Annotated in this window: 59 protein-coding genes, 1 tRNA gene and 1 pseudogene (1 of these 61 running past the window's edge); 27 read left to right on the top strand and 34 right to left on the bottom strand. The window is 65.4% G+C overall.

What is annotated here, in order from left to right; genetic code table 11:
- Window positions 1-80 carry the 3' portion of a chaperonin GroEL gene (gene groL, locus QN350_RS05765; protein WP_134450050.1) on the top strand. It extends 1,540 nt beyond the left edge of the window, so 80 of the gene's 1,620 nt are visible here — the last part of the coding sequence; the start codon falls outside the window, past its left edge; its stop codon occupies window positions 78-80.
- Between the two features lie 96 nt (window positions 81-176).
- Here groL and QN350_RS05760 read toward each other — a convergent pair whose 3' ends face one another.
- From QN350_RS05760 to QN350_RS05750, 3 genes are all read right to left on the bottom strand, one after another.
- Window positions 177-467 carry a WXG100 family type VII secretion target gene (locus QN350_RS05760; protein WP_134450051.1) on the bottom strand — a complete coding sequence of 97 codons (291 nt, stop codon included), beginning with the start codon at window positions 465-467 and terminating at the stop codon, window positions 177-179.
- A gap of 139 nt (window positions 468-606) precedes the next feature.
- A complete protein-coding gene (locus QN350_RS05755) occupies window positions 607-2,340 on the bottom strand; it encodes a HAMP domain-containing sensor histidine kinase (RefSeq protein WP_322137901.1) in 1,734 nt (577 codons plus the stop codon).
- Window positions 2,341-2,371: 31 nt separating this feature from the next.
- Window positions 2,372-3,064: a response regulator transcription factor gene (locus QN350_RS05750; protein ID WP_134450053.1), complete on the bottom strand. Its 693-nt coding sequence runs from the start codon at window positions 3,062-3,064 to the stop codon at window positions 2,372-2,374.
- A gap of 141 nt (window positions 3,065-3,205) precedes the next feature.
- On the opposite strand from QN350_RS05750, the gene QN350_RS05745 reads away from it, so the two are divergent.
- From QN350_RS05745 to QN350_RS05735, 3 genes are read left to right on the top strand one after another with little or no spacing between them, the layout of a single operon-like run.
- Window positions 3,206-4,501 (top strand): NAD(P)/FAD-dependent oxidoreductase, encoded by a 1,296-nt coding sequence (locus tag QN350_RS05745; RefSeq protein ID WP_322137900.1) that lies wholly within the window; start codon window positions 3,206-3,208, stop codon window positions 4,499-4,501.
- Window positions 4,501-5,397 carry a dihydropteroate synthase gene (folP, locus tag QN350_RS05740; RefSeq protein WP_322137899.1) on the top strand — a complete coding sequence of 299 codons (897 nt, stop codon included), beginning with the start codon at window positions 4,501-4,503 and terminating at the stop codon, window positions 5,395-5,397. Before QN350_RS05745 ends, folP begins: the two co-directional genes overlap by 1 nt.
- Before the next feature lie 3 nt (window positions 5,398-5,400).
- Complete coding sequence (locus tag QN350_RS05735; protein ID WP_322137898.1) at window positions 5,401-6,117, top strand: pyrimidine reductase family protein; 717 nt, start codon at window positions 5,401-5,403, stop codon at window positions 6,115-6,117.
- 22 nt (window positions 6,118-6,139) lie between these two features.
- Here the strand turns inward: QN350_RS05735 and QN350_RS05730 are convergent, their stop codons facing one another.
- The 3 genes from QN350_RS05730 to QN350_RS05720 are packed head-to-tail and all read right to left on the bottom strand — an operon-like array spanning window position 6,140 to window position 10,037.
- Complete coding sequence (locus QN350_RS05730) at window positions 6,140-7,816, bottom strand: DNA repair helicase XPB (protein ID WP_322137897.1); 1,677 nt, start codon at window positions 7,814-7,816, stop codon at window positions 6,140-6,142.
- Between the two features lie 54 nt (window positions 7,817-7,870).
- Complete coding sequence (locus QN350_RS05725) at window positions 7,871-9,757, bottom strand: helicase-associated domain-containing protein (RefSeq protein WP_323515946.1); 1,887 nt, start codon at window positions 9,755-9,757, stop codon at window positions 7,871-7,873.
- Window positions 9,758-9,761: 4 nt separating this feature from the next.
- Window positions 9,762-10,037 (bottom strand): hypothetical protein, encoded by a 276-nt coding sequence (locus tag QN350_RS05720; protein ID WP_281535778.1) that lies wholly within the window; start codon window positions 10,035-10,037, stop codon window positions 9,762-9,764.
- A gap of 93 nt (window positions 10,038-10,130) precedes the next feature.
- Here QN350_RS05720 and QN350_RS05715 point away from each other — a divergent pair, with 93 nt between their 5' ends.
- Entirely contained in the window at window positions 10,131-10,511 is a 381-nt protein-coding gene (locus QN350_RS05715) for a cold-shock protein (protein WP_134450059.1), read from the top strand.
- Entirely contained in the window at window positions 10,504-11,142 is a 639-nt protein-coding gene (locus tag QN350_RS05710; RefSeq protein ID WP_322137895.1) for a DUF3027 domain-containing protein, read from the top strand. Before QN350_RS05715 ends, QN350_RS05710 begins: the two co-directional genes overlap by 8 nt.
- A gap of 52 nt (window positions 11,143-11,194) precedes the next feature.
- Here the strand turns inward: QN350_RS05710 and QN350_RS05705 are convergent, their stop codons facing one another.
- Both QN350_RS05705 and serC read right to left on the bottom strand, forming a co-directional pair.
- On the bottom strand, window positions 11,195-11,428 hold the full coding sequence (locus QN350_RS05705) for a DUF2530 domain-containing protein (protein ID WP_322137894.1): 234 nt from the start codon (window positions 11,426-11,428) through the stop codon (window positions 11,195-11,197).
- Between the two features lie 8 nt (window positions 11,429-11,436).
- Entirely contained in the window at window positions 11,437-12,555 is a 1,119-nt protein-coding gene (gene serC / locus QN350_RS05700) for a phosphoserine transaminase (protein ID WP_322137893.1), read from the bottom strand.
- 70 nt (window positions 12,556-12,625) lie between these two features.
- Here serC and QN350_RS05695 point away from each other — a divergent pair, with 70 nt between their 5' ends.
- The 6 genes from QN350_RS05695 to QN350_RS05670 all read left to right on the top strand — a co-directional run bounded on the left by QN350_RS05695 (window position 12,626) and on the right by QN350_RS05670 (window position 18,297).
- Entirely contained in the window at window positions 12,626-13,333 is a 708-nt protein-coding gene (locus tag QN350_RS05695; RefSeq protein WP_322137892.1) for a metal-dependent transcriptional regulator, read from the top strand.
- A 429-nt stretch (window positions 13,334-13,762) separates the two neighbouring features.
- Complete coding sequence (locus tag QN350_RS05690) at window positions 13,763-14,458, top strand: C40 family peptidase (RefSeq protein WP_323515944.1); 696 nt, start codon at window positions 13,763-13,765, stop codon at window positions 14,456-14,458.
- 392 nt (window positions 14,459-14,850) lie between these two features.
- Window positions 14,851-15,348, top strand: a complete 498-nt coding sequence (locus tag QN350_RS05685; protein WP_281535774.1) for an HNH endonuclease — start codon at window positions 14,851-14,853, stop codon at window positions 15,346-15,348.
- Between the two features lie 118 nt (window positions 15,349-15,466).
- Window positions 15,467-16,402, top strand: a complete 936-nt coding sequence (locus QN350_RS05680; protein WP_322137890.1) for a CHAP domain-containing protein — start codon at window positions 15,467-15,469, stop codon at window positions 16,400-16,402.
- A gap of 38 nt (window positions 16,403-16,440) precedes the next feature.
- A tRNA-Arg gene (locus QN350_RS05675) sits at window positions 16,441-16,512 on the top strand.
- A gap of 270 nt (window positions 16,513-16,782) precedes the next feature.
- Entirely contained in the window at window positions 16,783-18,297 is a 1,515-nt protein-coding gene (locus QN350_RS05670) for a PucR family transcriptional regulator (protein ID WP_323515942.1), read from the top strand.
- 50 nt (window positions 18,298-18,347) lie between these two features.
- Here the strand turns inward: QN350_RS05670 and QN350_RS05665 are convergent, their stop codons facing one another.
- From QN350_RS05665 to QN350_RS05640, 6 genes are all read right to left on the bottom strand, one after another.
- Window positions 18,348-19,169, bottom strand: a complete 822-nt coding sequence (locus tag QN350_RS05665; RefSeq protein ID WP_322137888.1) for a nitrilase-related carbon-nitrogen hydrolase — start codon at window positions 19,167-19,169, stop codon at window positions 18,348-18,350.
- A 125-nt stretch (window positions 19,170-19,294) separates the two neighbouring features.
- Window positions 19,295-20,779 carry a cytosine permease gene (locus QN350_RS05660; protein ID WP_322137887.1) on the bottom strand — a complete coding sequence of 495 codons (1,485 nt, stop codon included), beginning with the start codon at window positions 20,777-20,779 and terminating at the stop codon, window positions 19,295-19,297.
- Window positions 20,780-21,301: 522 nt separating this feature from the next.
- Window positions 21,302-21,700 (bottom strand): ATP-dependent DNA ligase, encoded by a 399-nt coding sequence (locus QN350_RS05655; RefSeq protein ID WP_322137886.1) that lies wholly within the window; start codon window positions 21,698-21,700, stop codon window positions 21,302-21,304.
- A gap of 402 nt (window positions 21,701-22,102) precedes the next feature.
- Window positions 22,103-22,987, bottom strand: coding sequence for a fructose bisphosphate aldolase (locus tag QN350_RS05650; RefSeq protein ID WP_281535767.1), 885 nt, complete (start codon window positions 22,985-22,987; stop codon window positions 22,103-22,105).
- 300 nt (window positions 22,988-23,287) lie between these two features.
- Window positions 23,288-25,621, bottom strand: a complete 2,334-nt coding sequence (locus QN350_RS05645; protein WP_322137885.1) for an FdhF/YdeP family oxidoreductase — start codon at window positions 25,619-25,621, stop codon at window positions 23,288-23,290.
- 85 nt (window positions 25,622-25,706) lie between these two features.
- Window positions 25,707-25,829, bottom strand: a complete 123-nt coding sequence (locus QN350_RS05640) for a hypothetical protein (RefSeq protein WP_322137884.1) — start codon at window positions 25,827-25,829, stop codon at window positions 25,707-25,709.
- A gap of 195 nt (window positions 25,830-26,024) precedes the next feature.
- Here QN350_RS05640 and QN350_RS05635 point away from each other — a divergent pair, with 195 nt between their 5' ends.
- Window positions 26,025-27,842 carry a glycoside hydrolase family 15 protein gene (locus tag QN350_RS05635; protein WP_322137883.1) on the top strand — a complete coding sequence of 606 codons (1,818 nt, stop codon included), beginning with the start codon at window positions 26,025-26,027 and terminating at the stop codon, window positions 27,840-27,842.
- A 27-nt stretch (window positions 27,843-27,869) separates the two neighbouring features.
- Here QN350_RS05635 and QN350_RS05630 read toward each other — a convergent pair whose 3' ends face one another.
- The 4 genes from QN350_RS05630 to QN350_RS05615 all read right to left on the bottom strand — a co-directional run bounded on the left by QN350_RS05630 (window position 27,870) and on the right by QN350_RS05615 (window position 31,397).
- Entirely contained in the window at window positions 27,870-28,574 is a 705-nt protein-coding gene (locus tag QN350_RS05630) for a haloacid dehalogenase type II (RefSeq protein ID WP_322137882.1), read from the bottom strand.
- Window positions 28,575-28,839: 265 nt separating this feature from the next.
- Window positions 28,840-29,547 carry an SDR family NAD(P)-dependent oxidoreductase gene (locus QN350_RS05625; protein WP_322137881.1) on the bottom strand — a complete coding sequence of 236 codons (708 nt, stop codon included), beginning with the start codon at window positions 29,545-29,547 and terminating at the stop codon, window positions 28,840-28,842.
- Between the two features lie 96 nt (window positions 29,548-29,643).
- Complete coding sequence (locus QN350_RS05620; RefSeq protein ID WP_322137880.1) at window positions 29,644-29,955, bottom strand: Dabb family protein; 312 nt, start codon at window positions 29,953-29,955, stop codon at window positions 29,644-29,646.
- Window positions 29,952-31,397 carry an amidohydrolase family protein gene (locus tag QN350_RS05615; protein ID WP_322137879.1) on the bottom strand — a complete coding sequence of 482 codons (1,446 nt, stop codon included), beginning with the start codon at window positions 31,395-31,397 and terminating at the stop codon, window positions 29,952-29,954. The genes QN350_RS05620 and QN350_RS05615 overlap by 4 nt, the downstream gene beginning before the upstream one ends.
- A 150-nt stretch (window positions 31,398-31,547) precedes the next feature.
- Between QN350_RS05615 and QN350_RS05610 the strand changes: the two genes are divergently transcribed.
- The 3 genes from QN350_RS05610 to QN350_RS05600 all read left to right on the top strand — a co-directional run bounded on the left by QN350_RS05610 (window position 31,548) and on the right by QN350_RS05600 (window position 34,021).
- Entirely contained in the window at window positions 31,548-32,576 is a 1,029-nt protein-coding gene (locus QN350_RS05610) for a 2-dehydropantoate 2-reductase (protein WP_322137878.1), read from the top strand.
- Window positions 32,577-32,664: 88 nt separating this feature from the next.
- The gene (locus QN350_RS05605) at window positions 32,665-33,672 is read left to right on the top strand and encodes a ketopantoate reductase family protein (RefSeq protein ID WP_323502575.1); all 1,008 of its coding nucleotides are present in this window, start codon (window positions 32,665-32,667) and stop codon (window positions 33,670-33,672) included.
- Between the two features lie 67 nt (window positions 33,673-33,739).
- Window positions 33,740-34,021: a hypothetical protein gene (locus tag QN350_RS05600; protein ID WP_322137876.1), complete on the top strand. Its 282-nt coding sequence runs from the start codon at window positions 33,740-33,742 to the stop codon at window positions 34,019-34,021.
- Between the two features lie 180 nt (window positions 34,022-34,201).
- On the opposite strand, the gene QN350_RS19955 is transcribed toward QN350_RS05600, so the two are convergent.
- Window positions 34,202-34,459, bottom strand: coding sequence for a three-helix bundle dimerization domain-containing protein (locus QN350_RS19955; RefSeq protein WP_369125165.1), 258 nt, complete (start codon window positions 34,457-34,459; stop codon window positions 34,202-34,204).
- On the opposite strand from QN350_RS19955, the gene QN350_RS05595 reads away from it, so the two are divergent.
- On the top strand, window positions 34,349-35,137 hold the full coding sequence (locus tag QN350_RS05595; protein ID WP_322137875.1) for a uracil-DNA glycosylase family protein: 789 nt from the start codon (window positions 34,349-34,351) through the stop codon (window positions 35,135-35,137). The genes QN350_RS19955 and QN350_RS05595 overlap by 111 nt on opposite strands.
- A gap of 52 nt (window positions 35,138-35,189) precedes the next feature.
- A complete protein-coding gene (locus QN350_RS05590; protein ID WP_322137874.1) occupies window positions 35,190-35,753 on the top strand; it encodes a GrpB family protein in 564 nt (187 codons plus the stop codon).
- A gap of 77 nt (window positions 35,754-35,830) precedes the next feature.
- On the opposite strand, the gene QN350_RS05585 is transcribed toward QN350_RS05590, so the two are convergent.
- The 9 genes from QN350_RS05585 to QN350_RS05545 all read right to left on the bottom strand — a co-directional run bounded on the left by QN350_RS05585 (window position 35,831) and on the right by QN350_RS05545 (window position 44,362).
- Window positions 35,831-36,232, bottom strand: a complete 402-nt coding sequence (locus QN350_RS05585) for a DUF6855 family protein (protein ID WP_322137873.1) — start codon at window positions 36,230-36,232, stop codon at window positions 35,831-35,833.
- Window positions 36,229-36,678, bottom strand: coding sequence for an SRPBCC domain-containing protein (locus QN350_RS05580; protein WP_322137872.1), 450 nt, complete (start codon window positions 36,676-36,678; stop codon window positions 36,229-36,231). The genes QN350_RS05585 and QN350_RS05580 overlap by 4 nt, the downstream gene beginning before the upstream one ends.
- Window positions 36,671-36,997 carry a metalloregulator ArsR/SmtB family transcription factor gene (locus QN350_RS05575; RefSeq protein ID WP_322137871.1) on the bottom strand — a complete coding sequence of 109 codons (327 nt, stop codon included), beginning with the start codon at window positions 36,995-36,997 and terminating at the stop codon, window positions 36,671-36,673. Before QN350_RS05575 ends, QN350_RS05580 begins: the two co-directional genes overlap by 8 nt.
- The gene (locus QN350_RS05570) at window positions 36,997-37,422 is read right to left on the bottom strand and encodes an SRPBCC domain-containing protein (RefSeq protein ID WP_322137870.1); all 426 of its coding nucleotides are present in this window, start codon (window positions 37,420-37,422) and stop codon (window positions 36,997-36,999) included. The genes QN350_RS05575 and QN350_RS05570 overlap by 1 nt, the downstream gene beginning before the upstream one ends.
- Before the next feature lie 136 nt (window positions 37,423-37,558).
- Window positions 37,559-38,710, bottom strand: a complete 1,152-nt coding sequence (locus tag QN350_RS05565; RefSeq protein ID WP_323515940.1) for an ROK family transcriptional regulator — start codon at window positions 38,708-38,710, stop codon at window positions 37,559-37,561.
- An 82-nt stretch (window positions 38,711-38,792) separates the two neighbouring features.
- Window positions 38,793-40,925, bottom strand: a complete 2,133-nt coding sequence (locus QN350_RS05560) for an alpha-galactosidase (RefSeq protein WP_322137868.1) — start codon at window positions 40,923-40,925, stop codon at window positions 38,793-38,795.
- A gap of 95 nt (window positions 40,926-41,020) precedes the next feature.
- Window positions 41,021-42,364, bottom strand: coding sequence for a sugar ABC transporter substrate-binding protein (locus QN350_RS05555; RefSeq protein ID WP_323502572.1), 1,344 nt, complete (start codon window positions 42,362-42,364; stop codon window positions 41,021-41,023).
- Window positions 42,365-42,471: 107 nt separating this feature from the next.
- The gene (locus QN350_RS05550) at window positions 42,472-43,416 is read right to left on the bottom strand and encodes a carbohydrate ABC transporter permease (RefSeq protein WP_322137866.1); all 945 of its coding nucleotides are present in this window, start codon (window positions 43,414-43,416) and stop codon (window positions 42,472-42,474) included.
- Window positions 43,417-43,420: 4 nt separating this feature from the next.
- Window positions 43,421-44,362 carry a sugar ABC transporter permease gene (locus tag QN350_RS05545; RefSeq protein ID WP_323515938.1) on the bottom strand — a complete coding sequence of 314 codons (942 nt, stop codon included), beginning with the start codon at window positions 44,360-44,362 and terminating at the stop codon, window positions 43,421-43,423.
- Window positions 44,363-44,569: 207 nt separating this feature from the next.
- On the opposite strand from QN350_RS05545, the gene QN350_RS05540 reads away from it, so the two are divergent.
- Window positions 44,570-45,541 carry a glycosyl hydrolase family 32 gene (locus tag QN350_RS05540; RefSeq protein WP_323502571.1) on the top strand — a complete coding sequence of 324 codons (972 nt, stop codon included), beginning with the start codon at window positions 44,570-44,572 and terminating at the stop codon, window positions 45,539-45,541.
- A 1-nt stretch (window position 45,542) separates the two neighbouring features.
- Window positions 45,543-47,114: a glycoside hydrolase family 31 protein gene (locus tag QN350_RS05535; RefSeq protein ID WP_322137863.1), complete on the top strand. Its 1,572-nt coding sequence runs from the start codon at window positions 45,543-45,545 to the stop codon at window positions 47,112-47,114.
- Window positions 47,115-47,192: 78 nt separating this feature from the next.
- On the opposite strand, the gene QN350_RS05530 is transcribed toward QN350_RS05535, so the two are convergent.
- From QN350_RS05530 to QN350_RS05520, 3 genes are all read right to left on the bottom strand, one after another.
- On the bottom strand, window positions 47,193-47,594 hold the full coding sequence (locus QN350_RS05530) for a cupin domain-containing protein (protein ID WP_322137862.1): 402 nt from the start codon (window positions 47,592-47,594) through the stop codon (window positions 47,193-47,195).
- 8 nt (window positions 47,595-47,602) lie between these two features.
- Window positions 47,603-47,935 (bottom strand): carboxymuconolactone decarboxylase family protein, encoded by a 333-nt coding sequence (locus tag QN350_RS05525; protein WP_322137861.1) that lies wholly within the window; start codon window positions 47,933-47,935, stop codon window positions 47,603-47,605.
- A gap of 135 nt (window positions 47,936-48,070) precedes the next feature.
- Window positions 48,071-49,270: an MFS transporter gene (locus QN350_RS05520; protein ID WP_322137860.1), complete on the bottom strand. Its 1,200-nt coding sequence runs from the start codon at window positions 49,268-49,270 to the stop codon at window positions 48,071-48,073.
- A gap of 123 nt (window positions 49,271-49,393) precedes the next feature.
- Between QN350_RS05520 and QN350_RS05515 the strand changes: the two genes are divergently transcribed.
- The 3 genes from QN350_RS05515 (at window position 49,394) to QN350_RS05505 (ending at window position 51,613) form a co-directional block, all read left to right on the top strand.
- Complete coding sequence (locus QN350_RS05515; protein ID WP_322137859.1) at window positions 49,394-50,269, top strand: helix-turn-helix transcriptional regulator; 876 nt, start codon at window positions 49,394-49,396, stop codon at window positions 50,267-50,269.
- 43 nt (window positions 50,270-50,312) lie between these two features.
- A complete protein-coding gene (locus tag QN350_RS05510; RefSeq protein ID WP_322137858.1) occupies window positions 50,313-50,915 on the top strand; it encodes a heme-binding protein in 603 nt (200 codons plus the stop codon).
- A 179-nt stretch (window positions 50,916-51,094) separates the two neighbouring features.
- Window positions 51,095-51,613 (top strand): hypothetical protein, encoded by a 519-nt coding sequence (locus tag QN350_RS05505; protein WP_322137857.1) that lies wholly within the window; start codon window positions 51,095-51,097, stop codon window positions 51,611-51,613.
- An 85-nt stretch (window positions 51,614-51,698) separates the two neighbouring features.
- Here the strand turns inward: QN350_RS05505 and QN350_RS05500 are convergent, their stop codons facing one another.
- Window positions 51,699-52,631 (bottom strand): hypothetical protein, encoded by a 933-nt coding sequence (locus QN350_RS05500; RefSeq protein WP_322137856.1) that lies wholly within the window; start codon window positions 52,629-52,631, stop codon window positions 51,699-51,701.
- Between the two features lie 259 nt (window positions 52,632-52,890).
- On the opposite strand from QN350_RS05500, the gene QN350_RS05495 reads away from it, so the two are divergent.
- The gene (locus tag QN350_RS05495; protein WP_322137855.1) at window positions 52,891-53,472 is read left to right on the top strand and encodes a helix-turn-helix domain-containing protein; all 582 of its coding nucleotides are present in this window, start codon (window positions 52,891-52,893) and stop codon (window positions 53,470-53,472) included.
- Between the two features lie 23 nt (window positions 53,473-53,495).
- On the opposite strand, the gene QN350_RS05490 is transcribed toward QN350_RS05495, so the two are convergent.
- The gene (locus QN350_RS05490; RefSeq protein WP_322137854.1) at window positions 53,496-54,050 is read right to left on the bottom strand and encodes a YdeI/OmpD-associated family protein; all 555 of its coding nucleotides are present in this window, start codon (window positions 54,048-54,050) and stop codon (window positions 53,496-53,498) included.
- Between the two features lie 78 nt (window positions 54,051-54,128).
- Between QN350_RS05490 and QN350_RS05485 the strand changes: the two genes are divergently transcribed.
- The 3 genes from QN350_RS05485 to QN350_RS05475 all read left to right on the top strand — a co-directional run bounded on the left by QN350_RS05485 (window position 54,129) and on the right by QN350_RS05475 (window position 55,013).
- Window positions 54,129-54,488, top strand: coding sequence for a VOC family protein (locus tag QN350_RS05485; protein WP_322137853.1), 360 nt, complete (start codon window positions 54,129-54,131; stop codon window positions 54,486-54,488).
- The gene (locus QN350_RS05480) at window positions 54,481-54,621 is read left to right on the top strand and encodes a hypothetical protein (RefSeq protein WP_322137852.1); all 141 of its coding nucleotides are present in this window, start codon (window positions 54,481-54,483) and stop codon (window positions 54,619-54,621) included. The genes QN350_RS05485 and QN350_RS05480 overlap by 8 nt, the downstream gene beginning before the upstream one ends.
- Before the next feature lie 71 nt (window positions 54,622-54,692).
- On the top strand, window positions 54,693-55,013 hold the full coding sequence (locus QN350_RS05475; protein ID WP_322137851.1) for a nucleotide pyrophosphohydrolase: 321 nt from the start codon (window positions 54,693-54,695) through the stop codon (window positions 55,011-55,013).
- 18 nt (window positions 55,014-55,031) lie between these two features.
- Here QN350_RS05475 and QN350_RS05470 read toward each other — a convergent pair.
- Window positions 55,032-55,415: pseudogene (locus QN350_RS05470) on the bottom strand (HNH endonuclease signature motif containing protein); the annotation flags it as partial.

The following is a 55,415-nucleotide window of genomic DNA, read 5'->3' as shown; positions in this document are numbered from 1 at the left end:
CCACCGAGGCCGTTGTCGCCGACAAGCCGGAGAAGAACGCTGCTCCCGTCGGCGACCCGTCCGGCGGAATGGACTTCTAAGTCCACCCTGCTCGATAGCTAGTCCGCTTCACCGCTTCACCGCTGACAGGGCGTCTCCTCCGGGAGGCGCCCTGTTTTCGCGTCCAGCGGGCGCCGCTACCGGGCGAAGAGCCGCGCGTTGGCCTGCTCGATCTCGGCATACTGCTGACCGGCCTGGTTGAGCGCCTGGCCGAGGCTTTCCGCGCTCTGCGCAACCTGCTGCTGGGTCGCCCGCCAGTCCGTCACGGCGGCCTGGAACGCGGCGGCGGCCTGCCCGGTCCACGAACCCTCCAGCCCGGTCAGCTGGCCGAGCAGCGCGGCGACCTCCGCCTGGATCCTCCCGAGCGTCGCCCTGGCCGTCGTCGTGGTGCTGAGCACGAGTTCACTGTCTACCTGGTACCGGGGCATGCGCAGTCCTTTCGAAGGGTGAGCTGCCACCGTAAGGCGGATGCCGCGCGCGGCCGACGAGCGTGTCCCGGCTGGGGACAACGCGCCGATACCGTTGCCCGTTGAGGAGCCGCCGGGGCTACCGACCAGGGGATGCGGGCTACGGGGTCGGGGTGATCGAGAGGCGCTGCGGCGCGTTCGGGGACTCGGCGAGCGGGAACCAGACCCGGAAGGTCGCGCCGCCACCCGGGGTCTCGACGACCTGGACGGTGCCATTGTGGCTTGCGACGATCGACGCGACGATCGCCAGGCCGAGTCCACTTCCTCCGGTCTCGCGCGCGCGGGAGGTGTCGGCGCGCCAGAAGCGCTGGAAGATCTTGTCCCGGATCTGAGGCGGGATGCCCTCGCCGTGGTCGATCACGGCGACGGATGCGCGCTGGTTCCGCCGGTCGACGGCGATCTCGAGCTCGATGGGACTGTCGGCCGGGCTGAAGCGCAGGGCGTTGCCCATCAGGTTGGTGATGACCTGGCGGATCTTGTTCTCCTCGGCCATGACGATGGCGGGGAGCGTGTCGGTCGGCGCGGCGGCCGGCAGGGGCTGCGGGAGGACCGCGACGGCATCCGCTTTACGGGGGCGGCGGGTGCGCAGTCGCGCGAGCGTCGCTCCCGCGAAGGAAACGGTGGTCGGATGCGGCACGGCAACGGCCTCGACGGCCCGCTCGGGGACCGTCACGAAGGTGGAGGTCGGGACCTCGCCCGTGGAGTGCGCGAGGTCGATCGCGGGGGCCAGAGGCGCCACGGGCGCCTCGTCGGTGTCGGGAGCCTTCGCCACGACCGTGATGGTACGGCCGGGGGAGGAGGCCATCGCGTCGAGGGCGGCATCGCGGGCGAGGGGGAGCAGATCGACGGGGGTGAGGGCGAGCGGCTTCGTCTCGTCGAGACGGGCGAGTTCGAGGAGGTCCTCGACGAGACCGCCCATCCGGATCGCCTCCTTCTCGATGCGCTCCATCGCCTGGGCGACCTCTTCCGGCGTCTGCAGTGCACCCATCCGGTAGAGCTCGGCGTAGCCGCGTACGGACACGAGCGGGGTGCGGAGTTCGTGGCTCGCGTCGCCGACGAAGCGGCGCATCTGGTCGATCGTGCGGGCCCGTTCCTTGAAGAGGCGGTCGATCCGGCTGAGCATGGTGTTGAGGGAGCGGTTGAGCCGGCCGACTTCGGTGTTGGGCGTGGCACCGCCGAGCCGCTGGCTGAAGTCGCCGTCCGCTATCGCCGCGGCCGTGCGTTCCACCTCACGCAAGGGGGCGAAGGTACTCGTCACGAGCAACCGGGTGATCAGGCCGCCCAGGAGAACGACGCCCAGGCCGAAGCCGAGAAAGATCGTGAGGTAGGTGCCGACGGTGTTCTCGGCCGTCTTGAGCGAGACCGCCATGACGAGCGTGCCGTAGGTGCCGTGGACATTGGTGACGAGCGGCACCGCGACCGCGAGGAATTCGGTGTCGTGTGAGGCGTCCTGCAGGCGCATGGTCTGCCCGTTGAGTGCGTTGACCGACTGCAGGTCGAGGGGCATGGTGACCTGCGGCAGTTCGCGGGCGGGCACGTCGGTCCACGACTGGTAGCGGAGGTCGCCGTTCTCGTCGTACAGGGCGACGAAGTAGTCGGACGGCACGACGGTGCCGGTGTTCTGCCCGAGCGCATTCGCGGTGTACGCGACGGACGTCGTCTGGGCATCCGCCTGCAGTTGCGCGTCGACCTGCTGGATCACGTACTGGCGGAGCATGGCCATCGTGCCGATCCCGGAGACCAGAAGACCGAGCGTGAGCATGAGAACGGTCACGCCGGTGATCTTGGACCTGAGGGATATGCGGTTCCACCGCTCCGTAAGTGACTGATGCATCAGGCGGCCAGTCTATTTGCGCAGTCTGGGACTATGCCTTGGCAGCCTTGAGCATGTAGCCGAACCCGCGCTTGGTCTGGATCAGCGGCTCGGAGGAGTGCGCGTCGACCTTGCGGCGCAGGTACGAGATGTAGGACTCCACGATGCCGGCGTCGCCGTTGAAGTCGTATTCCCAGACGTGGTCGAGGATCTGCGCCTTCGAGAGCACCCGGTTCGGGTTGAGCATCAGGTACCGGAGCAGCTTGAACTCGGTCGGGCTGAGCTCGATGGGCTCTTCGCCGACGAGGACCTCGTGGGTGTCCTGGTCCATGGTCAGTTCGCCGGCACGGATGACGGCGTCTTCGTCGGCGTGCATCGTGCGGCGGAGGATGGCCTTGATCCTGGCCACGATCTCGTCGAGGCTGAACGGCTTGGTCACGTAGTCGTCGCCGCCGACTGTGAGGCCGGTGATCTTGTCTTCGGTGTCGTCCTTGGCGGTGAGGAACAGGATCGGCGCCGTATAGCCGGCGGAACGGAGGCGTTTGGTCACGCCGAAGCCGTTCATGTCGGGAAGCATGACGTCGAGGATGATCAGGTCGGGTTCCTCTTCGAGCACGGCGGAGATCGCCTGTGCTCCGTTGCCGACGGCCCGCACGGCGAAGCCGGCGAAGCGCAAGCTGGTGGTGAGGAGATCCCGGATGTTGGGCTCGTCGTCGACAATAAGAATGCGGGGGCCATCAGTCATTGGACCAGTATCTGCGCGTTAGCTGGGCCTTTGCTGGGAGTGGTCGGTGCGGTCTGAGCGTGGGTAGATTGTGTGTGGGGTGCGGAGCCGCCGGGGCGACTCTGACGCGGATGCCGAGACGGATTCGAACGGGAGAACACCATGAAGAGCGCAACATACGTGATCGTCGGGGCCGGCCTCGCCGGGGCTCGCGCGGCCGAGGCGCTCCGCGCCGAAGGCTTCGACGGACGAGTCGTCCTGCTCGGCGAGGAGGCCGAGTACCCGTACATCCGGCCGCCGCTGTCCAAGGATTTCCTAGCCGGGACATCCGCCCGTGACTCGATCGACGTGCACCCGACGGACTGGTACGCCGCCCAGGACATTGAGGTCGTGCGGGGTCGCGCGGTCACGGCGCTCACCCTCGACGCGCGGCAGCTGACCTTCGCCGACGGTAAGACGCTCCGCTACGACCGGCTCCTGCTCGCGACCGGCGCGACCGCCCGGCCGTTCCCCGGATCCGGGGGAGACCTGGCGGGCGTGCACCTCCTGCGCACCGTGGGAGACTCGGCCCGGCTGAAGGCCGCGCTCGCGCCAGGGGGCCGCAGGGTCGTCGTGATCGGGGCCGGCTGGATCGGCCTCGAGGTCGCGGCGGCCGCTCGCGGCTACGGCAACGACGTGACGGTGCTCGGCCAGGGCGCCGTGCCGCTGCAGCGTGCGGTCGGCGCGGAGATCGGCGCGGTCTTCGCGGCGCTCCACAGGGCCAACGGGGTCGACCTCCGGATGGAGACCGGCGTGTCCGAGATCCTCGGCACGGACGGGAAGGTCACCGGAGTCCGGCTCCATGCGGAGGCGGACGGGACCCCGGACGGGCAGGCCGGAGAGGTCGTGCCCGCGGACGTCGTCGTGGTCGGGATCGGTGCGACACCCAACACGCGGCTCGCTCTCGACGCCGGGCTCGAGGTCGCAGACGGCATCGTCGTCGACGCCGCCTTCCGTACCAACGAGCCAGGGGTCTTCGCGGTCGGTGACGTCGCAAGCGTGTTCCATCCGGTTCTCGGACACCATCTCCGGGTCGAGCACTGGGCCAACGCCGAAAACGCCGGCCGGGCCGCCGCGCTCTCCATGCTCGACCGCGCGGTGAGTTACGAGGAGATTCCCTACTTCTACACCGATCAATTCGACCTCGGAATGGAATACTCGGGGTATGGCGATTTGGCGGGAAATGCGGAGCTGGTGTTCCGCGGTGACCGGGCATCCCGCGAGTTCATCGCGTTCTGGGTCGCAGACGGTCGCGTGGTCGCGGGCATGAACGTGAATGTCTGGGAGGTCAACGGCTCCGTCCAGAACCTGATCAGGTCGCGCGTGCGTGTCGACGTGTCCGCGCTGCGGGACGAATCCCGCAGCCTCGACAGCCTCCTCGGCCCGGCGGGCGCCCAGACGCCGGGGGTCGGTTCCTGATGCCGGGGCACAACGCCGCGCTGCCCGCGCTGATCCACCCGCGCCGCGTGATCGGCGGCCGCGAATTCGATTTCGACCGCGAGGTCGCGGTCATGGCGATCATCAATCGCACTCCGGACTCGTTCTTCGACCAGGGCGCAACGTTCGCCCTGGACAAGGCCGTCGCAGCCGCGCTCCAGGCGATCGCCGATGGCGCGGACTGGGTCGACATCGGCGGGGTCAAGTTCGCGCCCGGTCCTCCGGTCCCCGTCGAACAGGAGATCGACCGTGTCGTCCCGGTCGTCCTGGCGCTGCGCGGCGCCGGCGCGGTCATTTCCGTCGATACGTTCCACCCGGCCGTTGCACGTGCGGCGATCGAGGCCGGCGCCGACGTCATCAACGACACCACCGGCATCCACGACCCGCTGATGGCGGACGTCGTCGCGGACAGCGACGCCACGCTCGTCGTGACGCACAGCCTCGCACGCCCGCGGATGCCGCACCCGGCCCCGCGGTACGGCGACGTGGTTACCGAGGTCGCCGAGTTCCTGCGGGAGCGCACCGAGCTTGCGCTGTCCCGCGGGATTCCGGCGGAGCGGATCATCATCGATCCGGGCCACGACCTCAACAAGAACACCCGGCACTCGCTTGAGCTCACCCGGCGCCTGCCCGAAATCGCCGCTCTCGGCTACCCGACCCTGGTCGCGGTCTCCAACAAGGACTTCATCGGCGAGACCCTGGGCCGAGCCCGTGACGAACGCGTCGAGGGTTCACTCGCCGCCGCCGTCTTCAGCATCATGCAGGGCGCCCGGATCGTGCGGATGCACAACGTGCGCGCCGCCGTGGACGCCGTTCGGATGACCGAGGCGATCCTGGGCTTCCGCGAACCGGCGTACGAGCGCCACAACCTGGCCTGAGCGATGACTGACTTCAGCCAGGCTGCACTCCTGGACGCCTATCGGATCGATGACAGGACCGCCCCGCGGCTGCGCGTCAACTTCATCGCGAGCCTCGACGGCGCTGCGACCCACGACGGCCTGAGCGGTGGCCTGAATAACGCTGACGACAAACTCGTCTTTGATACGCTCCGATCCCTCACAGACGTGATCCTGGTCGGGGCCGGCACGGTCCGCGCCGAGGGCTACGGCGGCATCCGCCTGAATGCCGCCGCGGAGGTCTGGCGCGTCGCGCACGGGCTGCCGCCGCAGCCGCGGATCGCGGTCGTGAGCGGGCGGCTGGACCTGGACGCCGGGCATCCGCTCTTCACCGACGCCGCGACGCGCCCGATCGTCATCACGCACGCGGGGTCATCGGCCGAGAAACGCGCCGACCTCGAGGCCGTGGCCGATGTACTCGTCTGTGGGGTGGCCGAGATCGATCTCCCGCTGGCTCTCCGCGAGCTTGCGGCGCGGGGCCTGCGGCAGGTGCTCTGCGAGGGTGGTCCGAGCCTGTTCGGGGCTCTGATCGCCGCCGATGCGGTCGACGAACTCTGCCTGAGCCTGAGCCCGGTGCTCGAGGCGGGCACTTCTGGCCGGATCGCGCACAGCGCCGCGACCGCATCGCGCGCGATGCGCCTGGGTCACGTGCTCACCGCCGGCGACATGCTCTTCCTGCGCTACACCCGCCCGGCGGTCTGACCGATTCCGTCGAACGGTTCGTTCAGCGGATGCCGGCGGCGGCCTCGCCGATGAGAGCGTCGGTGTCAAGGTTGTTCGCGTCGAGGATGGTGTAGCTGTACCCCTGCTCCGCAAGGAAGCGCTGGCGGTTCTGGGCGAAGTCCTGGTCGACGGTGTCGCGTGCGACGAGCGTGTAGAAGTTCGCGGCGAGGCCGGATTCCTTCGGGCGGAGCAGCCGGCCGAGGCGCTGCGCCTCTTCCTGGCGGGAGCCGAACGACCCGGAGACCTGGATGGCCACGGTCGCCTCCGGCAGGTCGACGGAGAAGTTCGCGACCTTGGAGACGACGAGGAGGTTCTCCTCACCGACCCGGAAGGCCTGGTAGAGCCGTTCGCGTTCGTCGACGGGAGTGGCCCCGGTGAGCTTCGGGGCATGGAGCGCCTCGGCGAGTTCATCGATCTGGTCGAGGTACTGGCCGATCACGAGGATTCGCTCGCCGGGGTGCTTGTCGACGAGGCGCTTGACCACGTCGAGCTTGGCGGGGGCGGTCGCTGCGAGGCGATACCGCTCGTCGTCCGCTGCGGCGGCATAGGTGAGCCGCTCGGACTGCGGCAGGTCGATCCGCACCTCGTAGCAGGACGCGGGGGAGATGAAGCCCTGTGCCTCGATTTCCTTCCACGGTGCGTCGAACCGCTTGGGGCCGATCAGGCTGAACACGTCGCCCTCGCGGCCGTCCTCGCGCACGAGCGTCGCGGTGAGGCCGAGCCGGCGGCGTGCCTGCAGTTCGGCCGTGAGCTTGAAGACCGGTGCGGGAAGGAGGTGCACCTCGTCGTAGATGACGAGGCCCCAGTCCATCGCGTCGAGGAGCTCGAGGTGGGCGTACTCACCCTTCCGCTTCGCGGTGAGGATCTGGTACGTCGCGATCGTGACGGGCTTGACTTCCTTGACCTGCCCCGAGTACTCGCCGATCTCGTCCTGGGTCAGCGTAGTGCGTTTGAGCAGCTCGTCGCGCCACTGCCTGGCCGAGACCGTGTTGGTGACCAGGATGAGGGTATTGGTCTTCGCGGTCGCCATTGCTCCGGCGCCCACGAGGGTCTTGCCCGCTCCGCAGGGCAGCACGACGACTCCGGAACCGCCGTCGAAGAAGCTCGCCACGGCCTTGTTCTGGTAGTCGCGCAGCGCCCAGCCGTTCTCGAGCAGCGCGATGTCATGCGGGGTGCCCGGCGTGTACCCGGCGAGGTCCTCTGCCGGCCAGCCGAGCTTGACGAGCTCCTGCTTGAGCTGGCCTCGGGCCCAGGGTTCGACGAGGAAGGAATCGGGGGTCGGGTGGCCGATCAGGAGGGGGGCGATCCGTTTGGCTCCGGAGATCTCCATCAGCACAGCCCGGTCGTTGCTCTGCAGGACGAGCTGGCCCTCGTCGTCGCGTTCGATGATCAGGCGGCCGTAGCGTCCGACGGTCTCCTCGATGTCGATCCGCACGGTCTGGGGGATCGCGAACTTGGAGTACTTCTCGAGGGTCGCGAGCATGTCCGAGGCGCCGTGTCCGGCTGCGCGGGCGTTCCAGAGGCCGAGCCGGGTGATCCGGTAGGTGTGGATGTGCTCAGGGGCCCGTTCCAGCTCGGCGAAGACGGCGAGGTCATGGCGCGCATCTTCGGCGAGGGGGTGGGCGACTTCGAGCAGAACCGTGCGGTCGCTCTGGACAATCAGTGGGCCATCAGACATAGCCGTTAATCCTACGCCCGCACGGCTGGGAGGCTCCTATCGGGCGACCCCCGCTTATGGGGCGGGAGTGATGCTGATGATGCTCGAGAGCGGCAGGGTGCGTTCGATGTCGGCCCGGCGGTCCCTCGCGCGGAACCGGCCGCCGCCGACGCTCGCCGGTTCGAGCAGGTAGTCGACGACGACCCCGCCCGGCATGGCAATGCTGACAATGACGGTCTGCTTGGACTTGATCGCCGAATCGAGCTGACGGGCGAGCCAGGCATCGGCGGCGACGTCTTCGCCGCCGTCCGCGGCGCGGAGCTTTTCGACCAGGATGAGGGCGAGGTCTGGAGCCTCCGGGGGGAGGACCCGGGCGAGCTGGTGTCTGCGGAGGTGCAGGATCTCGCCGTCGGCGCCCTCCGCCGCGACGGGGTACTTGGCGTCGTTGAGCGCCCAGAACACCACGTCGGAGGTGAACCGGCTCGTGAGGCGGTGGGCATCCGCGCGGACGAGCCCGAGCGGGCTGAGCGTCTGGTCGACGGCGAGGGTGCCGAGGAGCTCTTCATCGTCTGAACGGACGTAGCTCCGGCTGAGCGCGGTCGGTGCGGCCCCTTCGCCGACCCGGATCCGTCCGTACCGGCCGGCGGACTCCCGGATCAGGTACTCGATGGGCTGCGGGATGCCGGTGAGCGAGATCGTGCGCAGGAAGTCGACGAGCGATTCTGCGGTTTCCCCCGAGGCGAGTGCCCGGTTGACCGACGTCGCCGAGATTCGATAGCTGAGGGCGAGTTCGCGGCTCTCGACGTCGGCGAGGCCACGGAGCCGGGCGTCGATCGAGGGAGCGAGCGGGCCGGGGGAGACGATCGAGAGGTCGTTCTGCAGGTAGACCGCCCCGACCTCCGCAGGCAGGGAGGCCCCGATCGTGGCGATGGCGCCCTCGAGGTCTTCGGCGAGGACCGCGGCGCCGGCCGGGCTCGTGGTCTGGTGTGCGGTGATGCCGATCAGCTCGGCGTCGCGGGCGAACTCGGTGACGCGGGTGTCCATCCATTCGCCGCCGGCTGGGTAGAGCCAGGTCACGAAGCTGCGCAGTCCCTCGCCCCAGGAGACGCCGGGGCGGTGCGCGAGGATGCTGCGCACGTCGGCGGGCAGTGCCGCCTGCCAGGAGCCGGCCAGGGCCGCCCAGCGGTGCGCGGTGCCCTCGAGGAGCCAGGCCTCGCCCGCCTCCGTCTCGTTCCAGTACCCGGTCGAGTGCGCGATGAGCTGCGCCCTGGCCGCAGTCGCGACGTAGGTCGCGACGGCTTCGAGTTCGACGCCCATGACCGACGAGAGGCGCTTGGTGTCCGGCAGGCCGAGTCCGCCCCGGCTGAGCTCGCGCACGGGCTCGCGGGAGAGCTCGGTGACAAGCTCGGCGATCGAGGAGACCGCCGCGAACGCGCGTTCGGCAGCGAGGCGATCGGTGAAGCGGCTGTCGGTCGCGATGACCGTCGCCAGCGCGGAGGGGGCGGGTATGGACGCAAGCTCGAGAGCGGACGGCAATCCGAGGTCGGGCCAGGTCGCCAGGTGCTCGGCAACGGCCGGATAGACCCGGAGGCCGTCGTCGGAGAGGAGTGCGAGCATGAGTTCGTCGAGGACGGCCGCGCGGGCGGCGACATCCGCTCGGGTGACGGGCAGTCCGCCGAGCTCGGTGAGGCGGGAGGTGAGTGCATCGAGGCTGATGGCTCCGCTGGACGCGCCTGCGGTGTCGGTCGTTTCGTCCGGCGCCTCGGTGGCCGCGATCGCCAGCACGGCCAGGGTCGAACGGTCCAGCCTGGAGAGCGCTGCCTGGACCGCGGCCGGGTTCAGCAGGGCTTCGGCGAGGTCGAAGAAGTCACGGATTCCGTGGGCTGCGATCGCGCGGACTTCGATCGTGCGGCGCAACGCCGCGTCGTCGAGGGCACGAAGGCGTGAGGCGAGCGTCAGCACGGCGTTACTTCCCGTTCTGTCGTGCCTCGCGAGCGCGGCGGACGGTGGTCGTCACCAGGAGAACGATGATCAGGATGAATCCAATCGGCAGCCCCACGAGCGGGAGTGCGAGGATCGCGGGCCAGACACCCTGGCCGAAGCCGTTGTTGGCGCCGGCGCCGAGCCAGGTGCCGATGATGACGGTGAAGAACGCGAGAATCGACAGGCCGACGGTGGCGGCGACCATATAGGCGAGAATGCGTTCCGGCCGGCCGGCGGCATGTGGAGTTTGATTGGTCACAGTGTCAAGGATACGGGGCGGCGACGGGTGCAACCGAATAAGCTGGGTGCGGTTGGCGCGCATGTCGCGCGCCCGGAATTCAGCGAGGTCCAGATGCCCACCGGCAAGGTCAAGTTCTACGACGAGGAGAAGGGTTTTGGCTTCATCAGTTCCGATGACGGCCAGGAGGTCTTTCTCCACGCTTCTGCGCTGCCCACCGGAGTGACGGTCAAGCCAGGAACGAAGCTCGAATTCGGCATCGCCGATGGCAAGCGCGGCGCCCAGGCGCTCTCCGTGCGCATCATCGAAGCGCCGCCGAGCCTCGTCAAGCTCAGCCGCAAGCCCGCAGACGACATGGCGATCATCATCGAGGACCTCGTCAAGGTACTCGACGGCATCGGTGCAAGCCTGCGTCGCGGCCGTTACCCCGACAGCGCCCACAGCCACAAGATCGCCGCAATGCTTCGCAAGGTCGCAGAGGAACTCGATGCCTGAGCAGACCGAAGACACCACACTCGACGTCCTGACCGTCGACGCCGAGACCGTCGACGCCGGGTCCGTCGAGACCGATTCTCCGGCAGCGGATGCCGTTCCGACCGACGAGACACTCGTCGCGGCCGTCGAGGTGGCCAGGGCTGCTCTGCTCACCTTCACGCCGGAAGACACCATCGGCGAGCCCCTCGGGCATGTCGTCGAGGGCGACCGGGTCGTGTCGCTGCTCTTCGACTGCACGATGACCGGGTACCCGGGCTGGCGCTGGACGGTGACGCTCTCGCGCATCGACGGGGAGTCCGTGCCGCAGGTGCTCGAAACCGAGCTCACGCCGGGAGACGAGGCCCTCGTCGCGCCCGAGTGGGTGCCGTGGTCTGATCGTCTCGCCGACTACCGCACGGCCCAGGACCTGGCTGCAGCGACGGCGGCCGCCGACGCCCTCGACGATGACGATGACGATGACGATGACGATGACGACGATGATGACGATGATGATGACGACACCGATGACGACGACACCGACGACACCGACGACACCGACGACAACGCTGACGCTGACGTCGACGACGACGATGACGATGATGACGAAGAAGACGACGACATCGACCCGGATGACATCGACGAGGACGAATAGCGTCTGACGCATCGCCCCTGACGAGGAGCGTCTGACAAGAGCGGGCGAGGAACTACCGGCGCCTCAGGCGGAGCCAGGCCAGCCCGGCGAGGCCGATGCCGACCCCGGCAACCGCGCACCACATCCACCAGCCGAGCCCGCGGGCCGCGAGTTCGCCCTGGAAAACCAGGGCGAAACCCGCGGCCACGAGCCAGGCGAGGGCTCCGATCAGGATCGGCGTGCGCGCATCCGTTTTCGCCGGCTCAGGATCGGGCCGGCGCTCGCTGTCTTTCAGCCAGAGGCGCACGTGGATCGTTACTTGCCCAGGTTGGCGACGACGAATTCGATGGACTTGACCAGCTGGCGCACATCGTTCGGTTCGATCGCCGTGAACGTCGCGACGCGCAGCTGGTTGCGGCCGAGCTTGCGGTACGGCTCGGTGTCGGAGATGCCGTTCGCGCGCAGCGTCTTGGCGACGGCGGAGGCGTCGATCGCGTCATCGAAGTCGATCGTCGCGACGACCTGCGAACGGTGGTCGGGGTTGACGACGTACGGCGTCGCGTAGTCGACGGTCGCGGCCCAGTCGTAGAGCACCGAGGAGGACTCGCGGGTGCGCGCGGAGGCCCAGGCGAGGCCGCCGTTGCCGTTGATCCAATCGAGCTGGTTCTCGATCAGGAGCAGGGTGGCCACGGCCGGGGTGTTCAGGGTCTGGTTGAGGCGCGAGTTGTCGATCGCGTTCTTCAGGCTGAGGAACTCCGGGATGTACCGACCGCTCGCGGCGATCTGCTCGACGCGCTCGATGGCCGCGGGGGAGAAGAGGGCCATCCAGAGGCCGCCGTCGGAGGCGAGGTTCTTCTGCGGGGCGAAGTAGTACGCATCCGCCTGGTCGGCGGCGTAGTCGATGCCTGCGGCGGCGCTCGTGGCGTCGATGACGGTCAGGGCTCCGGCGTCTCCGTGCACGCGCGAGACGGGTGCCATGACACCCGTCGAGGTCTCGTTCTGCGGCCAGGCGTACACGTCGACGCCCTCGGTCGGGACGGCCTCGCTGCGCGAGCCCGCCGGGGCCTTGATAACGTCGGGTGCTTCGAGGAACGGTGCGCTCGCCGCGGCAGCGAACTTGCCGCCGAACTCACCGAAGACGAGGTTCTGGGCCTTCTTGGAAATAAGGGAGAACGCGGCGGCGTCCCAGAACGCGGTGGACCCGCCGTTGCCGAGGACGACTTCATAGCCTTCCGGAGCGCGAAGCAGCTCCGCGAGGCCGGTTCGGACCCGGCCGACCAGGTTCTTCACCGGCGCCTGACGGTGGGAGGTGCCGATAATGGACGTGCCAGATTTAAGGAGGTACTCGAGCTGTTCCTGACGGACTTTGGACGGGCCGCAGCCAAATCGTCCGTCAACGGGCAAGAGTTCGGAGGGAATTATCAGATTCGACATGAGGTGATTCTAACGACCCCTAACACGGCGATAAGGTTGTGACGCACACGGAGGCACTGGGAGGCCGGCGATGACTGATCTGATCGACACGACCGAAATGTATCTCCGCACCATCCTCGATCTGGAGGAGGAAAGCATCGTCCCCCTCCGGGCCCGGATCTCCGAACGATTGGGCCATTCCGGCCCGACCGTTTCGCAGACCGTCGCGCGCATGGAGAGGGACGGGCTCGTCGTCGTTTCCGGCGACCGCCACCTCGAACTCACGATCAACGGCCGCCGCAAGGCCGTGCACGTCATGCGCAAGCACCGCCTCGCCGAACGTCTGCTGAGTGACGTGATCGGCCTCGAATGGGAATTCGTCCACGACGAGGCCTGCCGGTGGGAGCACGTCATGAGTGAGCAGGTCGAACGCAAAATCCTGGAGATGCTCGGGCACCCCACCGAGTCACCGTATGGCAACCCGATCCCCGGGCTCGACGAATTGGGCGACTCGCCCGCCGTCGCATTCATGGCCGGAGTGACGAACCTCGTCGAGGTCGTCGCCGGCTCCACGACGCCGGTGACCGCAGTCATCCGCCGCCTCGGCGAACCCGTGCAGTTCGACCCGGAGCTGCTCGCCCAGCTCAAGAACGCCGGCGTGATGCCGGGCAATTCGGGGGTCTTCTCCGCACTCGGTTCCTACGTCCTCGTCGAGGTCGCGGGGTTCGACGAGGGTCTCGAACTGCCCAACGAAGTCGCGAGCCACATCTTCGTGACCACCCCGATCGCCGGGCTGTAACCGCCCGTTCCGCGCGGCAGAATCCGAGCGGATGCGGGGTTTTTGCCGCTCCGTGGCGGACCGTTTCGTTACGCGTTCGTTATTAAATCGTCACCAAGGGGTGACAAACGGAGAAACCTCACGTACTGTCGGACGAGTCCCACAGGCCAGAACCGGCCGCCGGGCTCGAAACAGGACGTCTCCATTCCCGTCTCCTGTTTCGGAAAACACATGCGACCAACGCATTGGACGGGGCAACTCCCTAGTGTTGTCGAGGCGCCGGAGGTAAACACTTTGGCCGAAGACTTAGGTAGAAGACTGTCCCGTCGAGGTTCCACCCCGGCTCCCGCACGGCCGGCCCCGACGCCGGTGCGGCGTGAAGAGGCCCCCACTCGTGGGATCTTCGCCCGCCCGTCGCGCCGACACGGCGCCATCGCCAACATCGTGATGATGACCCTGGCAGGCGGACTCGTCGCCACCATGGCTATCCCCGCCTATGCCTTTGCGCCGAGTTCTCCCGGAACGGATGCCGCGCACGGCACGACGGCATCCACGGCCCTCACCCGGTCGGGTGCCCAAACACTCACCGTCGCCGACCAGGCCTCGACCGTCAGCGTAGCCCGCGACGGCTTCAGCGCCACGACGCCCGAAGAGATCGCCGCGGCCAAGGCTGCGGCTGCTGCGGCTGCGGCGGCGGCAGCCGCCGAAGCGCGTCGCGTCGCCGCGGCCGCCTCCATGACGACGTATGCAGCCGCGTATTCGGGGCCGTTGGTCTCCGACTTCCTGGCGAACCCGTCCTACCCGACGTTCAGCCTCGCATCCGTCTATAACGTCGGCCTGCAGTATCAGGGCGTTCCCTATGTCTACGGTGGGTCCACCCCGGCCGGTTTCGACTGCTCCGGCTTCGTCATGTACGTCTATGCCCAGTTCGGGATCAGCCTGCCGCATTCCGCCGCGGGCCAGGGCGCCGCGGGCACCCGGATCTCCCTCGCCGATGCGCAGCCGGGCGACCTGGTCATCATGGATGGTCACGACGGCATCTACGCCGGTAACGGCAATATCCTGCACGCACCCTATGAGGGGGCTGCCGTTCGGGTGCAGCCCCTCTGGACGAGCTCGTACTACATCGTCCGCCTCGGCATCTGAAGCGCCTCGACGGAGCTCCGCCCGGCGGGAATGCCTGCTACCTCGCCGGGCGGCGCTGATGTGAACAATGCGTAACAGCTTGCCCACGATGCGTTGCGACTGCTGCGCGGCGTGTCGCTTGTGAGTTAACCTGATGCTCTGTAGTACTGCGAGTTTTTTGGGAGAGCCAATGCGCGAGCGATGCACGATCCACACCATGGATGTGCGCTGCCGCTTTGCGCTGCGGCACGGCAGTCAAACATGTCTGAGTTGCGCGTGTTCTCGCGTTGCAGCCCGTCGGGCGTTGTCATTGTGACAGCGCCCTTTTTGTTTGCCCGTTTGCTTCCATCTCTTGGTGCGAGGGAGTAGATCGAATGGCTGGAAGCCGTCCAGCCCTTTTCGAAAGGGAACGCATGCGCACACTTGTCCTGAACGCGGGCTACGAGCCCCTTGCCGTGGTCTCGTTCAAACGGGCCATCGTGCTGGTCATGAATCAGAAGGCCACCATCGTGGCCGCCGACCAGGCCCATCCGGTCTGGGCGACGACCGGTTCGTGGGACCGGCCCAGCGTGATCATCCTCACCCGGTACGTGCATCTGCCGCGTTCGCGTTCGCTGCCGGTGAGCCGGCGAGGGGTGCTTCGTCGCGACGACCACCGCTGCGCATACTGCGGCCGGGCCGCCAACACGATCGACCACGTGCAGCCGCGCTCCCGCGGCGGTCGCGACAGCTGGGACAACCTCGTGGCCTGCTGTCTGCGCTGCAACAACATCAAGAGCGACCGCACTCCCGCCGAGATGGGCTGGGACCTGCTGTTCCACCCGAAGATCCCGATCGGCTCGAGCTGGGTGGTGCGTGGCGTCGAACGCCCGCTGCCGCAATGGGACGAATTTCTCGCGCCAGCCGCCTGATCAGGCAATGTAACGGATGTGTAACGCCGGGGGTGACTTCTCTGACGGTTTCCCCTAGGGTGGGAGGAACCCGAACGATACGCCACGATCCAGAGGAATACTTTTGCCCGAGTCTGGCGTGTCCGATTCCGTAGCGAGCCCCGAGGTTTTTCTCACTCGTCGCGAACTGCGCGCTCAGCGCGAGGCGCTTCCGGCTTTGAGCCCGGCGACGGAGCAATTCCTCGCCCCGAAGCCCGAGTCTGTCGTCGTTCCCACGGCGAAGCCGCGGAGCCGTTTTTCGGTCTCGTCACCGAAGCCCGTCGGTCGCTTCCCACGCAAGCGGCGGCATCCGGTCAAGATCGCCATCGCCGTGCTTGCCATCCCGGCCATTTTCCTCACCGCGGCACTTCCCGCCTACGCCTTCACCCCGCGCGCAGCCGGTGACCTGACGAGCGCCACCCAGTCCTCGGTAAACAAGAGCGTGCAGGGCCTCACCGTCGCAGCGGCGGCGACAGCGGTCACTGTGTCGCGTGACGGCTTCGCCGCCACCACGAAAGAGCAACTGGCCGCCCAGGCGCTCGCGGCCAAGAAGGCCCTCGCTGCACAGCAGGCCGCCTCCGCTCGTGCCGCGTCCGCCGCTTTCGCCGTCTATGGTGTGCGTGCGGAGGGTGATGACTACCCCTGGTACAACATGCCCACTGAGTCGCAGGGCGGTGGCCTGTCCCCGCTCAGCTACTACTACCGCGAGTGTGTCGACTTCGTGGCCTGGCGCCTCAACCGCGACGCCGGCTCGACAGGTTCCTCCTGGCGCTGGACCTGGAACAGCCTGACCCCCGGCGGCGGCAACGCGAGCGCCTGGGCGAGCGCTTGGTCCAACCACGGCTGGACCACGAGCAAGACCCCGGTCGTCGGCGCTGTCGCGTGGTTCAACTACAACCACGTCGCCTATGTGCAGTCGATCGGCAGTGACGGATCCGTCGTGCTCGAGGAGTACAACTGGATGGGCAGCCACTCGTATCACAAGCGCACGGTGTCGCCCAGCGATGTCGCGCTGTTCCTGTACCCGCCCGCGTAATCCCGATCGGGCTCGCACCAGCTAAACTTTGACAGCCAGCCTCTGTAGCTCAACGGAAGAGCAGTTCCGTCCTAAGGAAACGGTTGGGGGTTCGAATCCCTCCAGGGGCACACTATTCCGGTCCGAAACGGGCCTAATCGGCGTTTTCAGTCAGTTCAACAAACGATATCCGCCGCTTCTCTCTGCTTCCTTGCGTGTACTCATGTGCGTACCAAATAGGGAATGGTTTGGCCGAGTCGGCAAGCCCATGCCGCGGTGAGACTCCGGACTTCTGGACACTTCCGGCTTCAACGATCAAAGGGCAAGATGAGCGGGCCGCTTGACGTGATTCAAGCCCCGGGCGGGCAGCTTTGTTGCATTCTGGGTTAGCCTTGGCATTCATGCCTCCCACTGTGCGCCAGCTTCTGCAACGCCAGAGTCTCGGGGCCACCATCCTGACCGCGGCGGGTAGTATCGACGAGCCAATTCAGTGGATCTCGAGCACGGATCTCCTCGATCCCACGCCCTTCCTGTCCGACGACCAGATGCTGCTGACGACGGGCACCCAGTTCATGGTGGGCGCTTCGTCCGGCATTTTCGTCGACTACGTGCGGAGGTTGACTGCGAACGGGGTCAGGGCGCTTGGCTTCGGCACCGAAGTCGCCCGGTCGGGCACTCCGCCGTATCTGGTCGCTGCCTGCGCTGGGGCCGGACTTCCGCTCGTGGAGGTGCCGTACCGAACCCCGTTCATCGCGATCATCCGGTGGGCGGCGGACATGCTCGTGCGGGAGGCTAGCGCACGCGATGACTGGGCGCTCAAGGCGCAACAGTCCTTGTCACTTGCGGCACTGGGTTCCGGGGGAGTGCACAATGTACTCGCTGAGCTGGCCCGCCAACTGGAATGCAGGGTGGTGATGTTCGACTCCGGCGGGAACGTCACCTCCGTGCACCCGTTGGGCAGCCTCGGCAGCCACCAGGGCGCCGAGCTAGCTGCGGAAGTAGCGCGTCTGTTGAACTCTGGGCGTCGGTCGAGCGTGGCCGTTCGACTTGGCGAGCGGCACGCCGTCATCCAGACCCTGGGCTCGCGGAACGCTATCCGCGGGGCACTCGCCGTGGCCGACGTCGACGTACTCGACGCCGCGGCACAGTCGGTGGTCACCGTCGCTCTGGCTCTCGTGGCGGTGTCCCTGGAGCAGCACGACGCCGCAGACCGGAGCGTGCGCATCATTCGAGAGCAAATGTTGCACCTTATCGTCTCCGGCCACGCGGACGCGGCCGACCAGGTGATGGCCGCGGTCTCCGAGCCCCTGCCCGCAGTGCCCGTCCTCGTGGTGACATGCGATGTCGGGTCCTCCGCTAGCTCCGCTCTCGAGGCGTCGTTCGAGCGTAAGGTCCAAGATGGGGAGGGAAGGGTCTTCTTCGCCCGCGCACGCGACGAGTTCGTGTTCATCGTGTCGGCAGCCGACCAGTCACGCGTCAGCGAGCTCGTCGATTCCGTCGGGGTGCGTGCGGGCGTTTCCACGCCCGCTGTCTACGCAGAATTCCGATCTGGGTTGGACCAAGCCAGGCGCGCCCTCGCACACGCCCTCCGATCCGGCACCAAGGGGGCAGTCCATTCCGACCTCAATACCGAGGGTGTCCTCGGCCTGCTCGACCGCGGCGATGTCGCACGCCGGGCACTTGCCCGCCTCGCCCCGGTATTGCGCGAAGCTGACGGCCGCGACATGTTGAATTGTGGATGGGTCTGGCTGGAACACAACGCGCTTTGGGGACCTGCCTCCAGGGCGCTTGGGATTCACCGCCACGGCTTGCGCGCCCGGGTCCAGCGGCTGGCGGCCATCCTGGAATTGGATCTCGATGCCTTCTCCGGACGGGCGGAGCTCTGGGCATTGCTCGAGGCGTACCACCGTCGTTGACCGACGCCGTTCACCGTCGCTCATCATCACCGAACCGACGGGACCGTGGCCTACAGCGGTGCGACGACCTCGCCATATAGCTCCGGCCTCCGGTCGCCGAACGCGTCGCTGAACGGGGTTATGGTCTTGTCCCTGGAGAGGAGCAGATCCAGGTCGGCCATCGCGATCCCTGTCGAGGCGGCGGTGGCGACGACCCAGCCGCGATCGTCGATGATGCAGCTGGCCTCGTTCCAGTCCTGGCCGCGTTCGGTGCCGCTACGATCGCAGCAGACAACGCCGACATGGTTGATGTATGCGGCCGCCATGGCGACCGTGACTTCCGGGACGCGCTCGCCCTCTGGCACGGTCTCCCGTGGCCAATTGGTGGGCACGATGATTAGCTCGGCCCCGCGAAGAGCCAGGCTCCGGGTCATCTCGGGGAATTCCAGGTCGTAGCAAATGAGGACTCCGAGTCGGCCGAGTGGGGTGTCTACGACAGGTGGGACGGCCGAGCCGGGCGTGAAGATGAGCTTCTCCCGATCCCACAGGTGAGTCTTGCGATAGCTTGCCAGGACGCCTGCGCCGTCGACGACCGCGAGGCTGTTGTAGACGAGACCGTCGGCGCCAAGTTCGACGAAGCCGCCGACGACGACGCCATCTATGTCGGCCACTGCGAGTGCCCACTGAGCGAAGAGGGGATCATCCGTCGTGACGGCGACGGAGCGGGCCTCCTCCGGCGTGGAGAACATGTAGCCGGTGGTGACCAGCTCTGGCAGCACGACGAGCCGGGCGCCGGCCGCCACCGATTCACGCACCGCGGCAACGGACCGTTCGATGTTGCCGGTCAGGTCGGGGATGATCGGGGCCAGCTGTCGGCACGCGATGCGGATCATGTTTGCTCCTTGGCTGGTTGCCGACGTGCGTTGTGTCGCCTGTCGGCGCTGCGGTGATCATAGGCAAGAAGTCCGGGCCGGTGACCAGGGCGGTCACGGGCCCGGACCGCTCACCCGATCAGGCCTTAGTCGACGAGGGCGCCCGGGAGGTCTTCCTGCTCCTGGGAGGCGAGCTCGAGGGCGTCGGCCTGCTCCTCGGCTAGGAGCTGTTCGGCCGCGACGTCCAGGTTCCTTGTGAAGAGCCAGTAGAGCAGCGCACCGATCGGCAGCCCTACGAAGAGCGCGACGTCTACGCCGCCCATCGACTGCGAAGCGAATCCGACATAGAAGCCCGAGATGTCGAAGAACGGGGTCATGCACGCAAACGCGACGAGGTAGGCAGTGATGCCCGCCCAGCCCCAACGACCGTAGATACCGTTGGGCTTGAAGATCTCCGTGATCGCATAGTGGCCCTTGCGCACGATGAAGTAGTCGGTGAGGTTGATCGCCGTCCACGGGATGAAGAAATACAAGACGAGCAGGAGGAAGTCAGCGAAGAAGACCGCGAAGTTGCTCGATGCGTAGAGAGACAGGACGCCGGAGATGCTTGCGGTGATCGCGACGGTGACGATCCGCACGGTGACGGTCGGTCGCACCTTGCGGATGCTGTCGATCGAGGAGATGAGGGTGAGAGACCCCCCGTACATGTTCAGCACGATGACCGCGATCAGGCCGAAAGCGATCACGAGCAGCGCGATCGTACCGAAGCCGGGGAAGAGGCTGTCGGCCACACCCTGGATCGCGGTGATCGGATCACCGGCATCGAAGTCGGCGACGGCTGCGGCGAGGTACGCACCGAGGAAGATCAGCCAGGCACCGCCGATAGCGCTGCCCCAGAAGGTCCAGCGGAAGGTGCTGCGGTTGGGCGTTTCGGCGGGCAGGTAGCGCGAGTAGTCGGAGACGTAGATGGCCCAGGAGATCTGGTACCCGGCGACGACGCCCAGCTGAGAGAAGAACGCGACTGGATTAAAATCGCCGAGATTGAAGGCCCCGTCGGGCAGGTGCAGGTTGACGAGCGCCGAAAACGTCAGCAGCGCGAGCACGACCACCGTGACGTAGGTGAGGTAGCGCTCCATCTTGTGGATGAGGTCATAGCCGAAGAGGGCGACGACAGCGCCGACGAGGGTGACTGCCCAGAACCAGAACGGAGAAACCACCGGGTCGGAATGCAACGCCCCGCTGATCGCGTTGCCTGCGAGGACCGTGTTGAAGACGTTGAAACCTGCGTACTGGAGGAAGGCGAAGAGCCACACGAGGAGGGCGCCCACGTAGCCGAACTGCGGCCGCGACTGGATCATTTGCGGCAGACCGAGCTTCGGGCCCTGCGACGAATGGGCCGCCATGAACACGGTGCCGATGACCAGCCCGATGGTGATCGCGATGAGCGACCAGACCAAGTTTCCGCCGGCCGCGAAACTTACGACGCCGATCGCGAGGGTCGCGATCTGAGCGTTGCACATGAACCAGAGCGGCCCGATGTGCCAGACCTTGCCGTGACGCTCGTTTTTGGGCACGTAGTCGATGGAACGGACTTCCAGACCACGGGTCTTGGTTGGGCTTTCTTCGGTCACAAATCTCTCCTTTGAAATTTCGGGACGCTTGGTGCCGTCAGGTGAGAAAATTACAGGCTACCTTGGTCAATCGGTGATGCCTCAACGGCAGAGGTGATGCCTTAATGGCAGATTGGGGATTCCTTGTGCCAGTTCGGCAGCCGTTTGACCGCCTCGCGGGATTATTTTCGTCGTGTTTTCATCGGGTTCCGTTCACGGTCGCAGGATTGGGTTTCGTGAACATCGAAGCCGATCAGTGACATGTACGTCCCCGACGCCCACCGTCTTCTGTCTTCGATGCGATGAACCTCATTTCCTTTGGCTCCCAACTCGGCCTCAGCAATTGAGCGACAGCAAATTGGCCCTGATCGAGTTCGCAGCCAAAGAGCCAGAATGTGTCGACCCGCGAGCAGCCGCACGCATGGACTTTAGTCGTTGGCCAAGCCGCAGTTGAATCGCGGCGTCGACAAGCGGCGCGACCAGCCACGATCTGTCGTCACCAAGCAGAAACGTCGGGGTAGCCAAGATCCGGCCCGGCCGCGCTCAGGCTTCCCGTGCGGTCGTCACCTGCGACGCTGGGGCCACATGCACAAGGTACCCCTCCCTGTGCCGGCGAGGAAGCAGGGCGTGCTCGGGCATCGCCTCGAGGTAGGAGTCTTCTTCCCCGGTGACGATGAGACCGCAGGAGCTGTTGGCTGATTCGCTCAGGCAGTGCAGCCACTTCTCGTTGATGCTTGGTGCATGGCCACCACTGAAACGGAAGTAGAGCGGGATCGCGGGGCTCAGCCACGCCGAGCCGTGGCCGCCGGGTTCCCCGCAATTGGGCCAGGAGAGCACGAAACTTTCACCCCGGCGAAGCTTCTGCACGATCACAATCTGCAGGTGCGCAAGAATCCGATCGTCGAAATCGATGATGATTCCCGTGTACATCAGGTATCCCATGGTGAGCCGCTCTTACTGGGTCTGAGGTACCGCGCATCCGTGTCGCCTCGAAGCATATTGCACAGTTATACGCGTGAAGATTGCTCACTACAAGCAATTCAGTGAGCATCTAAGGAACCTACGGATCAAGGTGCTCCCGGATCCGGGATGCGCGCGGGGCACCGCGAGACGCGACCATCTGACCACCCAGCCACACGGCGCAACCGGACCCAGAAACACCACCGGCAGCAAGGCAGGCAGCATGTCCATGCCCACCACAAGAAAGCTCAGATCACCTCCGAGCGGCCACGCTCACCCAAGCCGACCGGTGGATAAGGGCTCCGTGGCCGTCTGATGCTCCTCGAGGCGCTGTGAGCGCGTTCGGTTCCAACTCGTCGATGATCACTCCTGTTTTGATGTGGCTTAGGTCGTGGACGCCGCGTAGATCCGCTCGATGGAGGTGGCCAGCATGGTGTTGAAGTCTGCGTCCGATTGCTGAACAGTAAGGCCCTCGAGCAGAGCACGGCTGAAGCTTGCGCTCAAACCGTGGTTCTCGGCCAGCAATCGGCAGGCCTCACTCTGGCTGTAGCCACCGGAAAGCGCCAACACCCGCAATATCAGCGGATGCTCGATCAGGTCGGCGTAGAAGTCGGGTACCGTCGGGATCGACAGCTTGACGATCACGGGCTGGTCGGTGGGCAGCCCGTCGAGGGCTGCGAGCACGTCGGCTTTGAGGAGGTTTTCGGCCTCGGCCTTGTCGAGGGCATGTATGTCGACTTCGGGTTCCAAGATCGGCACCAGGCCATGGGAAAGAATCTGCGCGGCGACGGCAAACTGTTGGTCGACGATCGCCTGGATACCGGCGGGGCTCGCTGCCTTGATCACGGAACGCATCTTCGTGCCGAACATCGTTCGTTCAACGGCACGTATGAGGAGGGGTTCCAGCTTAGTGAGGGGCCTCATCAACTGGACGCCGTCCTCCTCTGCTGCCAGGCCCTGGTCGACCTTGACGATCGGCACGATACCTCGGGTAGTGAGGTAATCACCCGTCAACTGGCCCTCAATGGTGCGGTCCATGGTCTGATCGAAGAGGATCGCCGCGAGGATTCGGTCGGGCGTGAAGCTTTCAGCCGTCATTACACGGGCACGCATCTGATGCATCAGGTCGAACATCTGCTCATCGGTGCCGTACGAGGCCGGATCGATGCCGTAGAGCTTCAGGGCGCCACCCGTGCTACCGCCGCTTTGGTCGAGGGCTGCGACGAAGCCGACTCCGGTGCTCATCCTTGCTGCTTGTTCGGTATTCAAAGTCCCTCCCAAGGTCGTGGACTCTATTTCAGTCTAGTGAGCAGTGATCGTCACCTGGGCGTCGGCGCAGGGGCTGGCCGGTAGTCGACTCAGACTGCCCACGGCAGTGCGAGGGTGTCGAGTACGCCCGAGTTGGATCTCACGATCTTCCCCGATTGGGGAACGTTAGGCGGTCCGCCGTCACACTCACAGTTCGCTGAAGTGCCGGTGGCGTCTTGGGAGTTGAGGCAGGGTTTTCGGTTACGTGGACGGTCGACATCCGCCGTTTCTCTTCAAGTCCCTTTCAAGAACTCCCTGACGTTATGCCAGAGCGGCGGCCCCGGCCGTTTCAGTCTCGGCGGACCGGGGCAGCCGCAGACGAACGATGACGGCTTTCGAGACTGGCGTGTTGCTGCCATCCGCAACGTGATCGAGCGGCACGAGGACGTTTGCCTCCGGATAGTAGGCTGCGGCGCAACCGCGCGGTGTGGGGTAGGAGACCACGCGGTAATCGCGCAGGACCCGCTCCCTACCGTCCTTGTACACCCCATAGACGTCCACCAGTTGACCGTCGGCCATGCCTAGTTCGGTGATGTCCTCGGCGTTGACCATGATGACGTGACGGCCTTTCTTGATTCCCCGGTATCGATCGTTGAAACCGTAGATGGTCGTATTGAACTGATCATGCGAGCGCAGGGTCTGCAGGATCAGCGTCCCGGTAGGGCGTTCCACCGCCTCAAGGTCGTTCGCCGTCAACACGGCCTTGCCGGTCGGCGTGTGGAAGGTGCGTGAGTCCCGCGGGCCGTTCTCCAGAATGAAGCCGCCGTCCTGCCGGATCCGCTCGTTGTAGTTCTCACACCCTGCCACCACCCGGGAAATATGGTCACGGATCAAGTCGTAGTTCTTTTCAAAGCCGTCCCAGTCGGCATTGATCTTGTTCCCGAGAGTCGCCTTGGCCAGCCGCGAGATAATCGACACTTCGGACAGCAGCGTGTGGGCTACCGGTTCGACCCTGCCCCAGGATGCGTGCACGGCGCACACAGTGTCCTCGACGGAGACGAACTGCCTGCCGGTCTCCTGGATGTCGATCTCAGTTCGACCCATGGTGGGCAGGATGAGAGCTTCCTTCCCGGTGGAGATGTGGGACCGGTTGAGCTTGATGGAGATCTGGGCGGTGAAGTCGGTCTGTTCCATCGCCGCTTCCGCTGCGTCTGTGTCGGAGATCGCCGCCACGAGGTTTCCCCCGAGGGCCAGGAAGAACTTGGTCTTTCCTTCCTGCATCCGGCGGATCGTTTCGACGGCGTCGGCACCATGCTCCCGCGGAGGTTCAAAGTCGAACTCCTTTCCCAGGGCGTTCAGGAATGCCGACGGCATCTGCTCCCAGATGCCCATGGTGCGGTCACCTTGCACGTTGCTATGGCCGCGGATCGGGGAGGCGCCGGCTCCGGGCTTGCCGATGTTGCCCCGCAGCAGCAGGAGGTTGATGATCTCCTTGATGGTGGCGACCCCCTTCTTCTGCTGCGTGATGCCCATGGCCCACGTGATGATGACCTTGTCCGCTTTCAGGTACCGCTCGGCGAGCTCGTCGATCTCCTCGATCCGCAAACCGGTCGCTTCGAGCACCTCCTGCTCGTCGAGCTGAGCCAGGTGCTCCTTCAGCTCCTCAAGGCCTTCGCAGTGCTCCGCCAGGAACTTGTGGTCAAGAACAGTGCCGGGGTTCCTGGCCTCGGCGTCAAGCACCCGCTTGGAAACCGCCTGCAGCAACGCCATGTCCCCGCCCAGCCGGATCTGCAAAAACTGGTCGGCCAGCTCGGTGCCCCTTCCAGCCACGCCGCGAACCTTTTGCGGGTTCTTATACCGCTTGAGCCCCGCCTCGGGCAGTGGATTGACGGCGACCAAGGAGCCGCCGTTGCGCTTGCACGCCTCCAGCTCGTTGAGCATACGAGGATGATTCGTGCCGGGGTTCTGCCCCATCAAAATGATCAGGTCCGCCGCCGCGAAATCGTCGAAGGTGACCGTTGCCTTGCCGACGCCGATAGTCTGGCCCATGGCCCAGCCCGAGGACTCGTGGCACATGTTCGAACAGTCCGGCAAGTTATTGGTGCCATAGCCGCGCACGAACAACTGGTACAGGAACGCCGCCTCATTGGATGTACGGCCGCTGGTATAGAAGGTCGCTTGATCCGGAGAGCCCAAGGCGTTGAGCCTCGTCGCGACCAGTTCGATGGCCTCGTCCCAGGTGATGGGGTGGTAGTAATCCTCGTCGGCGGGCTTGTAGACGGGCTCGGTCAGCCGACCCTGCATGCCCAGCCAGTACTCGCTGCGTGTCCGCAGGTCGCTCACGGAATGCTCAGCCCAGAAGTCAGAGCCGATGACGATGGGAGTCGCCTCCCAGGTGACGGCCTTGGCGCCCTCCTCGCAAAATTCAAACGCTTTGCGATGGTGCGGGTCAGGCCAGGCGCAACTGGGGCAGTCGAAGCCGTCTTTCTGGTTCATGGCGAGCACCGTTTCGCGGGTCCGGTTGACACCCATGTGCTCGATCGCCGGCACCATGGAATGCGTTACGCCCGGGATTCCCGCGGCCCAGTCCTTGGGCTTGCTGACCTCGAGTTCGCTCTCATCGGCTTCCTCGACCTTCGGATTCTTGCTCGCCATGGCCATGCCCCTCAGATCCAGTATCGCCGCGGGCACCCTAGATGGGGGCCGCACCCTTGGATCAACAGTAAACGCCTCACGAGCGTTACCGGAAGAAGAACGCGGTCTCGGGCCGGGCACCCTTGCCGTGGAAGTCGTAAAGCACGTCGGCGGTCGGTGCCATGCGCGACCTCGCCGGTGGCCTTGTCTTTTGAATGCTGATGGCCATGATGGGAATGCTGACCACGATTGCATCGATGGTCGGCTCGACCTCCCCCTGGGTCGGCTGCGGAGAGGAGCTGTTCGCGGCCTCAACCGAAGACCGACGCCCCCGGTCACCACTCGCACGAGAGGCCAACCCTTTGATATCGACACACGCAGAACCGTTCCCCCGTATCGCCGTGCGCGACATCGCAGTTCACGCATGAGCGCACTCCCCATAGCCGACCACGCACTCCTGTCGGACCGGCATTCCACCGCACTGGTGACCCGGAACGGTTCCGTCGTCTGGCTTTGCTTTCCCCGATTCGACAGTGAGTCCGTCTTCGCCGAAATCCTGGACGATGATGCCGGACACTGGTCGATCCACCCTGCCGAAACAGCAACGTCCACGCGGCAGTACGTGGACGAAACGATGGTCCTGCGCACCACCTTCCACACGGCGACCGGGGACCTTGAACTCCTCGACGCGATGGAAGTGGGAGACTCATCCGATCCACACCGCCTGGGCGAGCACGCCCCGCACACCCTGCTACGCGGCGTGCACTGCACCCATGGACGAGTCGTGGTCGAGATGACATATCGGCCTCGTCCGGAATACGGTCTTGTGGTGCCCATCTTCAGCGAGATCGTTTCCGGTTCCGTGGCCACGGGAGGGTCCGGGCGGCTCACCCTTTCGATGCCGGAGACGATCACCGACGGCAACGGGGAGATCCGGGTCCAGTTCATTCTTGAGGCCGGGGAGGACCGATATTTCGCCCTACAGCGTACCCGGCTCGGTGAACCCCTTCCCCCGGCGTACACCCAAGGTGAGATCAGGGCCGCGCTGGAGGCGACGATCGCGAGCTGGCAGGGCTGGGCCGCACTCCATCAGAACTACGACGGTCCCTGGCGCGACCTGGTACGTCACTCGGGACGCGTATTGCAGTCGCTGAGCTATCAACCAACCGGAGCGATCATTGCCGCAGCCACCACATCCCTGCCCGAGGAAATCGGCGGTGATCGGAACTGGGACTACCGGTACTCCTGGGTCCGCGATGCCAGCTTCACGATGAAGGCACTGTGGGTGGCCGCCTGCCCCGACGAGGCCCAGGAATTCTTCGGCTTCATGACCGCGGCCGCTGCGCACTCTCGCCCCGACCGTCATCTGCAGATCATGTTCGGCATCGGCGGGGAACACGATTTGTCCGAGCGCCTCCTGCCGCAGCTGTCCGGGTGGCGCCACAGCGGGCCGGTCCGCGTCGGCAACGGAGCCTGGGACCAACCGCAACTGGACGTATACGGCGAGCTGCTCGATGCTGCCTTCCAGCTACGAGAACAGCTTGGCGAAATTGAGCCCGCCACACGAGAGTTCCTGATTGCACTTGCCGATGCTGCCGCGCGCCAGTGGGAACAACCGGACAACGGCATCTGGGAAGTCCGCGGCGAGCCGCAGCACTTTCTCTATTCGAAGCTGATGTGCTGGGTCGCGCTCGACCGCGCGATCAGCATGGCTGAGCAGTTGCACGCCGCCCACCGCGTTGACGAGTGGTCGTCGACGGCCGCCAAAATTCGCGCCGCCATCCTCACGCGAGGGTGGAACGAGGAGGCTGGTGCGTTCACGCAGTCCTTCAATTCGCCCGATCTAGACGCCGCGGCGCTGATGATGTCGATCGTCGGCTTCCTGCCTGCCGCCGATCCGAGGATGGTGTCCACCGTGGACGCCATCATTCTCCGGCTCACCGACGCACGAGGACTCGTCTACCGCTACAAAACCGAATCCGGTGTCGACGGAATCACCGGCAACGAGGGCACCTTCCTGCTGTGCACCTTCTGGCTGGCCCATGTCCTGGCCGATGCGGGCCGTACCGTTGAAGCTCGAACGGTGTTCGAGAACGCCGTGCGCCACGTCAACGACGTTGGCCTGCTTGCCGAGGAAATCGATTCCGTCACTGGCGAACAACTCGGCAATTTTCCACAGGCCTTCAGCCACGTCGGACTCGTGAATGCAGCCTGGGCAATCCATCAAGCCGAACAACTCTGAGAATCTTCGTTGATTCAGGCTGGATGGTCAGTTTTCGCGGGTTGTCTGTACAGGGTCGTCTGCAAGGCGGGTGGCAAGTTCGCCCAGGGAGGTGATGGTGTAGTCCGGCGCCGCGAAATAGTCGGGGTAGATCTCCGTGGTGCGGTTCAGCCACGCGGTGCGGAGGCCCGCCTGGGCTGCTCCGTGGATGTCCCAGGGGTGCACGGCGACCAGGAGCATGTCGGCAGGTTGGACCCCACAGACATCAGCGGCATAGTCGTAGGCAGCCCGTACCGGCTTCCACGCGGGTGCGTCCTCAACCGTGAGCAGGTCTTCGAAGTCGCTCCGGAGGCCCGCCCCGGCCAGCAAATCCTCCGCCACCTGCGCGGACCCGTTGGACAAGGTAACGAGGCGCATGTCCATGCTCTTCAGAGCCCGGATACCCTCCGCGATGTCCGGGTGCACGCTCAATGTTCCGAAGCCGTCCATGATGTGATTCACGGCATCGTCGAGGCTGCGGGACAGGGCGGAGTCACGGAGGAATCCGCGCAGGATCTCGGAGCCGATAACGGCGAATTTCGCCGAGCCACCGGCGGCAGCAAGGGCGAACCCGTCCCTGAGCAGCGTGGCGAACCAGATCCGGGCCAGGTGCGCCGGGGCGCCGACCTCCACGAACCGGGCTTTCAGGGGGGACATGTCCGAGAGGGTTTCGTTGACGTCGAAAACGATCACCGACGGGGTGCTGTATGTCATGGTCGGGGCCCTTTGAGGTTGGCGCAGCTGAGGAAAATCGGGGGCGGAGCCGTCGAGCGAATCAACGGATTCGCTACCGAGTCTCCCTTAAGAACCGTCTGTCGAGCCTCGTATCCCCTCGATCGCTGCGGACGCAGCGGCCCGTTCGAGCAGGAAGACGCAGTTCGCGTCCCGGCCAGGAGATGGTCGCCTTGCCCAATCCCTCCAGGCGCACACTATTTCAGGTCGACACGAGCCTCGAAGGACCGACGATGGCGACCGCGGCTCAGGTGATGCGCCAGCCGCGGTCGACGGCGATACTCGTGCCCGACATGCCGCGGTTGTCGAGCAGGAAGCGCGCAGCATCCACGATGTCCCGCATCGTGGCGAGCTTGCCCCCGGGGGTACGGGCCTCGTAGCCCTTGAGCACGCCCTCGGGTTTGCCGGCCCAGAACGGGCTGTCCCCGATGATGCCGGGATGCAGTGCATTGACCCGGATCGGTGCGAGCTCCAGCGCCATCGCCACCATCAGTCCCTCGACCCCGCCGTTGATCGTTGAGACGGTCACCGAACCGGGGTAGGGCAGGTCCTTGGCTCGCCCGCCGAAGAGCACGATGCCGGTGTCGGGGGAGGGGTCGAGCCGATCGAGCAGGGTGTGGACGACCTCCGTGTAGCCGACGAGCTTGAGGGTGACGAGCCGCGTCGCTCGGGCGATGTCGTAGTCCCGGACGGTGTTGGCATCCCGCTCGATCGCGGCGAGCACGAGTCCGTTCACGGTTCCGATCCCCGCCAGCTGGGCCGCGATGCCCTCCGGTTCGGAGATATCGAGGGCGATGCCGGTCGCCGAGTGCCCGATCGACGCGGCGACCTCCCTGGCCCTGGTCGCGTCCCGCCCGGTGAGCACGACCCGATCACCGTGCGCGACGACGTCCTTCGCGATCTCGAAACCGATGCCGGAGGTTCCGCCGATGACGACGATGGTCTTCTCGCTCAACTCGTTCTCCCTTGCTTGATGTGATCCAGACGCGACTGCTCAGCTGAATTCGCGACGTGTGACCTCAGCGATGGCGCACGGCGGCGCGGAGAGCGGTCACAACGCCGCGCCGGGCCCGACAGGCAGCTGCGCGGCGGCCCGCTCGGCGATCATGCGCCCGAGCAATCGCTCGTAGACGGCGGCATGAGCCTCGGAGTCGAGGTACGCGGAGAGCCCGGCCTCGTCGTCGACGATCGCCGCGACGCCGAAGTCGGCGCCGCCGGGCCGCAGCCGGAGACTCTCGCCGCACTCGTACGAGCGCAACTCCTGAATGCCCGCGGCCATGTCGCGCAACTGGGTGGTGAGCTCGGCGACATCCTCCTCGGTCACGTCGTCCCGCCAGCGGAAGGTCGCGATGTGCAGGATCACTTGGTGTCGTCGTCCTGGTAGTGGTACGGGTTGTCGATCGGCTCGTTCGGGGCGAGCGCGGGGTGCATCCCCTCGAGCCACGCCTGCTCGCCGAGCTGGGAGCGCACGAACTCGACCGATTTGGCGACGGCATCCCGCGCCGGGGCGATGTCGAGACCGATGCGCTTGCCCTCGTACTTGAGCACCCGACCGTTGACGACGACAGTGTGGATGTCGGCGGTGCCCGCCTGGTACACGACGTGGACGTTCGGGTTGAGGATGGGCGTCATCGCAGGTGACTGGTCGTTCTTGACGAGCAGGAGGTCCGCCTTCTTACCGGGTGTGATCGAACCGATCTTGTCCTCCATGCCGAGGGACTTCGCGCCGCCCATCGTCGCCATCCAGACGACGTCCTCGGCGCGCAGGCGGTTCGCGTTGACGGTCTCACCCCTGGCTTGGGCCTCGAGGTGCTCGCGCGAGCGGTCGGCGCTGAGCGTCGCGCGCATGGCGGAGAAGTAGTCGGCGCTCCACCAGACGCTCGTGTCCATCGACAACGACGCCGAAATGCCGTACTTGCGGAGCTGCCACGTCGAGGGGTAGCCCTGGCCGGCGCTCTGCTCGCTCTCGGTGGCGACCGAGACCGTTCCGCCCGTGGCGGCGATCTTCTGGTAGCTCTCGCGCGAGAGTGTTGTGCCGTGCACGTAGCAGACCTGGTCGGTCATGAATCCGCCGCTGTACATATGGTCGATGGCGTTGTCCGTCGTCGCGCCCCACACGCCGGCGTGGGTGGTCACGCGCAGGCCGTTCTCCCGGGCGAACTCGAATGCCGCCTTCTCGGGGAAGTTTTCCGAGTCGGGCACGTCAAAGGCGATCTGCAATCCGTGCATGTCGGTCGGGGAGTGCGATGCGACCCAGGAACGGAACTCGGGCGCCGCGGTCCACTCCCACGGCGCTCCGAGGTAATTGCCGTAGCCGAGTACGAATCGGCCGGGGATCTCTTCGAAGGCCTTCATCGCCGCGTCGGCGTACTCGGGGGTGCGGAGCGCGTGCGACCAGTCGAGTGTCGTCGTGACACCGGTGTCGACCGATTCGAGAGCGCTCAGGAGGTTGCCCGCGTAGATGTCCTCGGGCCGGAAGACTTCGCCGTGTTGCAGGTAGTAAAAGACGAAGTACTGGCTGAGCGCCCAGTCGCCGCCGTAGCCGCGCAGCGCCGTCTGCCACATGTGACGGTGGGTGTCGATCATGCCGGGCATGAGGATGCCGCCGCTCGCGTCGATCTCGAGCGTGCCCTCGGGCACCTGTAGTTTCGTCCCCACGGCCTCGATGGTCTCGCCGACAACCAGGACATCGGCGTTCTCGAGCACTCCGGGAGTGTCGACGGTGATGACGATCGCATTGCGGAATACGAATGGTCGGCCCGTGACGAAGTCCTCGGGATGGGGCGCGGCGGCATTGATGCTCATGGCTCTCCTCGTTGAGAATGTCCAGCGACGCTGCACACTCTCTCGCTCAATCGGTCAATTCGCAAGGCCGCGCGTTAACTCCTAGGAAACTAGGCAACATGTTCTTTCAGGCGGTAGCCTCCCTACACATGAAGTGTGAGGAGAGCCGGTATGACCCCACGGATCGCAGTGCTGGGATCCGGCGCAAACGGATCGTCGATCGGGGCGGACCTCACGCTCGCCGGCGTCGACGTGACGCTCGTGGAACAATGGCCCGCGCACGTCGAGGCGATGCGGGCGACGGGCCTCACCATCCGGATGCCCGACGAGCAACTGCACGTGCGGCCGCGCACGCTGCATCTGTGCAAGGTCGCCACTCTGCGCGAGAAATTCGACATCGTGCTGCTGCTGATGAAGGCCTACGACTCGCGGTGGGCGACACAACTCATCGCGCCCCACCTCGCGGACGACGGGCTTGTCGTCGGCGTGCAGAACGGCATGACGACGAAGACGATCGCCGAGGTCGTCGGCGCGCACCGCACCATGGGCGCCGTCATCGAGATCTCCTCGACGATGAACGATCCCGGCCTCGTGCTGCGGCATTCTGGTCCCGCGCGCTCCTGGTTCGCGGTCGGGGCCCTCGAGGGCGGGCCGGTTGGGCGGGAGGAGGAGGTCGCCGCTCTGCTACGGCACTCCGGCAGCGTTGAGATCGTCCACGACATTCTCGCCACCAAATGGATGAAACTCGTCAGCAACTGCACGACGCTCGTGACGACCGCGAGCCTCGGGTTGCCGATGCTCGACGCCCTCGCCGTGCCGGGCATGCGGAAGATCATGCTGCGTTCTGGTCAGGAGGCCTTGGATGTCGGCGCCGCTCTTGATCATCCGATCCTGCCGATCTTCGGCCTCCAGCCCTCGGATCTCGAGCGTTCCGACGAGGTTGTGGAGACGCTCCTCGACACTCTCTACCGGGACTTCGTGCTTCCGGGCGCGACCACGACGGTGCTGCAGGACTGGAGCAAGTCGCGGCACAGCGAGGTGGACGATATCAACGGCACGGTCGTTGGCGAGGCGGCGCGGCTGGGTCTCTCGGCGCCCGTCAATTCGGCGATCGTCGAGGTCGCCCATCGCATCGAGCGCGGAGAACTGCGACCCTCGCCGGAGGTCGTCGAGGTGCTGCGTCGCCACATCGGTGACTGAACCGACTTGATTCATATTACTTAACGGTATGTACAGTAGGAACGTACATGAGCGGAGGAACCCAATGGCGGGTAAGAGAATCGCATTCGTGGGCACCGGAGCACAGGGGGCCGGCATCGCCGCAGACCTCACGCGAGCCGGGCTTGACGTCACCTGGATCGAGCAGTGGCCGGCCCACGTCGAGGCCATGCGCGAGCGCGGCATCGAAATTCGCCTGCCGCTCAAGACCGAGATCACCAAGGTACGCGCCCTGCACTTATGCGAGGTGGCGACCCTGCGTGAGAGATTCGACATCGTCTTCGTCGTCGTCAAGGCCTACGACACGCGCTGGGCTGTCGAGCTCATCAAGCATGCGCTCGCACCCGACGCACTCGTCGTGGGCCTTCAAAACGGGATGTCCCTCAACGACGTCGCCGACATCGTCGGCCCCGAGCGCACCATGGGCGCTGTCATCGAGATGGCCTCAAACATGTTCGAACCGGGCATCGTCACGCGGCAGAACGCCCCCGAGAACTCCTGGTTCACGGTGGGGGCCTTCGACGACTCTGCACGCGGCCGGGAGCCAGAGGTCCAGGAGGTGCTGCGCCACGCCGGCACGGTCGAGATATCCCCCGACATCCGGTCGTCGAAGTGGATGAAGCTCGTCGCCAACGCCGGCGAGCTCGTGCCGTCCGCGATCCTCGACGAAGCACTCGCCGACGCCGTGAAGATGCCGGGGGTGCACGAGTTCATGGTGGAGTGCGGCAAGGAGGCCGCCCGAGCCGCCGTCGCGGACGGCTGCAAGCTCGTGCCGATCTTCGGGCTCACCGAGGACCAGGTCAGCGAGCCTGACCAGTACGCGGAGGATCTGCTGGGCGAAGTGCTCGAGAAGTACTCCCTGCCTGACACGCGCACGACAGTGCTGCAGGACTGGATGAAAGGCCGCCGCGCCGAGGTCGACGAGGTCAACGGCCTCGTCGTCGAAGTGCTCGCCCGTGTCGGCCAGTCCGCACCGTACAACGCGCACACGGTCGAGATCGCGCGCCGCATTGAGGCCGGCGAGCTCGAGCGGGGTCCGCAGAACCTCGAGCTGCTCCTGACGCTCCCGGTCGCCTAGCGCCGGGGTCACGTTTCATCCGACCCACTCATCGGAGGAATGGGACTTCGCGTGCTAGCGTCGGGCTGTGCTGCCGCCCGAGGAACACCGACCATGGTCTCGTTGGCCGTTGTGGACGTCCATCCTCGGGCTCACGGTTCTTCTCGCGGCCGGAATCGTCATCGCCCTTGATGGTGTGGTCCGAATGCCCGGCCCGATTGTCGAGGTCGCGCTGCTCGTCGCATTGGCCGCCGCCGTGACGGTGGTCGGCGCCACTTGGGTGGAATCGAGACGTCGCGGTATCGGGTGGGTGCGCAGTCTCGGCCGATCTCTACGGGCCCTTGGCCGCTTTGTTTTCGACTTCTTCTAGAACCCCTTCGCAGAACTGCCGTCGCGGCTGATTGCCGAACGGATGTGTTCGGGCAGCTACGTCCCGAGCTTTTGATCGGGCTGTCGTCTATTGGCGGGAAACCCCATGTGATGTCATCAGGAGACCCGTCTACGCGGCATCTGACCGTGCGAGCCTGCGGCTGGCTGTGCGAGGAGGAAGCTAGCCGACCGCGTGAGAAGGAATCGCTTCGCGACTGACGTCGTTCATCATGTTCGATGCCAGGTCGTGACTGCGTAGACGAGCCTTGACGCCGCGTTCGACGAGCACGGGCACATAGTCTCGGACTGGTCGCCCCTCGAAAGCCCCGTGCTCATCAAGTACTGCGAGCTCGATAGTCGTCCGCGGGAGATCTGGGAATCGCTCTGCAAGACGATCGACAACTTTTCCTATAGCGATCAACTCGTCTTCCGTTTTCATGCGGTCATCTTTCCGCTGATCCTCCCCACCGTCAATGCTGACTGCTACTGTCTGCAGGATGGCGCAATCGTTCTCGAGCCGCGCGATCAGGAGCGGCGCGTGACCATCGACGAGATCCGGCGAGCCATTGACACGGATCCCGCGAATTCGGACTGGGCGAAGCGAGGTGTGGAGCCTTTGTTCGTTGCGGACCCTGCCGCTCGGATCGTGATCATCGGTCAGGCGCCCGGGCAGAGGGCGCAAGCCTCCGGAATCCCCTGGGACGACGCAAGCGGCGCGAAGCTCATGCTGTGGCTGGGCGTGACGGAGGCTCAATTCCGAGAGCCGGAGCTGTTCGCGATCCTGCCGATGGACTTCTATTACCCGGGCAAAGGCGCCAGCGGCGACTTACCGCCTCGAAGAGACTTTGCACAGAGATGGCATCCGCCCATCTTGGGCCAGCTACAGCGGATTCGTTTGACATTGCTCGTCGGCAAGTACGCGCAAGACCAGTATCTGGTCGGCCGTGCCAAGAGCAACCTCACCGAGACCGTCCGAGCGTTTCGAGAATACCTGCCCGAGGTGTTTCCCCTGGTGCACCCGTCCCCGCTCAACTTCCGCTGGCACGCGCGCAATCCATGGTTCGAGACTGACCTCGTGCCGGTACTGAGGACATCGGTCGCTGACGCGATCGTATGAGCGTCCACGTGGCAGGCAACGCTGGCACCCGTGTCGATGCGAGGATGATTGCATGACCAAGGACTGCGTATCGCGGCGACCAGACGTTGTCACGGTCGAGCTTGTCGGCGGAACTGAGAAGCGCCCGCTCGAACTCGTTGTCTACGACGATAGCTGGCCGGTTATCTTCCAGGACCACCAGAGACGGCTGCGGAAAGTGCTCGGGACGACGGGCCTCGAGGTTGAGCACATCGGATCGACCTCGGTTCCCGGGCTGGCGGCCAAGCCGATTGTCGACATCCTGGTCACCGTCGGCGACATCACCGCGGAGGAGGACTATCTCGCTCCTCTGCTCTCCGTGGGTTACGAGTTGCGCGTGCGCGAGCCCGGCCATCGCCTGGTGCGAACGTCGGCACGCGATGTGCACATCCACATCCTGCAACGAGGCGACGAGGCTATCGACAGGTACGTGCTCTTCCGCAACCGTCTCCGCGCGGATGCTGCCGACCGGTCCCTCTATGAAGCGATGAAGAGCGCCTTGCTGGCTGAAGGGTTCGACGACATGAATGCGTACGCCGACGCCAAGACCGAGGTCATTGCGGCGATCATCGCGCGGGCGCTCGCGTCCGGAGCCTAGCCCGCCTGAATTTCACCGGAAAGCCGCGGTCGTTTGGGCCGACGGCACGGCGTCGCTCGAAATCGCCGAGGTGGTCTCTACAGTGCGCGCATACTGTTGTTGCGTGGCTCGTGGGTGAGTTCGGCGAGTCCGAGTGCTTCGAGCAACGGCGGAAGGTACATGCCGAATCGCCCGCGGTATCCGTTCCGGAGCCCGTACCAGCCGCCGAGCGGGTTGGACTCGGACCTGCCCCACGCCTCGACGGTCCCGTCGGCCGGGGCCTTCTTCTCGTCCGCGGCACCCAGCGGCACCCAATCGCCCTGCTCCGTGAGCCAGGCGTGCAGGTCCTCGATGGCGCGGGCGTCGTAGCTGAGCTTGGTCGATCCGACCTGGCAGACGAGGCTCGGCGGTGTCGTCGACTCGTCGCGGTACATCGTGTACTGGCTCGTCCCCGGTGGGGTCGACAGAGTCCACGGTTCGTCTTTGCTTCCAGTGGTCATGTGTTCTTCCTTTCTGCCGCCGCACGATAGTGCGGGAGTATGCCGTCCCAGCCGCCCCGATTGCGGTCTCGCCAATCCTGCGCATCGGCGCCGAGGCGTTCCCACCCGGTGTGCCGGATATCCACCCGGGTTGTCGTCGGGTCGATCTCAGTGAAGCGGATGCTGACGTCCGTTCCGTCGGAGCGATCACGTCTCAGGTGCCAGAGGTAACCGAAGTGTTCGGTGGGGTTCCACGCCGTGATTTCCCCCCACTCGTACTCGGCGCCGTCGATGGTGCGTTCGAAGATGCGACCGCCCATCCGTGGTTCGATAGTCACCCGGGCACTCGGTTCGCCGCTCGCGGTGTGGTCGCGGGGCCACCAGGCGTCGATACGGGAAGTCCAGACGTGGAAGGCGTGGTCGCGTGAGCAGTGCGTTTCGAAGGTGATCACCAACGGTTCAATCACGGTCGGGAGTCCTTTCGGTGTTCTCCGCGAGAAGTCGAAAGCGTGCGGCTGCGTCGCCCCACACCTGCTCAAGATACCGCTGCACCGCAAGCATGCCCTCATCCCTGAGCTCGTAGACGCGTCGGGTCCCGTTGCGGTGATCCATGACCAGGCCCGCTTCGCCGAGCACGCGAAGGTGACGTGAGACGGCCGGTCGGCTGATCGGAAGCTCGGATGCGATCTCCTGGACCGATCTCTTGCTCGCGCCGAGCAGCCGGAGTATTTCGCGCCGGTTGGGGTCGCCGAGCGCATCGAGGGGGTCCCGATTCGCGTCCGCCATCAGGACCCCTGTTCGACGCGTTCCTTCAGTCCGTTTGCGAACTGCTGGAACGAGGGTGCCAGGTCGGGAATCGACCTTCCGATCAGGCCTGCCAGAGGCCCGGTGTACTCCTCGCGCATGACGAACTCCGTCTCTGATGGAGACAGCGACCGCAGCGTATAGGTGCGCGTTCCCCTGAAGAGTCCCAGGGGCATCCCGCTTCTGAAGACCAGCTGCGAAGGACGGGTGAGGGTGATGACGGTGACGGGGAACGTGCGACCCGGAGCGACCTTCGACCGGATGCGCAGGGTCTCGCCCATCATGACCGTTCCGTCGACGCTTTCGACACCGGAGTCCCAGGACGGCCAGCCACCGGCGTCGGAGAGGACGCCCCAGACGTGTTCGGGCGTTGCGGTGATCGTTGATCGTGCCTCGAAGAACTTCATGGTGTCCTCCCACAGGTCGGTAACTCTGGGATTACCGTAACCCTCGGGTTACGGAATGTCAATGCCCGATCAAACCTGCAATTCCGGATCAGGAGTCTGTGACGTGTCGACGCCAGCTCAGTCTTCGATCATCTGCCTAGGACGAGACAGCAAGTGCGTCTACCGCCTGTTGAATGGCGATCGCGGCGGCGCCGCGGGCCCACGAGGTGAACCCGTTTTCATCAATGCGAAGGTCGATTGAGGCCGCCTCTGCGTCCCGATCGTCGCGTATGGCAGCCCTCATCACGTCCCCGGCAACAGTGAGTATGCTCAGACCCTCGCCCGCCAGCACCACGTGCTCGACCATCGCCAGGTTTGCCACTGCCGCGATGAGGCGACCGAGGGCGGCTCCCGCAGCGTGGACGACCTGGCTTGCAACGGGGTTGCCTGCCTTGGCGAGCTCGATCACCTCGGCATAGCTGACGGGTACGGCGAGACCCACCTCAACCTGGGCCCTGATGCTGGGGATGGTCAGCATAGCCGTGGCGCACCCGCGGTGACCCAGGGAGCACAGCGGCCCGGTGGGGTCGAGCGGGAAGTGGAAGCCGCGACCGAGCCCGGTGTCGGACGTGCTCACCACCTGGTCGCACATCACGAGGCCGTATCCGACTCCGGCGCCTATCGTGATCACCGCGAAGTTCGACAATCCGCGTCCGAGCCCGAACCAGTGCTCTGCGGCCGTCAGGGCGACGACATCGTTCTCGACGGTGACGGGTATGCCGAGCCTCTCCTCGACTGCGTCAGCAAGCCGCACGGAATTCCAGCCCAGGAACGAGGCCCGCTCGACGACCCGTCGGTTCGAGACGGCACCGCCGACGCTGATGCCGATCGCCGTGAAGTCCTGATTATCGGCCAGTTCGTGGACCAGCTCGGCGATGACGTCGACAACGGTGGCGACCTCGTGGTTCGGAAGCGCCCGCTCCGCGCGACGCCCCTCCGCTGCCTTCAGATTCGTTGTGACTCCGACCGCGGTGTCACTCGTGAGCTTGATGCCGATGAATTGGCGGGCGTCTGCGCGCACGTCCAGTGGTTTCGCCGGTCTCCCCATTGCACCGTCGAGTTGTTCGGTCATCTCGATCAGCAGGCCGCGGTCGACCAGCGGCCGAGTCAGGCGGGTCAGAGTCGCTGGTGAGAGTCCCAGCCGGCGAGACAGGTCGCTTCGAAGGATGGGCCCATGGATGAGCACTTCCCGCGCCAGGTCGCTTGCGGGCGTGCGGAACCGCGGTTCGACGGCCTCGAATATGACCATAGCTACAGGCTCCAATCAACTAACGATCACCGGCGATGACGCGAACGGTAGCCCCGCTCCGCACGCGCTCGTCCCGGACAATTCAGATGCGTTCGAATTCGATCAGGATAGCGCTCTCTGGAAGCAGGATCGGCGGTCGGAGCCCTACCAGTGCCAGGGCCAGCCCGCTTGTCTCGATGCCGGCCATCCACTGTGGGGCCCGCGCATGGATGGTGCCGGCCTCGCCGGCGGGCTCGGCGACCCGCACCCGATAGCGCGCGTCAGGGTCGAGCCCAGGTACGAGGAACCGAGGCGGGTTGCTGCTGCCGGCAGCAGCCAGCTGTACGTAGGCGAAGATCCCCTCCGAGCCGTCCTGCGCGACGACTCCGTGCACGAATGAGTCCTCCTGGGGCTGCAGCACGCGCACCATCCGACCGGAGTGGATCAGCGCCCGCTTGCGCTTGTAGTAGTCGGCCCAGGAAACCAGGGCCTGGCGCTCGGAATCGGTGGTCTCAGTGACATCCCATTCGATGCCGGCATGGCCGAACAGTGCGGTGATCGCCCGGAAGGCCAGGCTGTGGACGCGGCCGGTCGTGTGCGATCGGGTGGGTCCGATGTGGGATCCGAGCAGTTCGGGTGGAATGGCGAACTGCGTGTACCGCTGGATGTACTGCCGTTCGAGCGCGTCGTTGCAGTCAGACGTCCAGAACCGATCCGCATGCCCGGCCATCCCGAGGTCAACACGGCCCCCACCCGACGAGCAGGATTCGATCTCCAAACCCGGATGGCGTCGCTTCAGCTCGTCGAAGAGCCGATAGACGGCCTCGGTCTGGCGACGAACGCCGGCCCCGCCGAGGTGGGCGGCCTCGGTGAGTACACGGTTGTGATCCCACTTGATGTAGCCGATGTCGTATTCGCTCAGGATGGCGTCGACCTGGCCGAGGACGTGCTCGTACGCCCCGGGATGACCCAGATCGAGCACCTGCTGGTGCCTGGCCTCTGGCGGGATGCGCCCTCCCGCCTGGAAGATCCACTCGGGATGTTCCCGATACAGGTCCGAGTCCGCGTTGACCATTTCGCCTTCGAACCAGAGCCCGAACTGCATGCTGGCGCCGGTGACCCGGTCGACGAGCGGACCGAGGCCGTTCGGCCACACGGCCGGGTCGACGGTCCAGTCGCCGAGACCCGCGAAGTCATTGCGGCGGCCGAGGAACCAGCCGTCATCGAGGACGAAGCGCTCGACCCCGATCTCGGCGGCGACCTCGACGAGCTCGCTCAGCTTGGCGAGATCGTGGTCGAAGTAGACGGCCTCCCAGACATTGAGGGTGAGCGGGCGCGCGGTCGACGGGTGCTCGGGCCGGGCGCGAAGCCAGCGGTAGAGGCGATCGGTCATGCCGTCGATCCCGGTCGCGGAGAACGTGGCGGCAACAGTTGGTGCAGAGTAGGTGGCCCCGGGCGGAAGAATCGATTCCCCCGGTAGGAGCAGCTCGCCTGCTCCGATCGAGGTGCTGCCGGAGGCCAGCCGTTCGACAAGGTGTCGGGTGTTGCCGCTCCAGAGCAGGCCCGCGCTCCAGACCGAGCCATTCTGAAAGTCGGCTCCTGCGGTCAGAGCCAGTTGGACGACCGTGTAGTCGTGGCTCGATCGGCCCTCGCGCACTTCGCGGGACCAGGTTCCGGTCTGGATGGGGCGGCGTTGCGGTTGACGTTCCTTGAGCCACCGGCCGGTGAAGTCCATGGTTTCGACGGCATGGTCCGGCAGCGGCAGCCATGTGGTCAGTTCATTGAGGTCGAAGGTGTCGGTACCGGTGTTGGTCACGGTCTGGGTGATGAGGAGGACACCGTCCGGCTGCATGCGAAACGCGACGGACACGAGCAAGCCGGCGGCCTCGTCTGCGGAATCGATGACGAGCGAGCTGCTGGTCGCTTCCGTATTGATGATCGTGAACATCTGTGACCAGTCCTGGCCGTCCCGGTGCCCGAGGAGTGCCGGACGGCCGAGGAATCCGCGGGCGTTTTCCCGCCACATCCCCGGGGCCTCCGGGTCGTCGACATTGGCCTGCGGCACCCCATCGTCCATCAGTACGGTGAGGTCCCCGGGGCGCGATCCCGAGCCGAGATCCTGGCCCCAGTAGCTGATAACCGGGGTTCCCGACGATACGTCGACCTGGAACGAGACGCCGTCCGCTGCGAGTTCGTGAACGGTGTCTTTCTGAAGGAGAGCATTGTGCAGGGTCACGGCTGGTTCCGATGTTCGTGGAGGTGATGCCGTCCGGCGGGGTCTGACCGGTGGTGCAGGCCAGACCCCGCCGGACGGCGATTTCTGAGGGGTCTTTACTTGAAGAGGGCGTTGACCTGGTCGTTAACTGCGGACAGCGATGACGCCTTGGCCTTGCCCGACATGATGGCTTCCATCGCCGGTGTGAGCAGAGCGGAGACGGCAGAACGGTGATCGGTGATCGCGTACAGGAATGTCGTCTTGTCCTTGACCTGGGTCGTGAAGGCGCTCACGTCGATCCCCTTTGCCTTGAAAGCGGCAATGGCTTCATCCGTGGCCGCCGGGATGGCGGGGAAGACGACGGCGGCCTTGGCCACGACAGACTGGCAGGCGGCCGATCCCAGGTACTTGACCCACTTCCAGGCCTGGTCCGGGTTCTTCGTCCCTGCCCAGATGTTGTCGGCCAGGCCGTTGAACATGGACGCGCGCTTGCCGCTCGGGCCTGTGGGGGTCGGAGCGATCGCCGGCGTGAACGTTGCGCTCTTGGCAGCGAAGACGGCACCCGTCATCCAGGATCCGTTGCTCGCCATTGCCACCTTGCCTGCGGTCAGCTGGTCGGACCAGCCGATGCCGGTCTGGGCTTCAAAGGACGGCATGTAGCCCTTCTCGACGAGCGAGTACCACCAGTCGATCGTGGCCTGGAATTTCGGGTCGTTGAAGTTGTACTTGTCGCCCCAGGCACCGTTGGTCTCGTCCCATCCGGTGGTGTGAGCCAGGAAGCTCCACTGAGTCTGGCCGTCGGCACCGCCGGAGTTTTCCATCCAGATGCCATACGTGGCGACGTTGTTCTTGTCGAAGCCGGCTTCATCGCCGCGAACGCCGTTCTTGTCGACCGTCAGGTGCGCGATGGCCTTCTCGTAGGTGCCGCCGTCGGTGGGGTTCCAGGTGAGGGAGCCGAGCTGGTCGGCGGTCAGGCCTGCCGTGTCGGTGAGCTGCTTGTTGTAGAACATGGCGATGGTGTCGAAGTCCTTCGGCAGGCCGTACTGCTTGCCGTCCTTGCCCTTCCACAGGTCGGCCAGGCCGGGCTGGTACGCGTTGATGTCGACGCCATCGGCCTTGATGTAGTCGTCCAACGGAAGGATCTGGCTGTTCAGCGCGAATTCCGGGAAGTTCGCCAGGTGGCTCGTGAAGACGTCGTAGTTTTCGCCCGAGACGAAGCCGGTGTTGATCTTCTTCCAGTAGTCGTCCCAACCGAGCTGTTCGACATTGACGGTGATGTCCGGGTTCGCGGCGTGGAAGTCGGTCGCGCACTGCGTGTAGGCAGGCAGCTGGTTCGCGTCCCACAAACCGTAGTTCAGCGTCGCCGCCGATCCGGTGGTGGATGACGCGTTTGCTGTGCAGCCGGTCAGCATGAGTGGGATGGCGGCGAGCGCCAGAATCGCCACTTTGTTCATTTTCATAATGTGCTCTTTCTGTCGTGGTTGTTTCGGGTCTTAGTGCGGGGTCGTGCTCCACGTCATCGGACGGATGTCGTGGATCGTCTGCAGACGAGATCAGGGGGAGGGGGTTACTTCACGCCGGAGGACTGGATCGACCCGACGATCTTCCGGCCGAAGACGAGCATCAGGATGAAGATAGGCACTGCCGCCACCAGGGCGCCGGCCATGAGACCGGCCCAGTCGGGGTTTCCCTGAGGGGTCTGTGACTTGAAGATTCCCAGCCCGACGGTGAGCAGCTTGGACTGCTCGGTTTGCCCGACGAGGAAGGGCCAGAGGTAGTCGTTCCAGTATTGGATGAACTGCAGAATCGCGAGGGTGATGATCTGCGGCCAGGCCAGCGGGACCACGATGCCGCGGAAGATCCGCCATTGGTTGGCGCCGTCGATGACGGCGGCCTCGATGATGCTCCGGTTGATGCCGAGGAAGAACTGCCTGAGGAAGAAGATCGCGAAGGGTGTCATGAACATGGACGGCAAGGCGATCCCCACGATCGAGTTCAGGAGTCCCAGGTCCTTCACGAGGATGAAGTTCGGCAGCAGGGTGAAGATCCCGGGGACCATGAGCGCGATGAGGAAGATGCTGAAGACCTTGTCCCGTCCCTTCCAGTTCAGGAGGGCGAAGGCGTACGCGGCCATGGCGCTGAACGTGACCTGGAGCACCGTGATCAAAGTGCAGGCGAGGATCGAGTTGAGCATGTACTGCGCGAAGTTGATGGATGCACCGGAACCGCCCTCCGCGAGGGCCTCCTGTGTCGTGGCGAGGCCGAGCACCCTCTTGAGTGGGCCCCACGTGAAGTCGACGGGCAGGAGGCTCAGCGGCTCGGAGAACATGGCCCGGTTGTTACTGAAGGCCGTGCGGAACATCCAGTAGATCGGGAACAGGGTGATCAGGATGACGATCACGAGCGCCAGGCGACCGAAGAACTTCGCGACTTTGGACTTGGCCAGCGCAGGGTCGTCCTCGTTGGACGCCCGGTTCGCGGCGCGGCGTTCCTTAATGGTGGTGATAGACATGGCGCTACCTCTCCAGGTCGGATTCGTTGGCGCGGAGGAGCTTGTTCTGTAAGAGGGCGACTCCGGCGAGGATGATCATGAGGATGACGGCCAGGGCGGAGGCATATCCGAAGTCCAGTCGCTCGAATGCGCGCTGGTAGATGTAGTAGTTGATCGCACGGGTGGCGTCGACCGGTCCGCCTTTTGTGGTCACGGCGATCGTGTCGAAGATCTGGAACGAGCCGACGACCGTGACGACCAGGACGAAGGCGAGCACGGGACGCAGCAACGGCAGGGTGACGCTGCGGAAGACTCGCCATTCGCCGGCGCCATCGACCTCGGCAGCCTCGTAGACGTCCTTCGGGATGGCTTGAAGCCCCGCGAAGAGGAGGAGCGCCGTATAGCCGAGGTGGCGCCACACGTTGACCATGGCGATGGTGCCCATCGCGATGTCTGCGTTACCGAAGAAGCCGACTTTGCCGATGCCAAAGGAATCGAGTGCGGCGTTGATGATGCCGAGGTTGTAGTCGCACAACCAGAACCAGACCAGCGCGACGATGACGTTCGCGATGAGGTACGGCAGCATGATGACCCCGCGTACGATCATGGAACGGGTGAACCGCTGCATCAGGACCGCGAGGCCGAGAGCGGCGATGGTCTGGACTCCGACGTTCAGAACGACGTACTCGAGGGTGACTTTCAGCGAGTTCCAGAACACCGGATCGGTAGCGATGGCGACGTAGTTGTCGAAGCCGATGAAGGTCGGAGGCCGCAGCAGGTTGTACTTCGTGAAACTCAGGTAGAGTCCGCGCAGGGCCGGCGAGGCGAAGAAGACGATGAAGCCGATTGATGCGGGAATCAGGAAGAGGACAGCGGCCCTGAGCTGAGAATCCCGATTCCCCTTCTTTACAGGGGGTTTCGGGGGAGCACTCCTCGGCCGGGTCGCCCTGCGTTCTGTGATCGCCATGCGATCGACCTCCTTCAACATCGTTGTCTGGGTAGATACTTTCAGAATGAAAGCATCTACGTCAATACCTGAGCGAAACTTTTCTATTTCACTTGGTAACGACTCAATCACGCCGGTACTATCTTCAATATTGAAACTAAGAGGTGGCGCTGATCGGCGATTCGCGCGACCAGGAAAGCCAGGGAGCCTACGAGGAAGTGGTGCGGCGTGCTCGCGATAGACGGTTACTGGGTGTGGGATTCGTGGTACGTGGAGGACGCCGGCGTGCACCACGCCTTCTACCTGAAGGCGCCGACGTCGCTCGGGGACCCGGACCTGCGCCATGCGAATGCCCGGATCGGACACTCCGTCTCCACCGACCTGACCACGTGGACGACGATGCCCGATGCGCTCGGCGCCGGTGCGGACGGCGACTTCGATGATCTGGCCGTCTGGACCGGCAGCATCGTTCGCAGCGGGGACACCTGGCATCTCTTCTACACCGGGGTCGAGAAGCGCAGCCGCACCCGGATCCAGCGCATCGGTCACGCGACCTCCCCGGATCTGATCGTCTGGGACCGGGTCTCGACCGTCCCGATCGCCACGGCCGACGACCGCTGGTACTCGACTGCCGCAGAGGCGCCGGAGTTCGACGAGCCGTGGCGCGATCCCTGGGTATTCCGAGATGACGCGGACGGACTGTGGCACATGCTCATCACCGCGCGGGAGCCGCGCACGGATGACGCCGGGGCGCCGGGTTCTGTAGGCCATGCCGTTTCCGGTGACCTGCGGAACTGGGCGGTCACCGCGCCCCTCAGCAGCGCCTCCGGTTTTCGCCAGCTCGAAGTCCTCCAGGTGTTCGAGGTCGAGGGGCGGCACGTGCTGGTCTTCTGCACGGCCGCTTCCGACGTGATGAACGAGGCGATCGAGGCCCGCACGGCCACCTACACGGCGCCGGCAGACGGCCCGCTCGGTCCCTTCCAGTTCGATCGCGCGGAACCGATCAAGGCGCCGGGGATCTACGCAGGCCGAGTGTTGCGCAACAAGGCGGGCGACCCCGTTCTGCTGGGATTCGTCGAGGCGGATGCGGAGGGCTCCTTCGCCGGGGTGATCTGCGACCCCATCGTTCTCGGCCTCACCGAGCGAGGCACGCTCCAGCCCGGATCCGGGCGCCACCCGTATCAGGAAGGGGGCGAGTGACGTGACCACCACGGATGCCCTGCGCCTGGAGTTGCTCCCCGGCGAGAAGTGGTGGGGAGGCGCCGTGGCGGACGGCCAGCAGATGCCCTTCGGCTCCGAACCCCACCGGCGTGACCTGGCCACATCCGCCGGTTTCCTGGCCGACGATACCGGCGGTGCCAATCAGTCGGCCCCGGTGCTGCTGTCCAGCCGCGGTCGGGTCGTCTGGTCGGAGACCCCGTTCACGTTCTCCTTCGAGAACGGAAGCCTGTCGGCGAACGGTCGTGCCCTCCTCAGCAGCCGGGCGGGCGACACGCTCGCCGAGGCCTTCCGGCACGCGTCGGCCGCCTTTTTCCCGCCGACCGGTCGGGCACCGGCCCGTGAGATGTTCACCGGCCCGCAATACAGCACGTGGATCGAAATGCCCTACGAGCCAACGCAGGAGGGTGTCCTCGAGTACGTACGCGGCATCCTCGACGCCGGATTCCCCCCTGGCGTTGTGATCATCGACGACAGCTGGTCTCCGGGGTACGGCACGTGGACGTTTGATCGGTCCAGGTTCCCGAACCCCGGGGAGATGACCCGGAAACTGGCGGAGTGGGGCTGCCCGGTGATGCTCTGGATCGTTCCGTTCGTCAGCCCGGACAGCGCCACGTTCCGCCACCTGCGTGAGCGCGACCTGCTGGTGCGCGGGTCCGATGGGCAGGTCGCGATCCGTCCCTGGTGGAATGGGCACAGTGCGCTGCTGGACGTCACCGATGCGGCGGCCGTCGATTGGCTGAACGAGCGGCTCGCGGCCCTGATCTCGGAACACGGAGTGGCCGGCTTCAAGTTCGACGGCGGCGATTTCCGGGACTACCGGGTCGGTGACATCACGACAGAGCCGACGGATCCGGCGGGCCAGTGCGCCGCCTGGGCCCGGATCGGTGAGCGCTACGCGTTCAACGAATTCCGTTCCGGGTGGAAGATGGGTGGCCGGGCGCTCAGTGAGCGCCTGCACGACAAGCCGCCTGTCTGGGGCGTGGGCGGGCTCGGCTCGATCATTCCGGAGTCCATTGCCCAGGGCCTGATCGGGCATGCCTTCATCTGTCCCGACATGGTCGGGGGTGGCGACCTGGAGCGGTTCACGCCCGGTACCCCCCTGGACCAGGAACTCTTCGTGCGCTACGCGCAGTGCGCGGCGCTCTTCCCGATGATCCAGTTCTCCCTCTCACCCTGGCGGGTGCTTGACGTGGCGCACCTGGCCGCGGTCAGGGCGGCCGTCGCACTCCGCCAGTCCTTGATGCCGGAAATACTGCGCCTGGTCGACCACGCGGCGACGTCGGGCGAACCGATCCTCCGGCCCCTCGCCTACCACCATGCCGGCTACGAGGACACGACGGACGAGTACCTCATCGGCGAGGACATTCTCGTCGCGCCGGTCCTCGATCAGCACGCACGATCGCGTACGGTCATCTTCCCGCCCGGGCGCTGGGTCGCCGGCGACGGTTCCATCCACCTCGGGCCGGGTATCTTCGACGTCCCGGTGGACCTTTCGACAATTCCGTGGTTTCGCCGCGAGAACGGACCGGTGTCCCTGACGGACATTCGATGATTCCAGCGATCATTCTCGTCCGCGGACTGCTGGGCGCACACGGAACGGATGCGCCCAGCCTTCCTGCGCTGACGGCTTCTAGTTGCCGTTGTACTCGTCATCGGTGATGTGCTCAAGCCAGGTGGTGGTCTTGGCCGGGTCGGCGCCCGACTGAACCATGGCGATGTGCTCCATGAAGACTCCGGGGGCTGCCGCGTGCCAGTGCTCTTCGCCCGGCGGGGTGTAGAGCGTCTGGCCGGGGTGGACCTCGATGATCGAGCCGTCGCGCCCTCCGAAACGGGCGACGCCCTGGGTGACGCGGACGTACTGACCGAGCTCGTGGGAGTGCCAGGCGGTGCGGGCGCCGGGAGCGAAGCGCACCGTCACGACGACCATCCGCTGGTCGGCCTCGTGGGGCAGCGCGATCGGGTCGAGCCAGACTTCACCGGCGAACTGGGCGGCCGGGTTGAGCGTAGTCGGTACGGCAGGTTCGATGATCATGATGTTCCTTACTGGTTGTTGGAGAAATACTGCTTGGCGACGCCCATGGCGCCCATGCCCCGGGGCCAGCCGGCGTAGAGCGTCACGTGCGTGATGGCCTCGATGAGTTCGATCTGGGTTACCCCGTTCTTGACAGCATGATCGAGGTGGAAACTCAACTGGTCGGTGTTCCCGCCGGCGGTGAGTACGGCCACGGTAATGAGGCTGCGGTCGCGGGCGGAGAGTTCGGGGCGGTTCCAGACGTCAGCGAAGAGGACATCGTCGGTGAGTTCGGCGAGTTTCGGAGCAAAGTCGCCGAACAGGTTCCGGCCTCCTCCGACCTGCCTGCGTTGGTCAGTCATGGTGTTCCTTTCAGGTGGTCGTGAATGGTGCGGGGGAAGGCAGGCCTGCTGCTCAGAAGGTGATCGTGACCTTGAGGGCTTCGCGGTCGTCCAATGGCGCGGATCGAATGGTTCAGGAATTGTCAGACAGGGTTGCTAGAGGCGGGCGGGAAAAGCGGCGCGACGTCCGTAGAGGGTCAGCAGGAGTGCGGCTAACCCGAACACGATCATCACGACGGGAAGGACGAGGCCGTCGAAGACTGTCAGCAGGGCGGCTCCGAGAATGCCGGCGGTGAAGATAGCAAGGTTGAACGCCACCGGCAGGAACGAGTTGGCGATATCCGAGTCCTGGCCTCCCGTTGTGGTGAGAGCGGCTTGAACCTGGGCGGATACCCCGCCGAACGCGATTCCCCACAGAACGGTCGCGATGACGATCGCCGCGGTTGAGGTGTGCCCGACGAGGAGCGCAACACCGGCCATGATGAAGAGCGCCGCGCTGCCGTGCAGCAGTGGTCTCGGATAGCGGTCCAGGAGCGCCCCGGTGATGACGATGCCGCCGATCGAGGCGACTCCGAAGATGAAGAGCTGAACGTCGACGGTGAGGCTGCCGCTGGTGGACCTCAGATACGGGGAGAGATAGGTGTAGATCGTGTTGTGCGCCAGCATCCAGGTGAAGATGACGGCCAGAATGATGGCGATGCCGGGGATCCGGAACACCCGGACCAAGGGCAGTCGTGAGCTTCCCGGCTGTCCGAGGGCGTCGGGGGCGATCGCGGCGATGAGTGCACCGGCGATGACGGCCACTGCGGTGAGGCCGGCAAATGCCCACCGCCAGTCGAATGTCGTTCCGAGCCAGGACCCGAGGGGTGTGCCGAGGGCGAATCCGACCGGTGCCCCGCCGGAGACGATCGCCAGGGACAGCCCTGCGCGGGACGGCGGGCTGATCTTTCGACCGTAGGCCGCGAGCATCCCCCAGATGATTCCCGAGAATGCCCCCGCAACGAACCGTGACAGCAGGGAAAGAGCCACGTCGCTGGAGAGCGCTGTGACGCTGTTCGCGAGGATGAGACCGAGGATCGCTCCGAGGAGCAGGGGCTTTCGGCGCATGCCCCGGGTCAGGGTGATGGCCGGGATCGTGACGATGACCGTGCCGAGGGCGTATGCGCTCACAAAAAGACCGACGGTGCCTTCGCTGGTCCCCATGCCCGCGGCAATGACCGGAAGCAGGCCGGCCGGCATGGTCTCCATCGCCACGAGAACGAAGCCGATGACCGCCAAGGCGACCAGGGTCGCCAGGGGCAGGCGCTCGACCGTCTCGACAGCGGCCGGTGGTCGCACCGTGATAGTCGTATTCAAGATTCTCCTCACCGCCGACATATCCCTCAGTCAATGCGCTGTGCGCCCCGCGGGGGAGTCTCTGTCGAGGGGTGTACCAGCAGGGAACCCCGCGCCCAGCGCTGGGGACGTAGTCTCGTCGACATGGACAATCAATCCGAGGTGCGCGAATTCCTCATGTCCCGCCGCGCGAAAATCGCTCCGGAACAGGTGGGCCTTCCCGCCGGAGCAAACCGGCGCGTAGCCGGGCTCCGTCGCACCGAGGTGGCAACGCTCGCGGGCGTCAGTGTCGAGTACTACGCCAAACTCGAACGCGGCGCGATCGGAGGGGCGTCCGCCACCGTGCTCGACGCCATCGCCCGCGCACTCAACCTCGACGACACGGAGCGGACCCACCTCTTCGACCTCGCCCGCGCAGCAGACGGCGTCCCGCTGTCCGGACGTCCACGCCGGCGCGCCACAAAGAACGCCGTGAGCCGGCCCAGTCTTCACTGGGTGCTCAGCACGATCACCGACGGCGTCGCATTCGTGCGCGACCAGCACCAGGATCTTCTCGCCACAAACGAACTCGGACGTGCCTTCTATTCGCCACTGATCGGCGACGGTGGGCGCACACCGAACCTGGCCCGGTTCCAATTCCTCGACCCCGCATCACGTGACTTCTACCCGGACTGGGATCTCTTCGCCGGAATGTGCGTCGCGATCATGCGTGCCGAAGCCGGCCGCGACCCCAACGACACAGGCCTTCAGGACCTCGTCGGCGAGCTCTCCACCCGCAGCGACACGTTCCGCCAGCTCTGGGGAGCCCACGACGTTCGCGCCCACGGCTCCGGCACGAAACGCTTCAATCACCCCGTCGTCGGCGAGCTCACTCTTGCCTATGAAGAGCTCATCATCACAGCCGACCCAGGTTTCGTCCTCATGATCTACACCGCGGAACCCGGCTCACCCAGCGCAGAGAGACTGCGACTTCTGGCCAGCTGGGCGGCCACGCGAATCGAGGCGGTTGAACCCCTGTGAGGGCTTCGCTCAGGCACGGACGAACGCGGAGTAGCTTGAGAGCATGACCGAACAACAGCCCTACGCGGTCGTGGGCGATTACGACGGTTTCGAGCTGCGCAGCTATCCAGAGCATCTCGTCGCCGAGGTCACCACGACCGGGCCATTCGAAGATGCCGGCAATCGTGCGTTCCGATACCTGTTCGCCTATATCAGTGGCGAGAATTCCGTTCGGCAGAAGGTCGCGATGACCGCGCCCGTCGTGCAGGCCGAGGCGTCGACGAAGATCGCGATGACCGCCCCTGTCGTTCAGGAGGCCCTCGGTGGGAAGCCGGGTGATCGAGACGGGAAGGGGATGTTCCGGGTTGCCTTCGTGCTCCCCGCGGGTCTCACGATCGACACGGCTCCGCAACCGACCAGCCAGGAGGTGCAGCTGAGGAGCGTTCCAGGGAGTCTGACCGCCGCGGTGAGGTATCGCGGCCGGTGGGACGAGGCCGGCTACGCACGCCACCTGGACCTGCTTCGGGGGGCGATCGCCGCCTCTGGATTCACGGCGCGGGGAGAGCCCCGTTTCGCCCGCTTCGATCCACCGTTCATGCCCTCGTTCCTGCGTCGTAACGAGGTCATGCTCGATATCGTGCCCACCGAGGTGGAAACTCGACCGTGACCCTGTCGGCCACGTCGAGGGTACCCAGGATGACGTGCCCTTAGGCGCTGAAGGGATTCGAAGAGCCGCCCCCGGAACGCCGGCCCATCCCTGCCAGCCACTCGCGGGATCTCTGCCAACCCCTTAGCGACGACCGCATCCGGTGCTTTACTGACATGAGTATTTCTCAGAGGAGGCGCATGATGGAAGCTCCAACGTACCTGGGTACCGATATCGCAGGGCTGATGCACGCCGCGCGCGCGGAAGCGCGACGCATTGTGGAAGCCAACAAGGGCGACATGATCAGTGATCACAAAGCCATCCTGGATCGGCTCGAAGCCGCAGAGCTGATCACCGATGACGAGGTGCAGACGCTCCTTGGGCTCTACAAGCTCGGGTTCGAGGCCGGAGAGGGTAAAGCAGACCCCCAACGGGCCTTTTTCGAGTCGCGTGAGATCTACGACAAGCTGGCGGCGGGCGGCAAGGCCAGCCCCGTCGCGCTGGTGGTGGCGTCGGCCGCCGTCGGGTCGTTCGAGATCTCAGTGAATCCCGAAGGAACGACGACGGTCTCGATCGCCCGGGTGAGCTATGGCTCGAGCCTCGCAGGGATTGGAGCCGGCATCGGATCACTCCTCGGGGGCCCTGCCGGAGGGGTGCTCGGTGGCGCGATCGGCGGCCTGCTGGGCGGAATCGTGGACGACAAGAAGGGTAAGAAATAGTCCGTGCCTCCGGGCGGGCCGGCGCCGACCTGCAGGCCGGCGCCGACCTGCAGGCCGCGTGCCTCGCTGCGATGCCGGACGGACGCTAATGGGAATAGGCGACCGGCGTATATGCCGCTGTGCAGAGTGCGCCGCAGCTCGCAGGGAAGGAGAACTTGTAGCTCGTTCCGGCTTTGATCGGGATGCCGTTCGCGTCAAACGCTCGAATCTGGAAGGCGCTACCACCGGCAACAGTGGCGCCGATCGTGAACAACTGGCCGACCTGGCCACTCATGGTCGCCGCGCGCCACACGCCGTCTTGGAGGTACTGCACCGTGCTGATGCCGTCCTTGAGGTGAGTGATCACGATTGAATTCCAGTACCGCTGTGCATCCTTCCGGAAACCGATCTTGATATCGCCGGTGTAGTTCGGGGCGGACGTGTAGCTCCAGGTGACCTGGCGGTTGTTCCAACTCGCACCGAGGCCGGTCAACACCTTGCCCGCCTTGACGAAATTGCCCAGGGAAGACTGCGCCAGATCAAGGTGGTATCGATCGTTCCAACACCAATTGTTGTAGTCGGGGCAACTATCGGCGATCTGATAGGTCTGGGTCGCGCCCGTGTAAGCGTCATTGACGACCGTGCCGCCGACGCAGAAGCCCTTTCCGACGTTGCCGCCGCTGTTGTCACCGTTGATGCACGTGCCGCCGATCGCGACCGTGATCATCCGGCCGCAGTTGCTGCCGTTGTTGTAAGCACCGGTGCCGCCGGATGCGCTGTACGTGTTGAGCGCGGCGTAGCTCGCAGTGTCGAGCTGCGCAACCGGGACACCGCAGTTGCCGTACGGACCCCACTTCTGCGTGAAAGTAGTTGTCCAGGATGCGTACAGGGCTTTGATAACCGAGGTCGCCGAAACCGAGCCGACCAGCGCGCGCGGGGCGGCACCTGCTGGGGAGGCGCTCGCCGTGGACGAACCCGCCACCAGGACTGCGCACAGCAGCGTCAGGCAGGCGAACAGGGAGAGCAGGGTTCGGTGCATGAGTCCTATCTTGGCGTGACCAGGCGCCTGGCGACAACGGCAATCAGATGGACGACGATGCCCCGCGCTCGGGGGTCGATGGCGATACGGTGCCCTAGGAGATTGCGCGCGATTCGGAACCGTCACCCGGCCCAAAGCCAAGAGCCACGAGCCTGGCGGCACGTGCCCCGGCGTCGGAGGTGGGGCCGATGCTCGGGCCGACCCCCGACGCAGACCTCGTAGTCTGGAGAGCGACGAGGTGCCGAGCGAGAGGACGGGTATGCCCAGGATCACTGCCCCGACCGTTGCCGAACATCGCGTTCGCCAGCGTGCAGCCCTCCTCCACGCAGCGAGGGAACTCCTGATCGACGGGGGAGTCAGCGCCGTCACCCCGGCAGCCGTCGGCGCTGCGGCCGGACTGTCCCGCCCCAGCGTCTACCAGTACTTCTTCTCCGGTGCGGACATCCTGGTCGGCGTGATCGAGGATGCCTTCCCCCGGGGTAATGCTGAACTCCAGTCGGCTCTGGGCTCGGTCACGACTCCGTCGGAACGGCTCGACGTCTATGTTCGGGTGACGTTGCGGCTGGCCGCGGAGGGCGTGCATCGTCCGGCTGCGGCGCTCGCCGCGGCCCAACTGCCTGCAGAATGCCTGGCGCGCCTTTCGGAGTTGCACCGCGAACAGGCGGCGCCCTTCATCCAGGCACTGCGCGACCTCGAGGTGCCCGAGCTCAACATCACCGCCCGTCTACTCAGGGGAGTGCTCGAGGCAGCAATGGCAGCGATCGAATCGGGCGCCTCGTTGCCCGTGGTCACCGAGCGAACCCTCGTATTCGTCCGGTCCGCGGTGGCACCAGCTTTCTAGCCCCGCAGCAGGCGCCCGCTGAATCAGGGCTTCTGCGGGTAGATCGTCTCTCCGCGCTCGAGCATGGCGACGAACTTGGCGATGTTCGCGGCGCGAGTCGCGGGTCGCTTCACGCCGCTGATGCGAAACAGGATGGCAAAGCGGTTTTGCGAGGAGAGCCTCGAAAACAGGTCCGCGGCCACCGGGCTCGCGTCGAGAGCGGCCTGAAGATCGTTCGGGACCGGACTGTCCTTCTGCCGATAGGCGGCTTCCCAGCGCCCGTCGGCCTGGGCGCGTTCGATCTCCGCGAACCCGGCCGGTCGCATCCGCCCGGCTTCGATGAGTCGTGCGACGAGGTCACGGTTGCGCTGGGACCACATGCTCCGGGGTCTGCGCGGTGTGAAGGCGCGCAGAAAATAATCACCGTCAAGGGTGCCGGCCTGCCCATCGATCCAGCCGAAACACAGCGCCACTTCGAGTGCTTCGTCGTAGCTGATGCCCGGTGCGGAGGAGTTTTTCTTCACGAGCTGCAGGCGGATGCCATCGTGGTCGACGTTCTCTTCGAGCCAGGCTTCCCAGTCCGGCGCGGTGCCGAACAACAGGATGGGCTTGCCTGAGTTTTCGGCCATGGCTCCCATCGTAGAGAGCCGAGCCACAACGCTGAATAGGATCGAAGGGTGATCGGACACATTGATGAGGTCGTCATCGACTGCAGGGACCCCGAGGCGCTCGCGACGTTCTGGGCGAGCGTGCTCGGCGGCGAACCACGAGAGCGGGACGCGGCCTGGTGGTACATCCTGCCTCCTGGCTGGACGCAATTGTCGTTTCAGAAGGTACCCGAGGCCAAGACCGTGAAGAACAGGCTGCACCTCGATGTGCGCGTGGACGACATTGCGGCGGCCGCGGACCAGGCCGAACGACTCGGGGCGCGCCGGATCGGTGAGGCGCATCACGACACCGCCGGATCGTTCCAGGTGTTGCAGGACCCTGAGGGCAATGAGTGGTGCGTGGTCAGCCCGGCCGCCGCGCATGACTGAGTGGGAGCTCGACGGGGACGGCCCACTGTGTCCGGTCTGTGGCATCGAGATGCTCGCCGACGGCGTCGACACGGCCGAGGGTCTCGAATCCTGCCATCGGTGCCCGCGGTGCAAGCTCGTCGTTGTCGTCTAGCCGGAGCGACGGGCCAGTGCCCTCGGCGGTGAGAACGAAATCGGTTCTGGGGTGACTGATACGTTGACGACATGAAGGAATTTTCCGTCGGCGACGAGATCGCGGCATTCGTTGCCGAGCGCGACTGGGCGCAGTTCCATACGCCGGAAAACCTCGCGAAGAGCATCTCCATCGAGGCGGCCGAGCTGCTCGAGTGTTTTCAGTGGAATGCCGAGGCGAGCCCCGAGCGCGTTCGGGAAGAATTGGCCGACGTCCTCACCTATTGCCTTGTCCTTGCTGAGCGGATCGGCGCTGATCCGAACCAGATCGTTCTCGACAAACTTGCACTGACGCGAGACAAGTATCCGGTGGACAAGGCGCGGGGGCGAAGCACGAAGTATGACGCCCTGTGAGATTGAGCGCCTAGAGGTCTAGAACGGACTTGGGTTGTCGGGGTTGTCGGGTTCGGGGTCGAGGTTCCAGACGTCGACGACCGGGGCCGGCGGTTTGGGTGTGGGTGTGGGTTTCCGGGGTGGTCTCATGTCGGCTGAGGGTTCGACGATGTAGCTGTACCCGGCCGGGGACGTCCACTCGATGCGCCCGTCGCCCAGGTGTCTCGGTGTCCACCGGGTGTAGCTCTTCACCGCGTGGTGGTAGGGGCAGAGGTGGGCGAGGTTCATCGCGTCGGTTTCGCCGCCGTGCTGCCATTCCACACTGTGATCCAGGTCCGAGCGCTTGGCGGAGCGGCGGCAGCCGGGGAAGGTGCAGGTTTCGTCCCGCACCTCGAGCCATTTCTTGAGCGCGGCCGGGACCTT

Source organism: Cryobacterium sp. 10I5 (assembly GCF_035019865.1).
Classification (GTDB): domain Bacteria; phylum Actinomycetota; class Actinomycetes; order Actinomycetales; family Microbacteriaceae; genus Cryobacterium; species Cryobacterium breve_A.
Note: the sequence above shows the minus strand (reverse complement) of the source record. Positions and strands in the feature narration are given on the sequence as shown.

Coding starts and splice junctions, on each gene's coding strand:
- QN350_RS05760 (WP_134450051.1), bottom strand. CDS start 467: ATGCCCCGGTACCAGGTAGACAGTGAACTCGTGCTCAGCACCACGACG.
- QN350_RS05755 (WP_322137901.1), bottom strand. CDS start 2,340: ATGCATCAGTCACTTACGGAGCGGTGGAACCGCATATCCCTCAGGTCC.
- QN350_RS05750 (WP_134450053.1), bottom strand. CDS start 3,064: ATGACTGATGGCCCCCGCATTCTTATTGTCGACGACGAGCCCAACATC.
- QN350_RS05745 (WP_322137900.1), top strand. CDS start 3,206: ATGAAGAGCGCAACATACGTGATCGTCGGGGCCGGCCTCGCCGGGGCT.
- folP (WP_322137899.1), top strand. CDS start 4,501: ATGCCGGGGCACAACGCCGCGCTGCCCGCGCTGATCCACCCGCGCCGC.
- QN350_RS05735 (WP_322137898.1), top strand. CDS start 5,401: ATGACTGACTTCAGCCAGGCTGCACTCCTGGACGCCTATCGGATCGAT.
- QN350_RS05730 (WP_322137897.1), bottom strand. CDS start 7,816: ATGTCTGATGGCCCACTGATTGTCCAGAGCGACCGCACGGTTCTGCTC.
- QN350_RS05715 (WP_134450059.1), top strand. CDS start 10,131: ATGCCCACCGGCAAGGTCAAGTTCTACGACGAGGAGAAGGGTTTTGGC.
- QN350_RS05710 (WP_322137895.1), top strand. CDS start 10,504: ATGCCTGAGCAGACCGAAGACACCACACTCGACGTCCTGACCGTCGAC.
- serC (WP_322137893.1), bottom strand. CDS start 12,555: ATGTCGAATCTGATAATTCCCTCCGAACTCTTGCCCGTTGACGGACGA.
- QN350_RS05695 (WP_322137892.1), top strand. CDS start 12,626: ATGACTGATCTGATCGACACGACCGAAATGTATCTCCGCACCATCCTC.
- QN350_RS05690 (WP_323515944.1), top strand. CDS start 13,763: ATGACCCTGGCAGGCGGACTCGTCGCCACCATGGCTATCCCCGCCTAT.
- QN350_RS05685 (WP_281535774.1), top strand. CDS start 14,851: ATGCGCACACTTGTCCTGAACGCGGGCTACGAGCCCCTTGCCGTGGTC.
- QN350_RS05670 (WP_323515942.1), top strand. CDS start 16,783: ATGCCTCCCACTGTGCGCCAGCTTCTGCAACGCCAGAGTCTCGGGGCC.
- QN350_RS05665 (WP_322137888.1), bottom strand. CDS start 19,169: ATGATCCGCATCGCGTGCCGACAGCTGGCCCCGATCATCCCCGACCTG.
- QN350_RS05655 (WP_322137886.1), bottom strand. CDS start 21,700: ATGGGATACCTGATGTACACGGGAATCATCATCGATTTCGACGATCGG.
- QN350_RS05645 (WP_322137885.1), bottom strand. CDS start 25,621: ATGGCGAGCAAGAATCCGAAGGTCGAGGAAGCCGATGAGAGCGAACTC.
- QN350_RS05640 (WP_322137884.1), bottom strand. CDS start 25,829: ATGGCCATCAGCATTCAAAAGACAAGGCCACCGGCGAGGTCGCGCATG.
- QN350_RS05635 (WP_322137883.1), top strand. CDS start 26,025: ATGAGCGCACTCCCCATAGCCGACCACGCACTCCTGTCGGACCGGCAT.
- QN350_RS05630 (WP_322137882.1), bottom strand. CDS start 28,574: ATGACATACAGCACCCCGTCGGTGATCGTTTTCGACGTCAACGAAACC.
- QN350_RS05615 (WP_322137879.1), bottom strand. CDS start 31,397: ATGAGCATCAATGCCGCCGCGCCCCATCCCGAGGACTTCGTCACGGGC.
- QN350_RS05610 (WP_322137878.1), top strand. CDS start 31,548: ATGACCCCACGGATCGCAGTGCTGGGATCCGGCGCAAACGGATCGTCG.
- QN350_RS19955 (WP_369125165.1), bottom strand. CDS start 34,459: ATGAAAACGGAAGACGAGTTGATCGCTATAGGAAAAGTTGTCGATCGT.
- QN350_RS05590 (WP_322137874.1), top strand. CDS start 35,190: ATGACCAAGGACTGCGTATCGCGGCGACCAGACGTTGTCACGGTCGAG.
- QN350_RS05585 (WP_322137873.1), bottom strand. CDS start 36,232: ATGACCACTGGAAGCAAAGACGAACCGTGGACTCTGTCGACCCCACCG.
- QN350_RS05575 (WP_322137871.1), bottom strand. CDS start 36,997: ATGGCGGACGCGAATCGGGACCCCCTCGATGCGCTCGGCGACCCCAAC.
- QN350_RS05570 (WP_322137870.1), bottom strand. CDS start 37,422: ATGAAGTTCTTCGAGGCACGATCAACGATCACCGCAACGCCCGAACAC.
- QN350_RS05565 (WP_323515940.1), bottom strand. CDS start 38,710: ATGGTCATATTCGAGGCCGTCGAACCGCGGTTCCGCACGCCCGCAAGC.
- QN350_RS05555 (WP_323502572.1), bottom strand. CDS start 42,364: ATGAAAATGAACAAAGTGGCGATTCTGGCGCTCGCCGCCATCCCACTC.
- QN350_RS05550 (WP_322137866.1), bottom strand. CDS start 43,416: ATGTCTATCACCACCATTAAGGAACGCCGCGCCGCGAACCGGGCGTCC.
- QN350_RS05545 (WP_323515938.1), bottom strand. CDS start 44,362: ATGGCGATCACAGAACGCAGGGCGACCCGGCCGAGGAGTGCTCCCCCG.
- QN350_RS05530 (WP_322137862.1), bottom strand. CDS start 47,594: ATGATCATCGAACCTGCCGTACCGACTACGCTCAACCCGGCCGCCCAG.
- QN350_RS05525 (WP_322137861.1), bottom strand. CDS start 47,935: ATGACTGACCAACGCAGGCAGGTCGGAGGAGGCCGGAACCTGTTCGGC.
- QN350_RS05515 (WP_322137859.1), top strand. CDS start 49,394: ATGGACAATCAATCCGAGGTGCGCGAATTCCTCATGTCCCGCCGCGCG.
- QN350_RS05510 (WP_322137858.1), top strand. CDS start 50,313: ATGACCGAACAACAGCCCTACGCGGTCGTGGGCGATTACGACGGTTTC.
- QN350_RS05505 (WP_322137857.1), top strand. CDS start 51,095: ATGATGGAAGCTCCAACGTACCTGGGTACCGATATCGCAGGGCTGATG.
- QN350_RS05500 (WP_322137856.1), bottom strand. CDS start 52,631: ATGCACCGAACCCTGCTCTCCCTGTTCGCCTGCCTGACGCTGCTGTGC.
- QN350_RS05495 (WP_322137855.1), top strand. CDS start 52,891: ATGCCCAGGATCACTGCCCCGACCGTTGCCGAACATCGCGTTCGCCAG.
- QN350_RS05480 (WP_322137852.1), top strand. CDS start 54,481: ATGACTGAGTGGGAGCTCGACGGGGACGGCCCACTGTGTCCGGTCTGT.
- QN350_RS05475 (WP_322137851.1), top strand. CDS start 54,693: ATGAAGGAATTTTCCGTCGGCGACGAGATCGCGGCATTCGTTGCCGAG.